The sequence below is a fragment of the Peribacillus sp. BM1 genome, from assembly GCF_056679975.1.
In genome coordinates, this window is sequence record NZ_CM155259.1 from 2,652,893 (window position 1) to 2,710,563 (window position 57,671).

At 38.0% G+C, this 57,671-nt stretch carries 52 protein-coding genes (2 of these 52 running past the window's edge); 51 read left to right on the forward strand and 1 reads right to left on the reverse strand.

All coding sequences use genetic code 11. From position 1 onward, the window contains the following. The 23 genes from infB to AC1MGI_RS12845 all read left to right on the forward strand — a co-directional run. A protein-coding gene (gene infB / locus AC1MGI_RS12735; RefSeq protein ID WP_480345573.1) for a translation initiation factor IF-2 crosses the window boundary here: on the forward strand, positions 1-251 show its final stretch. The gene continues 1,924 nt to the left of window position 1, outside the view; 251 of the gene's 2,175 nt are visible here — the last part of the coding sequence; the start codon falls outside the window, past its left edge; its stop codon occupies positions 249-251. Further along, a complete protein-coding gene (locus AC1MGI_RS12740; protein WP_062181066.1) occupies positions 248-529 on the forward strand; it encodes a DUF503 domain-containing protein in 282 nt (93 codons plus the stop codon). Before infB ends, AC1MGI_RS12740 begins: the two co-directional genes overlap by 4 nt. Positions 530-548: 19 nt before the next feature. Beyond that, positions 549-914: a 30S ribosome-binding factor RbfA gene (gene rbfA / locus AC1MGI_RS12745; RefSeq protein ID WP_480345574.1), complete on the forward strand. Its 366-nt coding sequence runs from the start codon at positions 549-551 to the stop codon at positions 912-914. Positions 915-1,336: 422 nt separating this feature from the next. After that, positions 1,337-2,260: a tRNA pseudouridine(55) synthase TruB gene (gene truB, locus AC1MGI_RS12750; RefSeq protein WP_480345575.1), complete on the forward strand. Its 924-nt coding sequence runs from the start codon at positions 1,337-1,339 to the stop codon at positions 2,258-2,260. 30 nt (positions 2,261-2,290) lie between these two features. Further along, positions 2,291-3,241 (forward strand): bifunctional riboflavin kinase/FAD synthetase, encoded by a 951-nt coding sequence (gene ribF / locus AC1MGI_RS12755; protein WP_480345576.1) that lies wholly within the window; start codon positions 2,291-2,293, stop codon positions 3,239-3,241. 127 nt (positions 3,242-3,368) lie between these two features. After that, positions 3,369-3,638 carry a 30S ribosomal protein S15 gene (gene rpsO / locus AC1MGI_RS12760; RefSeq protein ID WP_049680822.1) on the forward strand — a complete coding sequence of 90 codons (270 nt, stop codon included), beginning with the start codon at positions 3,369-3,371 and terminating at the stop codon, positions 3,636-3,638. Positions 3,639-3,919: 281 nt separating this feature from the next. Next, complete coding sequence (gene pnp / locus AC1MGI_RS12765) at positions 3,920-6,037, forward strand: polyribonucleotide nucleotidyltransferase (RefSeq protein ID WP_480345577.1); 2,118 nt, start codon at positions 3,920-3,922, stop codon at positions 6,035-6,037. A 296-nt stretch (positions 6,038-6,333) separates the two neighbouring features. Continuing rightward, on the forward strand, positions 6,334-7,290 hold the full coding sequence (locus tag AC1MGI_RS12770) for a polysaccharide deacetylase family protein (RefSeq protein ID WP_480345578.1): 957 nt from the start codon (positions 6,334-6,336) through the stop codon (positions 7,288-7,290). A gap of 60 nt (positions 7,291-7,350) precedes the next feature. Further along, the gene (locus AC1MGI_RS12775; protein ID WP_480345579.1) at positions 7,351-8,580 is read left to right on the forward strand and encodes a M16 family metallopeptidase; all 1,230 of its coding nucleotides are present in this window, start codon (positions 7,351-7,353) and stop codon (positions 8,578-8,580) included. Between the two features lie 290 nt (positions 8,581-8,870). Next, the gene (locus AC1MGI_RS12780) at positions 8,871-9,119 is read left to right on the forward strand and encodes a YlmC/YmxH family sporulation protein (RefSeq protein WP_480345580.1); all 249 of its coding nucleotides are present in this window, start codon (positions 8,871-8,873) and stop codon (positions 9,117-9,119) included. A gap of 188 nt (positions 9,120-9,307) precedes the next feature. Continuing rightward, on the forward strand, positions 9,308-10,210 hold the full coding sequence (gene dpaA / locus AC1MGI_RS12785; RefSeq protein WP_480349784.1) for a dipicolinic acid synthetase subunit A: 903 nt from the start codon (positions 9,308-9,310) through the stop codon (positions 10,208-10,210). Continuing rightward, positions 10,207-10,806 (forward strand): dipicolinate synthase subunit B, encoded by a 600-nt coding sequence (locus AC1MGI_RS12790; protein ID WP_480345581.1) that lies wholly within the window; start codon positions 10,207-10,209, stop codon positions 10,804-10,806. The genes dpaA and AC1MGI_RS12790 overlap by 4 nt, the downstream gene beginning before the upstream one ends. A 214-nt stretch (positions 10,807-11,020) precedes the next feature. Further along, a complete protein-coding gene (gene asd / locus AC1MGI_RS12795; RefSeq protein WP_480345582.1) occupies positions 11,021-12,076 on the forward strand; it encodes an aspartate-semialdehyde dehydrogenase in 1,056 nt (351 codons plus the stop codon). A gap of 199 nt (positions 12,077-12,275) precedes the next feature. Continuing rightward, entirely contained in the window at positions 12,276-13,520 is a 1,245-nt protein-coding gene (gene dapG, locus AC1MGI_RS12800) for an aspartate kinase (RefSeq protein ID WP_480345583.1), read from the forward strand. Between the two features lie 62 nt (positions 13,521-13,582). Further along, positions 13,583-14,449: a 4-hydroxy-tetrahydrodipicolinate synthase gene (dapA, locus tag AC1MGI_RS12805; RefSeq protein WP_480345584.1), complete on the forward strand. Its 867-nt coding sequence runs from the start codon at positions 13,583-13,585 to the stop codon at positions 14,447-14,449. A 499-nt stretch (positions 14,450-14,948) separates the two neighbouring features. Continuing rightward, positions 14,949-16,601 carry a ribonuclease J gene (locus AC1MGI_RS12810; RefSeq protein WP_480349785.1) on the forward strand — a complete coding sequence of 551 codons (1,653 nt, stop codon included), beginning with the start codon at positions 14,949-14,951 and terminating at the stop codon, positions 16,599-16,601. Between the two features lie 158 nt (positions 16,602-16,759). Further along, positions 16,760-17,143 carry a GntR family transcriptional regulator gene (locus AC1MGI_RS12815; protein ID WP_403073391.1) on the forward strand — a complete coding sequence of 128 codons (384 nt, stop codon included), beginning with the start codon at positions 16,760-16,762 and terminating at the stop codon, positions 17,141-17,143. Next, complete coding sequence (locus tag AC1MGI_RS12820; RefSeq protein ID WP_480345585.1) at positions 17,144-17,833, forward strand: ABC transporter ATP-binding protein; 690 nt, start codon at positions 17,144-17,146, stop codon at positions 17,831-17,833. After that, positions 17,830-18,666: a hypothetical protein gene (locus AC1MGI_RS12825; RefSeq protein WP_480345586.1), complete on the forward strand. Its 837-nt coding sequence runs from the start codon at positions 17,830-17,832 to the stop codon at positions 18,664-18,666. The genes AC1MGI_RS12820 and AC1MGI_RS12825 overlap by 4 nt, the downstream gene beginning before the upstream one ends. Before the next feature lie 14 nt (positions 18,667-18,680). Further along, positions 18,681-19,904 (forward strand): hypothetical protein, encoded by a 1,224-nt coding sequence (locus tag AC1MGI_RS12830; protein WP_480345587.1) that lies wholly within the window; start codon positions 18,681-18,683, stop codon positions 19,902-19,904. A 256-nt stretch (positions 19,905-20,160) separates the two neighbouring features. Beyond that, the gene (locus AC1MGI_RS12835; protein WP_480345588.1) at positions 20,161-20,916 is read left to right on the forward strand and encodes a ClpP family protease; all 756 of its coding nucleotides are present in this window, start codon (positions 20,161-20,163) and stop codon (positions 20,914-20,916) included. Further along, complete coding sequence (locus AC1MGI_RS12840; protein WP_480345589.1) at positions 20,913-21,140, forward strand: YlzJ-like family protein; 228 nt, start codon at positions 20,913-20,915, stop codon at positions 21,138-21,140. Before AC1MGI_RS12835 ends, AC1MGI_RS12840 begins: the two co-directional genes overlap by 4 nt. 127 nt (positions 21,141-21,267) lie before the next feature. After that, positions 21,268-23,616 carry a DNA translocase FtsK gene (locus AC1MGI_RS12845; protein ID WP_480345590.1) on the forward strand — a complete coding sequence of 783 codons (2,349 nt, stop codon included), beginning with the start codon at positions 21,268-21,270 and terminating at the stop codon, positions 23,614-23,616. Positions 23,617-24,017: 401 nt separating this feature from the next. On the opposite strand, the gene AC1MGI_RS12850 is transcribed toward AC1MGI_RS12845, so the two are convergent. Next, positions 24,018-24,311, reverse strand: coding sequence for a DUF6509 family protein (locus tag AC1MGI_RS12850; protein WP_480345591.1), 294 nt, complete (start codon positions 24,309-24,311; stop codon positions 24,018-24,020). A 401-nt stretch (positions 24,312-24,712) separates the two neighbouring features. On the opposite strand from AC1MGI_RS12850, the gene AC1MGI_RS12855 reads away from it, so the two are divergent. From AC1MGI_RS12855 to spoVK, 28 genes are all read left to right on the forward strand, one after another. Next, complete coding sequence (locus AC1MGI_RS12855; RefSeq protein WP_480345592.1) at positions 24,713-25,438, forward strand: GntR family transcriptional regulator; 726 nt, start codon at positions 24,713-24,715, stop codon at positions 25,436-25,438. An 85-nt stretch (positions 25,439-25,523) separates the two neighbouring features. Beyond that, positions 25,524-26,612 (forward strand): BMP family lipoprotein, encoded by a 1,089-nt coding sequence (locus AC1MGI_RS12860; RefSeq protein ID WP_480345593.1) that lies wholly within the window; start codon positions 25,524-25,526, stop codon positions 26,610-26,612. Positions 26,613-27,060: 448 nt separating this feature from the next. Continuing rightward, complete coding sequence (locus tag AC1MGI_RS12865) at positions 27,061-28,596, forward strand: ABC transporter ATP-binding protein (RefSeq protein WP_480345594.1); 1,536 nt, start codon at positions 27,061-27,063, stop codon at positions 28,594-28,596. Then, positions 28,589-29,635: an ABC transporter permease gene (locus tag AC1MGI_RS12870; RefSeq protein WP_480345595.1), complete on the forward strand. Its 1,047-nt coding sequence runs from the start codon at positions 28,589-28,591 to the stop codon at positions 29,633-29,635. The genes AC1MGI_RS12865 and AC1MGI_RS12870 overlap by 8 nt, the downstream gene beginning before the upstream one ends. Then, a complete protein-coding gene (locus AC1MGI_RS12875) occupies positions 29,636-30,595 on the forward strand; it encodes an ABC transporter permease (protein ID WP_480345596.1) in 960 nt (319 codons plus the stop codon). A gap of 446 nt (positions 30,596-31,041) precedes the next feature. After that, the gene (gene yfmF, locus AC1MGI_RS12880; protein ID WP_480345597.1) at positions 31,042-32,313 is read left to right on the forward strand and encodes an EF-P 5-aminopentanol modification-associated protein YfmF; all 1,272 of its coding nucleotides are present in this window, start codon (positions 31,042-31,044) and stop codon (positions 32,311-32,313) included. Positions 32,314-32,316: 3 nt separating this feature from the next. After that, entirely contained in the window at positions 32,317-33,603 is a 1,287-nt protein-coding gene (gene yfmH / locus AC1MGI_RS12885; RefSeq protein WP_480345598.1) for an EF-P 5-aminopentanol modification-associated protein YfmH, read from the forward strand. A gap of 79 nt (positions 33,604-33,682) precedes the next feature. Beyond that, a complete protein-coding gene (ymfI, locus tag AC1MGI_RS12890) occupies positions 33,683-34,405 on the forward strand; it encodes an elongation factor P 5-aminopentanone reductase (protein WP_480345599.1) in 723 nt (240 codons plus the stop codon). A 70-nt stretch (positions 34,406-34,475) separates the two neighbouring features. Continuing rightward, positions 34,476-34,733 carry a DUF3243 family protein gene (locus AC1MGI_RS12895; RefSeq protein ID WP_480345600.1) on the forward strand — a complete coding sequence of 86 codons (258 nt, stop codon included), beginning with the start codon at positions 34,476-34,478 and terminating at the stop codon, positions 34,731-34,733. A gap of 291 nt (positions 34,734-35,024) precedes the next feature. Further along, positions 35,025-35,816 carry a DUF3388 domain-containing protein gene (locus tag AC1MGI_RS12900; RefSeq protein ID WP_062180986.1) on the forward strand — a complete coding sequence of 264 codons (792 nt, stop codon included), beginning with the start codon at positions 35,025-35,027 and terminating at the stop codon, positions 35,814-35,816. A gap of 8 nt (positions 35,817-35,824) precedes the next feature. After that, complete coding sequence (locus AC1MGI_RS12905) at positions 35,825-36,727, forward strand: helix-turn-helix domain-containing protein (RefSeq protein ID WP_480345601.1); 903 nt, start codon at positions 35,825-35,827, stop codon at positions 36,725-36,727. A 78-nt stretch (positions 36,728-36,805) separates the two neighbouring features. Next, positions 36,806-37,390 (forward strand): CDP-diacylglycerol--glycerol-3-phosphate 3-phosphatidyltransferase, encoded by a 585-nt coding sequence (gene pgsA, locus AC1MGI_RS12910; RefSeq protein ID WP_480345602.1) that lies wholly within the window; start codon positions 36,806-36,808, stop codon positions 37,388-37,390. A 21-nt stretch (positions 37,391-37,411) separates the two neighbouring features. After that, the gene (locus AC1MGI_RS12915; RefSeq protein WP_480345603.1) at positions 37,412-38,650 is read left to right on the forward strand and encodes a competence/damage-inducible protein A; all 1,239 of its coding nucleotides are present in this window, start codon (positions 37,412-37,414) and stop codon (positions 38,648-38,650) included. A 543-nt stretch (positions 38,651-39,193) separates the two neighbouring features. Continuing rightward, on the forward strand, positions 39,194-40,240 hold the full coding sequence (recA, locus tag AC1MGI_RS12920; protein WP_480345604.1) for a recombinase RecA: 1,047 nt from the start codon (positions 39,194-39,196) through the stop codon (positions 40,238-40,240). A gap of 369 nt (positions 40,241-40,609) precedes the next feature. Continuing rightward, positions 40,610-42,172, forward strand: coding sequence for a ribonuclease Y (gene rny, locus AC1MGI_RS12925; protein WP_480345605.1), 1,563 nt, complete (start codon positions 40,610-40,612; stop codon positions 42,170-42,172). Positions 42,173-42,434: 262 nt separating this feature from the next. Next, positions 42,435-43,232, forward strand: coding sequence for a TIGR00282 family metallophosphoesterase (locus AC1MGI_RS12930; protein ID WP_480345606.1), 798 nt, complete (start codon positions 42,435-42,437; stop codon positions 43,230-43,232). A 336-nt stretch (positions 43,233-43,568) separates the two neighbouring features. Beyond that, positions 43,569-43,829, forward strand: a complete 261-nt coding sequence (gene spoVS, locus AC1MGI_RS12935) for a stage V sporulation protein SpoVS (RefSeq protein ID WP_480345607.1) — start codon at positions 43,569-43,571, stop codon at positions 43,827-43,829. A 130-nt stretch (positions 43,830-43,959) separates the two neighbouring features. Next, positions 43,960-44,895: a dipeptidase gene (locus AC1MGI_RS12940; protein ID WP_480345608.1), complete on the forward strand. Its 936-nt coding sequence runs from the start codon at positions 43,960-43,962 to the stop codon at positions 44,893-44,895. Positions 44,896-45,601: 706 nt separating this feature from the next. Beyond that, on the forward strand, positions 45,602-46,642 hold the full coding sequence (gene tdh, locus AC1MGI_RS12945) for an L-threonine 3-dehydrogenase (protein WP_480349786.1): 1,041 nt from the start codon (positions 45,602-45,604) through the stop codon (positions 46,640-46,642). Positions 46,643-46,685: 43 nt separating this feature from the next. Continuing rightward, complete coding sequence (locus AC1MGI_RS12950; protein ID WP_480345609.1) at positions 46,686-47,864, forward strand: glycine C-acetyltransferase; 1,179 nt, start codon at positions 46,686-46,688, stop codon at positions 47,862-47,864. Between the two features lie 241 nt (positions 47,865-48,105). Further along, the gene (gene miaB / locus AC1MGI_RS12955; RefSeq protein WP_480345610.1) at positions 48,106-49,647 is read left to right on the forward strand and encodes a tRNA (N6-isopentenyl adenosine(37)-C2)-methylthiotransferase MiaB; all 1,542 of its coding nucleotides are present in this window, start codon (positions 48,106-48,108) and stop codon (positions 49,645-49,647) included. A gap of 2 nt (positions 49,648-49,649) precedes the next feature. Then, on the forward strand, positions 49,650-50,078 hold the full coding sequence (locus AC1MGI_RS12960; protein ID WP_480345611.1) for a YlbF/YmcA family competence regulator: 429 nt from the start codon (positions 49,650-49,652) through the stop codon (positions 50,076-50,078). A 244-nt stretch (positions 50,079-50,322) separates the two neighbouring features. Then, entirely contained in the window at positions 50,323-50,859 is a 537-nt protein-coding gene (locus AC1MGI_RS12965; RefSeq protein ID WP_062180956.1) for an outer spore coat protein CotE, read from the forward strand. Between the two features lie 213 nt (positions 50,860-51,072). Beyond that, on the forward strand, positions 51,073-53,691 hold the full coding sequence (mutS, locus tag AC1MGI_RS12970; protein WP_480349787.1) for a DNA mismatch repair protein MutS: 2,619 nt from the start codon (positions 51,073-51,075) through the stop codon (positions 53,689-53,691). A 15-nt stretch (positions 53,692-53,706) separates the two neighbouring features. Then, on the forward strand, positions 53,707-55,662 hold the full coding sequence (mutL, locus tag AC1MGI_RS12975; protein WP_480345612.1) for a DNA mismatch repair endonuclease MutL: 1,956 nt from the start codon (positions 53,707-53,709) through the stop codon (positions 55,660-55,662). A 158-nt stretch (positions 55,663-55,820) separates the two neighbouring features. Beyond that, entirely contained in the window at positions 55,821-56,777 is a 957-nt protein-coding gene (gene miaA, locus AC1MGI_RS12980) for a tRNA (adenosine(37)-N6)-dimethylallyltransferase MiaA (protein ID WP_480345613.1), read from the forward strand. A 28-nt stretch (positions 56,778-56,805) separates the two neighbouring features. Beyond that, positions 56,806-57,036 (forward strand): RNA chaperone Hfq, encoded by a 231-nt coding sequence (hfq, locus tag AC1MGI_RS12985; protein ID WP_062180756.1) that lies wholly within the window; start codon positions 56,806-56,808, stop codon positions 57,034-57,036. A gap of 461 nt (positions 57,037-57,497) precedes the next feature. Then, positions 57,498-57,671, forward strand: partial view of a stage V sporulation protein K gene (gene spoVK, locus AC1MGI_RS12990; RefSeq protein WP_480345614.1) — the 5' end (the start) only. 780 nt of this gene lie beyond the right edge of the window; the window shows 174 of its 954 coding nt (coding positions 1-174); it begins with the start codon at positions 57,498-57,500; its stop codon lies off the right edge, out of view.

Genomic DNA, 57,671 nt, shown 5'->3' on the forward strand with positions numbered 1-57,671 from the left:
TTTCAAAAATTGGTACAATTGCTGGTTCCTATGTAACGGACGGAAAAATTACTCGTGACTCTAGCGTGCGTTTAATCCGCCAAGGCATTGTGATTTTTGAAGGTGAATTAGATACATTAAAACGATTTAAAGACGATGTAAAAGAAGTTGCACAAAACTATGAATGTGGAATTACGATTAAGAACTTTAATGACCTTAAAGAAGGAGATGTCATTGAAGCTTACGTTATGGAAGAAATAGAGCGTAAATGATTATCAGTTCTGTCGTTTGTGAATGCATCATTTATGACGCCCATTCTTTAAAGGATAAAAGGGCTGTCTTACAAAGAGTGCTGACAAGGCTAAAACAGAAATTCAATATTTCTGTGAGCGAAGTAGGTTTTCAAGAAACGTGGCAACGAACACAAATTGCCATCGTTGCAGTGACCTCTTCTAGAAAAGCGACTGAGAGAGAAATACAGAATGCCCTACAATTTCTAGATTCTTTTCCGGAACTAGAACGAACACTAACAGATATAGAATGGCTATAGGACGAGCGAGGTGATGTAAATGAGCCATCGTGCGAATCGTGTAGGCGAGCAGATGAAGAAAGAATTGAGTGAAATTATCGGTCGCAAAATAAAAGACCCCCGGATTGGTTTTGTTACGGTTACAGATGTTGCTGTTACGGGTGACCTTCAACAAGCAATTGTCTATATCTCTGTACTTGGAGATGAAGAGCAAAAAGAAAATACGTTAAAGGGTCTTTCAAAAGCAACAGGTTTCATCCGTTCAGAAATCGGTCAGAGAATCCGCTTAAGGAAAACGCCGGAAATTTCTTTTGAATTTGATGAATCGGTTACTTATGGAAATCGAATCGAATCACTTATTACTCAGATTCATTCAGAGCAGCCTGCTAATAAAGATGAAGAATAACAAGTGGATGAGTGCGTCCCATAACGAAAAGGTCAGATCCTGTACCTACTGTATACAGATTATATAAAGTGTTTTACTACTTTATACTGTGGTTGGGTGTAAGGTCAGACCCTTTTGGGGCACCCGCATTCAGCATTTTTTCTTTGAAAAAACAGGTAGACAATAGTCTATCTTTTTTTCTGTCAAAAATTAAGAGAATACAAAACGAATATGGCGTTAAAACGTCACTATTAACCATGAAGGATCCATCATTAAGCACGCTATATTGCCTAATCACAATGGGTGGCGGTGCGGAGCCAGAATTACAGATGCTTTTGCTTTCTCGAGCATATAAGTATACCTGCTAAGTAGTTTGGCTACATTAGTAAGCCGTGAAGCTCCGTCCCCATGTCCTTCATACAACATGAAAAGAGGTGTCAAAAATGGAAGGGATTTTGCCTTTATTAAAACCTAAAGGAATGACTTCACATGATTGTGTTTTTAAACTTCGGAAAATCTTAAAAACAAAAAAAGTGGGTCATACAGGCACTCTCGACCCAGATGTTACAGGAGTCTTGCCTATTTGTATTGGAAGGGCCACGAAAATTGCTGAGTACATTACAGACGCTGGAAAAGCATATGAAGGTGAAATCACGCTTGGCTTTTCAACAACTACTGAAGATAGCAGTGGTGAAAAACTGGAAGAAGCAATTATTCCCGATGTGATCACAAGAGAACGTATTCTAGAAGTGTTTCAATCTTTAACGGGTCTAATCACCCAAACACCACCCATGTATTCTGCAGTCAAGGTGAACGGCAAGAAATTATATGAGTATGCCCGAGCTGGTATTGAGGTTGAAAGGCCTTCAAGGGAAGTGAAAATCCATGAATTAACATTACTCGATGATCGTGAAGTATTTGCGGGGAATACCATTTCATTTAAATTCAGGGTGAAATGCAGCAAAGGGACATACATACGAACGCTTGCTGTTATGATGGGAGAACGTCTCGGCTATCCATCTCATATGTCCAGTTTAATTCGAACAGAATCAGCAGGGTTGACTTTAAACGATTGCAAAACGCTTGAAGAGGTGAAAGACCTTTTTGAGCAAGGAAAAGAAAAGGAATTTTTGCTACCGCTTGAACGTGGTCTCTATCATTTGCCGAAATATCAGATTAATGATAAAGTAGCAATGAAAATCCTAAACGGTGCGGTTCTAACGCAACCGGATGATTTAGATTATGCTAAAGGTGAACCATTTGTCATGATAAATGAAAATGGAAGAGCTCTAGCAATTTATCAAGTGCATCCCGTAAAAGAACAAGTAATCAAACCAGTTAAAGTTTTGGTAATAGATGAACTGTGAGGTTTACCGGGAGAAAGAGGAGATTTAAACGTGAAAGTAATTACAATAGAGCATCCTCAAACATTTAATCCTGAAGAATTTCCACCTTTAGTTATCGCCATAGGATTTTTTGATGGGATACATATAGGACATCAAAAAGTGATTCAGACCGCAAAAAATGCTGCTAAGAAAATGGGTGCAAAATCAGCGGTGATGACTTTTGACCCCCATCCATCTGCAGTTCTCGGGATGGAGCAGCAATCGGTTAAATATATTACGCCGTTGCAAGAAAAGGTAGCGATTATTGAAGAACTTGATGTTGATTATGTTTTCGTTATTCATTTTACAAAAGAATTCGCAACACTAACTCCTCAACAATTCGTAGATAATTATTTAATCAAGCTTCATACCATTCATGTTGCAGCAGGCTTTGATTTTTCATATGGAAGGTTCGGTGAAGGAACGATGGACACGCTTCCACTTCATTCAAAAGGTCAATTTACACAAACTGTTGTTGAAAAGCAAACAATAGAAGAAGAGAAAATTAGTTCAACTAGGATAAGAAAAACCTTGCAAGAAGGCGATTTTATTGACTTTTATAAGTTAACAGGAAGATGGTATTCTGTACGAGGAACCGTCATACATGGTGAAAAACGCGGAAGGCAGCTTGGATTCCCGACTGCAAACATTGACATCAAGGATCGATATATCTTCCCATCTACAGGTGTGTATGCTGTGAAAATTCAAATAGATCATAAATGGTTTAATGGTGTTTGTAATGTGGGGTATAAGCCAACTTTTCATGAGAAGAGACCTGAATATCCGTCCGTTGAAGTTCATGTGCTTGGTTTTGATCAAGTGATATACGGAGAAGATGTCGCTGTCGAATGGCATAAAAGGCTACGCAGTGAACAAAAATTTGCTGGCCTGGAAGAATTGGTTCAACAGATTGAAATAGATAAAAATCATGCAATTGAGTATTTTACGCAATTAGGTGGCTAGAACTTGCATTCTGTAAAAAAAGGTTGTATGATATTCAAGTATGAAAATAACCGTTGCTTGGCTAAGCGAGTCTCCGACGCTGGCTCAGTAATAGGGGATTTTACAGAAACTTTAGGAGGAATAAACAATGGCAATTACACAATTACGTAAAAACGAACTTATCACTGAGTACCGCACTCACGACACTGACACTGGATCACCAGAGGTTCAGATTGCAGTATTAACTGAAGAAATCAATAACTTGAACGGTCACTTACGCACTCATAAAAAAGACCACCATTCACGTCGCGGTCTTCTTAAAATGGTTGGTAAACGTCGTAATCTTCTTACTTACCTTCGTAATAAAGATGTTACTCGCTACCGTACATTAATTAATAAATTAGGCTTACGCCGATAATTATTCGAAAAAGCGGGAGACATTCCCGCTTTTTTGATGTTTGAAGACAAAAGTCATTTTACATAATGTGTAAAAGGGAGATTATTTGAAAAAAAAACTTGTTTTTTTCAAATATACTCCATTTTGCTGTTAATGCTTATTTATTTCGTGCATAATAGGAATAGTTTGGTTATGGAAGCTTTATTAATTTGACATATATGATAATGAAGATTTTAGATAAGGTTTAGGTGAAAACGACCAGGCCTCTAAAGTGAAGATCCAGAGAGGGGTTTAATAGAAAGATGGGACAGAACAAACATACGTATTCATACGAATGGGCCGGAAGAACATTAACTGTTGAAATTGGCCAATTGGCTAAACAAGCAAATGGAGCTGTGCTTGTTCGGTATGAAGAAACCGTTGTATTAAGTACAGCCACTGCATCAAAGGAACCAAAGAACGTTGACTTTTTCCCATTAATGGTAAGTTATGAGGAAAGATTATATGCAGTTGGGAAAATTCCGGGTGGATTTATTAAGCGTGAGGGAAGACCAAGTGAAAGAGCAATTTTAGCAAGCCGTTTGATTGACCGTCCAATTCGTCCTTTATTTGCTGATGGGTTTAGAAATGATGTACAAGTTATCAGTATGGTGATGAGTGTGGATCAAGATTGTTCTTCTGAAATGGCCGCAATGCTTGGTTCATCTCTAGCTTTATCGGTTTCAGACATTCCGTTCGAAGGGCCAATCGCAGGTGTAGTTGTTGGTAGAATTGACGGGAAATTCATTATTAATCCGAATGTTGATCAGCTTGCACAAAGCGATATTAATTTGACTGTAGCTGGAACGAAAGACGCGATTAATATGGTTGAAGCAGGGGCTAATGAAATACCTGAAGAAACGATGCTTGAAGCAATTATGTTTGGACATGATGAAATTAAGAAATTAATTGAGTTCCAAGAAAAAATCGTTGCTGAAATTGGCAAAGAAAAAATGGAAATCAATCTGTATCAAGTAGATACTGAGCTTGAAGCTGAAATTAAAAATCTTTGTGAAGCTGATTTAAACAAAGCCGTACAAGTTCAGGAGAAACATGCTCGTGAAGCGGCTATTAAAGAAGTAAAAGACCGGGTGCTGTTGCAATTAGAAGAAGAAACAGACGAAGACAAATTAAAGCAAATTAAAGAAATCTTAAATAAATTGGTGAAATCAGAAGTACGTCGTTTGATTACAGAAGAAAAAGTTCGCCCAGATGGCCGTAACCCGGATGAAATCAGACCGCTTTCTTCTGAAATCGACATCCTTCCTCGTACGCATGGCTCAGGATTATTTACGCGTGGACAAACTCAAGCTTTGTCGATCTGTACTCTTGGTGCACTAGGAGATGTTCAAATTTTAGACGGACTTGGTACTGAGGAATCCAAACGATTCATGCATCACTATAATTTCCCACATTTCAGTGTTGGCGAAACAGGACCAATCCGTGGTGCCGGACGTCGTGAAATTGGTCATGGTGCACTTGGAGAAAGAGCATTAGAGCCAGTGATACCAAATGATAAAGACTTCCCATATACCATCCGACTTGTATCAGAGGTACTTGAATCAAATGGTTCGACTTCACAAGCAAGTATCTGTGCAAGTACGCTTGCTATGATGGATGCAGGTGTTCCTTTGAAAGCACCGGTAGCAGGGATTGCGATGGGACTTGTTAAAACTGGAGAACACTATACCATTTTAACAGATATTCAAGGGATGGAAGATCACCTAGGTGATATGGACTTTAAAGTTGCAGGTACTGCAAAAGGTGTTACTGCTTTGCAAATGGATATAAAAATTGAAGGCCTATCAAGAGAAATTCTTGAAGAAGCCCTTCAACAAGCAAAACGTGGAAGAATGCATATTCTTGAGTCAATGATGTCAACTATCAATACACCACGCGAAAATCTTTCAAAATATGCACCGAAAATCTTAACGATGGCAATTAACCCAGATAAGATTCGTGATGTAATTGGACCAAGCGGAAAACATATCAATAAAATTATTGAAGAAACTGGCGTGAAGATTGATATCGAGCAAGATGGTACGGTGTTTATTGCGTCTACTAATGAAGAGATGAACCAAAAAGCGAAGAATATTATTGAAGATATTGTTCGTGAAGTAGTTGTTGGTGAAGTCTATCTTGGTAAAGTAAAACGAATTGAAAAATTCGGCGCGTTTGTTGAAATCTTTAATGGTAAAGATGGTCTTGTACACATTTCTGAGCTTGCTGAAGAACGTGTAGGCAAAGTTGAAGATGTTGTAAAAATAGGCGATGAATTATCTGTTAAAGTCGTTGAAATCGATAAACAAGGAAGAGTAAATCTTTCTCATAAAGCAATTCTAAAGGCTCAAAAAGAAAGTGAAGAAAAATCAGAGGTGTAAGAGTGTTTAGAAATATCGATAAAATGGATGCATGCGATTCTTTGTGAATTTGCATGCTTTTTTCTATTTAAACACTTAGATAAAGGCCAGAGTTGTAGATCATTCGATTGGTCTATTCGTATCGACGAAGGCTCGGGGGCATTTGCTTGTGGGGTAATTCGGCGAAACATAAGACTGTGGAGATCATAGTATTTTTCCTTTTTAAAGGAGCTTGCACTATTATTATAGCCAGTGACTACTTTCGTTCTACCTTGTCCATTCTCCTCATACCATTTATATGAGGGGAGCTGTAAAAGATGAGGAAATTAGGCCAGATAGTTGCGTTTAGTGCCATTGCAGGTATATCATGGTTATTAGTGCAAAATCCATATGTAGATTTGTATGTAAAGTCGATAGCAGGGCAGACTGTTGTTGCAGTAAAGCAGAGTGATTCTCTTATGTTAGACATTGAATCAAAGGCGAAGGAGTATGAAATAGCTCCACAGGATGCAAAAGTTGATTCAATCTGGAAAACGGTACCTGGTCTAAACGGTCTTAAAGTAGACGTTAGGGAATCTTATAAGGCAATGAAAGACAAAGGGATTTTTAATGCAAAAAAGTTGGTTTTTGAACAAGTTTCGCCTAATGTACATATAAGTGATTTAACTCCTGCGCCAATTTACCGGGCACATCCTGAAAAACCTGTCGTTTCACTTTTAATAAATGTGGCATGGGGCAATGAATATTTACAGGATATGCTTGCCATACTTAAGGAAAATGAAGTAAAGGCTACCTTCTTTTTGGAAGGAAGATGGACAAAGAATAATCCTGAACTAGCAAAAATGATTGAACAAGGCGGACATGAGATTGGCAATCATTCTTATACTCACCCTGATATGAAGTCACTATCCCAAACGGCTGCTAAGAATGAAATGCAAAAAACAAATGAAGTGATTGAGGCTGTAACAGATAAGAAAGTAAAGTGGTTTGCTCCACCGAGCGGGAGTTTCCGTGATGAAACGGTTGAAATCGCTGAAAGTCTTGGGATGGGTACAATTCTTTGGAGTGTCGATACAATTGATTGGCAAAAGCCAAGTCCAGATGTTCTGCTAAATAGGGTTCTTAGTAAAGTTCACTCAGGAGCATTTATCTTGATGCATCCAACAGACGCTTCTGCATCGTCATTAGAAGTAATCATTCAACAATTGAAAAAGAAAGGCTTGCAAATTGTAACCGTTTCAGAAGCTGTAAATGAAAGAAGACTGATTCAATAGAGATATCAGTTTACAATTTGCCTGCGCTTTAAAACCGCAAAGAACAAGGAGGAATGTTCATTGATTAAGAAATATACATGTCAAAATGGTGCAAGAATAGTACTCGAAAATATCCCAACAGTCCGTTCAGCTGCGATAGGGATCTGGATTAAAACTGGCTCCCGTAATGAAACACCAGAATTGAATGGGATTTCCCATTTTCTCGAGCATATGTTCTTTAAAGGTACGACCACTCGTAATGCGCGAGAAATTGCTGAATCTTTCGATAGCATTGGCGGACAGGTAAATGCCTTTACTTCAAAGGAATATACTTGCTATTATGCAAAAGTGCTCGACAACCATGCGAGCTTTGCACTTGAAATCCTTTCTGACATGTTCTTTAATTCTACGTTTGACGAAGAAGAATTGAAGAAAGAGAAAAATGTAGTGCTTGAGGAAATTAAAATGTACGAAGATACTCCAGATGATATTGTTCATGACCTGTTAAGTGAAGCAGTATATGAAAAGCATCCACTCGGATATCCAATCCTTGGCACAGAAGAAACGCTTGATACGTTTACAAGTGAGACGTTAAAACAATACGTTCATGATATGTATACACCGGACAAGGTCGTTATTTCCATTGCTGGGAATGTGGATGAAAGCATGATTCAAGAAGTTGAAAAATATTTTGGATCGTTTACAGGCAGTGATATTCGAACTGAACTTATTAAGCCTATTTTTCATCAAAATCAATTCACAAGGAAGAAAGAAACTGAACAGGCCCACCTATGCTTAGGTTTTGAAGGATTGAGCATCGGTCACGATGACATGTACAGTTTAATCACTCTTAACAATATTTTGGGTGGCAGTATGAGCAGCCGTCTTTTCCAGGAGGTTCGTGAACAACGCGGCCTTGCCTATTCAGTTTATTCCTATCATTCGAGTTATCAAGATAGCGGTTTAGTGACGATCTATGGTGGTACTGGAGTTAATCAGTTAGAAAGTCTATATGAGACGATACAACTGACTTTAGACACGCTAAAACGGGAAGGGATCTCTGCAAAAGAACTAAGAAACAGCAAAGAGCAACTAAAAGGAAGCTTGATGTTGAGTCTTGAAAGTACCAATAGCAGAATGAGCCGTAACGGTAAAAACGAGCTATTGCTTGAGAACCATCGTTCTCTTGATCGGATTGTAGAATTAATTGATGAAGTAACGGAAGAGCATGTAAACAAGATGGCTCAGCAAATTTTTACAGATTCTTATGCTTCTTCATTAGTTAGTCCGCTAGAGGGCTGGAATAAATAATTTCACAAAAAAAGAGGGTCTAACCTCACACTCTATACACCGTTTAATGTGTCGTGTTCACATCTTAATGGTAGATAGTAGATGTGGGGTTTGACCCTTTTGTTATGAGACAGCTTTTTTTGAGAGAAATCCCCTTTTTAAGTAAATTTCGATGTTCGATGAAAGCAGTTCGGTCACTTAAGGGCTATTGTGAAGCTTGCAACTTTCTTATCACAATAGTCATTCTAATACTTCTATTCTTGGACAAAGTAGGATATAGATGGAATATGAACATGTGAGGAGGAGATACTTTGAGGCTTAGTGAATTAAGTGGAAAAGAGATTGTTGATGTGGCCCGTGCTGAGCGATTAGGAGTATTAGGTCAAACTGATCTTGAAATTAACGAAAAGGGACAAATAACAGCTTTAATCATCCCTTCTTTAAAGTGGTTTGGATTAAAGCGGCAAGGACATGAAATAAAAGTGCCTTGGGAGCACGTAAAGAAGATTGGTTCAGATATGGTGATTATTGATATAGTGGAAACCCAATATGAAGAATAAAGTCTAATGTTTATTTTTACTGCCTTAGGGCGGTTTTTTTTTGTAAATTACTGCAGTTTTATCTCCAAAATCGAATGTAAGATACACATCATACAATCACCTATCTTGAAAGGATTACATAGGATGTAAGGGTAAAACAATGAAAAAAACGCGGAGATATTTCCATGAAAAAGAAGGTGACGGTTTTAATGCTCACAGGCTTGCAAATCGCAGTTATTGGCGGGGATGCTCGTCAGCTAGAGGTAGTTCGAAAACTGACTGAACTGGATGCGAGACTCTGGCTAGTAGGCTTTGAACAGCTTGAACATTCATTTACTGGTGCGGTAAAAGAGAAGCTTGAGGATGTAGATTTTTCTGAGATTGATACAGTTATATTACCTGTTGCAGGTACAAATCTTGAAGGTAAAGTAGATACGATTTTTTCAAATGAAGAAGTAACAATCACGGAAGAAGTTGTATCGAAAACTCCACCTCATTGTACGTTTTATTCTGGAATTAGTAATGGATATTTAACAGGAATTATGAAAAATACCAATCGGCGTCTTGTGCAGCTTTTTGAAAGGGATGATGTAGCCATTTATAACTCAATCCCGACCGTCGAAGGTACAATTATGATGGCTATACAACATACAGACTTCACGATCCATGGTTCGAATGTAGCTGTTTTAGGGTTAGGTAGAGTCGGCATGACTACAGCGAGAAGCTTTCAAGCTCTTGGTGCGAAGGTAAGAGTAGGAGTTAGAAAAACGGAAGATGTTGCAAGGGTTACAGAGATGGCTATGACGCCTTTCCATATCAATGATTTAACGAAGATGATGAGAGATGTAGATATATGCATTAATACGATTCCATATCCAATTATTACAGCAAGTGTACTGGCGAATATGCCTGTTCATACCCTAGTCATTGATCTTGCTTCAAAACCGGGAGGTACAGATTTTCGTTATGCTGAGAAAAGGGGAATCAAGGCATTGCTTGCACCAAGTTTGCCTGGTATTGTTGCACCGAAAACTGCAGGTAAAATATTGGGGAATGCATTGTCCGAATTAATCAGTGAAGATATGAAAAAGCGAAAGGGGAAAACGAAATGAGCTTAAAAGGTGTACGAATCGGTTTCGGATTAACTGGTTCGCATTGTACGTATGATGCTGTTTTTCCGGAAATTGAAAAATTGGTGAATGAAGGCGCTGAGGTCATTCCAATCGTCACATCGACTGTTCAGCATACAGAGACAAGATTTGGAAAAGGGGAAGACTGGATTGATAGGATAGAAAAGTTGACCGGACATCGTGTGGTCGATACAATAGTAAAAGCAGAGCCATTGGGTCCGAAAACTCCTCTTGCTTGTATGGTCATTGCGCCGATGACGGGAAATTCAATGAGTAAGATGGCGAATGCATTAACCGATTCACCAGTGCTTATGGCCGCAAAGGCGACGATGAGGAATCACCGTCCAGTCGTCTTAGCCGTCTCAACAAATGATGCTCTGGGACTTAATGGGATGAATTTAATGAGATTAATGGACTCAAAAGATGTTTATTTTGTACCATACGGTCAGGATGATCCGGAGAGGAAACCGACTTCGATGGTAGCAAGAATGAGTCAGATACGTGAAACCATCATCGCTGCATTAGATGGCAATCAAATTCAACCAGTAATCATCGAGAGATTTAAAGATCCCTCATAAATTTTAAACAATGAAACAGATGAAAATGCGGATAAGTAGTCAGACTTTTTTTAATTTTTTGCTTGTATTGCCCCGATTACGACATAAATTAGTAAAATCCTGTTTCTTTCGTGCATGGATATGTTAAAATAAATGATATTTCTATTAAAAATGTTACTAGCATTGATGACAAATAGATAGAAGTCATTATGTGAATGGAAAAGGGGTAAGGGAAATGGAAGAGACAAAAGGATTAAATATTGCGGTTGTTGGGGCAACGGGAGCAGTAGGACAACAAATGATAAAAACACTTGAATCAAGAGAACTGCCTATAAAAAAAATCACCTTTTTATCTTCGGCCCGTTCGGCAGGAAAGAAACTTTTATTTAAAGGCAAAGAAATTGAAGTTCAGGAAGCAAAGCCTGAAAGCTTTGAAGGTATAGATATTGCGTTATTCAGTGCGGGTGGAAGTATTTCTAAGGAATTGGCACCTGAAGCAGTGAAACGCGGGGCGATTGTGGTTGATAACACAAGTGCTTACCGCATGGATGAACAAGTTCCTTTAGTTGTTCCTGAGGTAAATGAAGAGGACTTACGCAACCATAACGGAATCATTGCAAATCCGAACTGTTCAACCATTCAAATGGTCGTAGCTCTTGAACCGATTAGAGAGGCTTATGGTTTAAATAAGATTATTGTTTCGACTTATCAAGCTGTTTCTGGTGCAGGTGCTGCAGCAATTGATGAATTAAGAGAGCAGTCTCGTGACTTACTTGATAACCAAGAAATTAAACCGGCAGTATTACCAGTGAAAGGCGATAAAAAGCATTATCAAATCGCATTTAACGTAATCCCGCAGATTGATACATTTCAGGAAAACGGTTTTACTTACGAAGAAATGAAAATGATTAATGAAACGAAAAAGATCATGCATATGCCCAAATTGCATGTAGCTGCAACCTGTGTAAGACTGCCTGTAGAGACCGGCCATTCTGAGTCAGTATATCTAGAAACAAATGCAGCGGGCATTACAGCAGCCGATATCAAAACATTATTAAGTGATGCGCCAGGAGTCGTGCTTCAAGATGACCCAGAAAATCAAATTTATCCGATGCCGTCCGATGCTGTCGGAAAAACTGGTGTCTTTGTTGGCAGAATTCGTAAAGATTTGGATAAGGATAATGGATTCCATCTGTGGGTAGTATCTGATAACCTTCTTAAAGGTGCTGCTTGGAATTCGGTTCAAATCGCGGAAAGTTTATTGAAATTAGGATTAGTTACGGTAAAATAAAGATAGCATTTATCAGTAAAGCGAGATTATTCGTTAGATTGTAATGAAAAAGAGATATGAGAAGCAATGTGGCTGGTGAAAAAAGGCAGACCCAGTAACTACTGATTACAGTATAAAAGTTTTATTTAATACCAATTACTGTAGTAGAGTACGAAATCGGACCTTTTTGAGCTAGCCCTTTACATTTGAGGTGTGAAGAATGAAATTCATCGTTCAGAAATTCGGGGGAACTTCTGTACGAGATGAGGAAAGCAGAGCACATGCTAAGCGTCATATTCAAAAAGCGCTAAATGATGGGTTCAAGGTTGTGGTCGTCGTCTCGGCAATGGGAAGAAAAGGAGATGTCTATGCAACGGACACGCTTTTATCACTCGTAAATGGTTCAGACAGCAAACTCTCAAAAAGAGAACAAGATTTACTTTTATCCGTGGGGGAAACAATCTCTTCGGTTGTTTTCACGAATACACTACTGGATAGTGGAATAAGCGCGACAACCTTTACAGGAGCCCAAGCAGGATTCCTAACAAACCAGGATCATACAAATGCCAAAATTATTGACATGAAATGTGATAGAATAAGAAGAGAGCTAGAACTTCATGATGTTGTTGTTGTTGCTGGCTTTCAAGGAGCAACTAAAAACGGGGATGTTACGACGATTGGACGAGGTGGAAGCGATACATCTGCTGCTGCTCTTGGCTCAGCACTGCAAGCTGAATATATCGATATATTCACCGATGTAGAAGGCATTATGACAGCCGATCCACGCATAGCAGACTATGCCCGCCCACTATCTGTAGTAACCTATAATGAAGTATGTAACATGGCATACCAAGGAGCGAAAGTCATTCATCCTAGAGCTGTCGAGATTGCCATGCAGGCGAAGGTACCGATTCGCATCAGATCTACTTATTCAGATGGTCTCGGAACATTGGTGACGAGTATGAATAAAGGCAGCCATGGCGCTGAGATAAAAGAAAGACTTGTGACAGGGATCGCCCATGTTTCGAAAATTACTCAAATTAAAGTGAAAGCAAAGAAAGACCAATATAATCTTCAGGCTGAAGTATTTAAAGCGATGGCAAATGCTTCAATAAGTGTCGATTTTATTAATATTTCACCAAACGCAGTCGTCTATACAGTTACAGAAGAAATGACAAGCAATGCCATTACCATTTTGAAAAATATGGGGTATGAGCCATTTATCCAAAGAAATTGTGCGAAAGTCTCGGTTGTTGGGGCTGGGATTAATGGAGTACCTGGTGTTGCTGCCAAAATCGTCACAGCATTATCAGAACGAGAAATTAGCATTTTACAATCCGCGGATAGCCACACCACGATTTGGGTGTTGGTGAAGGAACAAGATTTGTCAGTTGCTGTGAATGCACTACATGACGCATTTCAATTACATGAAGAAACCCCGGAATACCGGATAAAGGATCGATAACTTTATTCAAATTATTGTATCCATGATGAGGATCTCATCTTATAAAATCAAGAGGTGTATGTATGATTAACTTTGGTAGAGTTTCAACCGCAATGGTTACTCCTTTCGATAAAAAAGGGAATATTGACTTAGCAAAAACAACATTATTGATCAATTACTTGATTGAAAACGGCACAGATTCATTAGTAATATCAGGTACAACTGGAGAGTCACCTACCTTAACATCTGAAGAGAAAATTGCGTTACTCAAGCATGTTGTTAACATTGTAGACAAACGAATTCCTGTTGTTATGGGAACTGGTAGCTATAATACGTATTCAACAATTGAGCTTACGAAAAAAGCAGAGAAAAATGGTGCAGATGCCATCTTGCTAGTGGCTCCTTATTACAGTAAAACAAATCAGGAAGGTCTTTATCAGCATTTTAAAACGATAGCAGAGAACACATCCCTTCCGGTTATGGTGTATAATATTCCGGGAAGAGCGGCTGTAAATATTACTCCAGAAACGATTATTAGATTATCTGAAATTGATAATATTGTGGCTGTTAAAGAAGCAAGCGGTGATTTGACTGCCATGACCCAAATTATTTCAGGCACTAATGAAGATTTTCAATTGTATAGCGGAGATGATGGCATTACCCTTCCTGTTCTTGCAATTGGTGGTGCTGGGGTCGTATCAGTCGCATCACATATTATCGGGAATGAAATGCAACAAATGATCGAGTCTTTCTTTGTAGGGAACCTTAAAGAAGCAGCTAAACAACATCAGGCATTGCTTCCGGTATTCAAAGGCCTATTTGCAGCGCCGAGCCCAGTTCCAGTCAAGACGGCTTTGCAAATGAAGGGGATAGATGTCGGTTCGGTTAGACTGCCACTTGTGCCGCTTACTGAACAGGAAAGAACGGCACTTGGCACGACTATTTTATAAAGTGAAACTTCAATCGGTGGGGGTTTTCTTCATCCCCACTGATTGTTAGTCCCGTTCTACTGTCGCTATAAGATCTTCGCTTTCGCTTCGATCAATCGACAGTACGAACCCGATTGGTTCAACTAAACCGCTGAAGATCACAGCGGCAAGTTTCACTGTATCTCACCAATCGGGCATTTATGGGCAGTTATTATCCCCCACCTAGGCTTCTTCGATTCATCTAAGCCTTGAGGTTGGGGGTCCTATTGCCCATTAATGCGGGATAAATATAGAAATCGTATACAAGCCAATCGGTAACGATTGGCTTGTTGTATATAATGAATGTATGCGCTTTTAAATTTGAAGAAATTATTTGAAGTAATTTTGACTCCTATTTTTAAAATAAATCAAGTTTGAAAGTGAAAGAATGACCTGTTTTTTAAAGCATCAGTTATAATGGATACAATTGGATTTCGAACTGCATTTACTTGAGGAGGATATAAGGTTGACTAGAGATGATATGAACGGCATTAGAGTTATACCCCTGGGAGGACAGGGAGAGCTTGGGAAAAATATGTATATTGTTGAAGTAAATCAAGATATGTTTCTGCTTGATGCAGGTTTAATGTTTCCAGAAGATGAAATGTTAGGCATTGATGCGGTTATTCCAGACATTTCGTATGTGCTAGAGAACAGAGAAAGGGTAAAAGCAATATTTTTAAGTCATGGGCATGACGACCGTATAGGGTCATTGTCTTATGTTTTAAAATACATTAAGGCACCTGTGTATGGTACAAAATTAACATTGGCCCTAGCCAAAGAGAAAATGAAGGAAAATGACTTTAAAGGCAAGGCGGAATTTATTGAAATTCAGTCTGATTCAATATTGAACTTTCAAGCGAGCAGAATCAGCTTTTTCCGAACAAATCATAGTATTCCTGACTCCATTGGGATTGCAATTCATACAGAGGAAGGTACAATTGTCTATACGGGTGCTTTTAAATTTGATCAGGCGGCACCAGATATGTACAAGCCTGAAATAGGAAAAATGGCGGCTCTTGGAGAAGAGGGAGTACTCTGCCTGCTATCGGATAGTACAGGAGCAGAGTCCCCAGGCTATACCCCTTCAGAAGCAATTGTAGAACAAGATATGATACAGGCATTTCAACAAGCAAGAGGACGATTAATCGTTGCTTGCTTCGCTTCTAATATTATCCGTATTCAACATGTATTTAACGCGGCAGCAATCAGTGGCAGAAAAGTTGTGGTGGTCGGAAAAAACATACAGCGTGTATATGAAACCGCCTTGAAACTAGGCTATCTTACATTACCTGATGATTTAATTATTCCAGCGGCAGAACTTAAACAGTATCCCGATCATAAGTTAGTCATTTTATCGACCGGTCACCAAGGTGAACCAATTACAGCGTTGCAAAAGATGGCAAAAGGTACGCATAAGCAAGTTTCAATAAAACCGGAAGACACAGTGATTCTTGCAGCTTCTCCTTTAAAAGGTGGAGAGGTGAAACTATTTAAAACGATTGATATGCTATACCGGGTAGGTGCTACTGTTGTAAACAATCGTTATACAGTACATGTTACCGGTCATGGCAGTCAGGAAGAACTGAAAATGATGCTAAATCTAATGAAGCCGAAATACTTAATTCCAGTACATGGAGAATATCGTCAATTATATGCTCACCAAAAGCTGGCGATTGGGGCTGGTCTACGAAAAGATCATGTTGTTGTCGCAGATAAAGGTGATATGATTGAAATGACCAATAATCAAATTAGACTTTCAAGCAAAGTATCTTCAGGAAATGTATTAATTGATGGAAGCGGTGTTGGGGATGTAGGAAATATTGTACTCCGCGATCGTAGGCTCCTGTCTCAAGATGGAACGTTAATCGTTGTAGTAACGCTGAACAGAGGAGATAAATCGATTGTAGCTGGTCCTGAAATCATTTCGCGTGGATTTGTGTATGTCCGCGAATCAGAGAAACTGATGGATGAAGCAACAGAACTGGTTTATAACATTGTTCAAAAATCAAGGACCCGCCATCCTTTCGATTGGGCCGTATTGAAACAAGATATGCGTGATTCATTAAACCAATACCTTTTTGAGAAAACGAAGAGACGGCCGATGATCTTGCCGATTATTATGGAAATTTAATATTTTGATAAGGTCCTAGCAGTGTGAAATAGCTAGGACCTTTTTATACAAAAACGATATTGACAGTTGGAGTGTACTGCGTGTATAGTACATATAAATAGTGTATGATCTATATAATACATACACTATTAAAGTAGTTCAAATTAGGAGATGGTTTCATGAATGCTACTTTTAATAATCGTGATCCTGTTTATTTACAGGTTGTACGATATTTTAAGGAACAAATTGCAAACGGAAATCTTGTGGCAGGACAAGAAATTCCATCTAGAAGAGAGCTTGCAGCCACGATGAAAATAAATCCGAATACGGCTCAAAAGGCGTATAAAGAAATGGAGGAGCAAGATTTGATTACGACTGAACGGAATTTCCCAAGCAAAATCACAAAAAATGAGAATATCTTACAAAGTGTAAGAGAGGAATTAATTATTACGGCAGTTGAATCGTTTTTGCAGTCCATTCGCCCGATAAATGTTCCGATCGATGAGTTGCTTCGGATTGTGCAGGAAAAATATTCGCAAGAAAGTAGTAAGGAGGGACTCTAAATGATTGAAGTTAATCAGCTCACAAAAAAGTTCGGTAGAAAAAAAGTACTAGATGGTGTTTCATTCACGGCTAATAAGGGTGAGATTACATGCTTAATTGGAATTAATGGTGTCGGAAAAACGACTACATTAAAGGCAATCATGGGTCTGACGTCATTTAGTAAAGGAAGCATATTAATTGATGGACAAAAAATCAATAAGAACATGTATGAAAAAGTAGCATTTATTCCAGATGCGATTACAATGCTTCCGCAAATGACAATTAAACAAGCGATGCAATTCATGCAGGATTTCTATCAAAATTGGAATCAAGAACGAGCGACAGAGCTTCTTACTTTCTTTAAGTTAGATGAAAAATCGCGTATTTCAGAATTATCAAAAGGGAACACAGCTAAAATTAACTTGCTGATGGGATTGGCGATTGACGTAGATTATATTTTAATGGATGAACCATTCTCTGGTATCGACATCTTTAGTCGTGAACAAATTGCGTATGTGTTCGCAAGCCATTTAATAGAAGACCGGGGTGTCATCATCACTACCCATGAAATCAATGATATCGAGCATTTGATCGATAAAGTCATTTTATTGGATAATGGCATCGTTTTAAAAGAATTTAATACCGAACAAATGCGCGAGCAAGAGGGGAAATCCGTTGTTGACGTGATGAGAGAGGTGTATCAAGGATGAAAAGCTATGTAAAGCTTGTCAATTTTGAAATCAATCGTTTTATAAAAATTTATGTGTCGTTATTAATCATAACACTCCTTAGCCAATTTATTGGAGTGATTGTTACTTCAAGAGGTTTAATGAAAAGAGCACATGAAGTCATGTTTGAACAGAATTTGTCTGAGAAAGCATATTTGCATCAATTTGGTGGTTTTGATTTCACCCACATTTCATCAACCCCTTGGTTTATAGGTCCGATTGCCTTATGTATTGCCGCCCTTATCTTTTATAGTTTTTTGATCTGGTATCGTGATTGGTTTGGGAAAAATACATTCGCTTATCGATTATTAATGTTACCAACTGCAAGAATTTCATTGTATTTTTCTAAGGCTACAGCGATTCTGGTTTTGATTTTGGGTTTACTTGCTTTTCAAATGATCCTATTACCACTTGAGAATGCGTTATTTGAATCATTAATCCTAGAAAACTTTTTGGAGACTAGCATGGGTGTCTCATCTATTCTACAGACAAATAATATTATGGGAATTATCATACCGCCATATTTTAGTAATTTTCTCATCTCATATGGAATTGGCATGATGTTTGTGTTTGTTCTCTTTACCTCCATTCTGTTTGAAAGAAGCTTTCGTCTAAAAGGGATTGTACTTGGAATTCTATATTTTATTGCAGCGGTTTTGTTATTTCTATCACCACTGTTTATCCTTGCTAACGAGACGTTTTCTATTTTATATAGCGAAGAAATTTTTGCGATTTTCCTAGCACTTGGAATATTAATAACAGCTGTTTCTATCGTAATCGGAAATTGGCTAATATCAAAACGGGTATTAGTTTAAGAGGAGGAAAGGCTATGAAAAGGTATATGAGCAGTATTTTACTCGTATGTATGTCCATTATTATCATCGGAGCCTATTATGGGAAAATGACGGTCAACGCGAATAATTATCCTGAATACGTAATAAAAACATTAGAGGGTCAGGAAAGTGAAATAAAAGATGTTACTTTAAGTGGTTATGTAGAAAAGGAAGGCATAAGTAATGATGTAAAGATTACTACTAATAAAACCTTATATCTAAGTCAGCAATCGTATTGGCAACGAATGACTGGAGATAATGATCCTAAAATTGCAAAACTTAAAAAGGATCATCGCTCTTTTATGCGTGGAAAATATAGTATCGACTCTTTTTATCAAGATGCAGATTTTATCGCATATGCTGAAGCAGTTTACAAATTATCATCATTTGATCATTCATATAAATACGTGTTTAACATTGGTTTATTGGACTTGGCTTCTGATAAGGACATATCATTCGAAATGGGTGTTCCTGGTGAAATATTCAACCATATCTCAGTGTTAGATGTACAACTCATTCAATCCAAATTAAAAGTAGTTACTAAAAATTACATATATACCAATACTGATGTGGATGATGTGGAAGTACATGTATATACTTTTGATCTTGGTAATCAGAAGCTACTAAATGATGAAGTGATAATCACGCCGCAACAAATCAAAATGGGCTATGATGTCTTAGATTCAATGGGACTAGACCCTCAGCTGCCTCGAAATTCTATCGTTTTTATTAAGCGACCTGAAGTTGCAAATCAAAGTGAAGAATCAGCAAGTAATACCGATAAAGCAGCGATATTGGAATATGTTTATGAAAAAAATCATTTAGAAACGATTGAGTTGCCTGACACATTAGAAACTCGTATTGTGACAAGTCAAAATTATTTGATTGAAGATAAGTTGTATATAATCAATCAAGATGCGAAAGGTATGCATGTAACAACATTTAATATCACAAACCAATCCATAACAAATGATCAAACTTTTCCAATTAATAATAATGATTGGGGAGGAGCATTTCCGTTTGTCATTAAAAATGATAGAGTGTACGTACTTGCGACAAATGATTTTGAAAAAAATAATACGACAAATGTGCCACCGCAATTATTTATCGCTGAGCTGAAAACAGGTGAAATTTTGTATAAGGGTGAAGTGATTTCGAAAAAGGCGGATAAAAAGATTAACACAAAACCATTAGTTTTACATTCATTAGAAATTAACTGAATAATAATCCGCATTTAACAAAATGTGGCCACTATGTTCACTTTGAATTCTTAACAAGAACTATTATCAACAGACAGTTAATAAAAGAGGTTGATTATCTACATATAGTAGGTGATCAACTTTTTTTATTTGGGTAGAATTTTTTGGTTCTTCAAGTTAAATGCATGGGATTATTATTTTTCCATTGATATTTCTCTGTAAAGAATGAACCTTACCAGCTTAGTTCATACTAACTCTATTCATAATCTGAAAGGGGATGGGTAGATTGGATCGAGGAAAAATGGAAAAGCCTGATGAAGGACGACAAGAAGAGAAAGGCTCGACACTTATAGAAAAAATTCAACAGCTTGGACAAACCAATGTTCCGCAGATGTCGAAAGATTCAAAAATACATTGCTTAACGATTGTAGGTCAAATCGAAGGTCATATGCAGCTGCCACCTCAAAATAAAACAACGAAATATGAGCATGTGATTCCGCAAATCGTTGCGATTGAACAAAATCCGAATATCGAAGGGCTGCTTGTTATTTTAAACACGGTCGGTGGAGATGTAGAAGCTGGCTTGGCAATTGCGGAGATGCTTGGTTCATTATCAAAGCCATGTGTTTCTATCGTGCTTGGTGGTGGTCATTCGATTGGTGTACCAATAGCTGTTTCGTGTGATCATTCATTTATTGCTGAGACTGCTACGATGACAATCCATCCAATTCGTTTAACAGGTCTCGTCATTGGGGTCCCGCAAACATTTGAATACTTAGATAAGATGCAAGATCGTGTAATCAACTTTGTAACTAAGCACTCAAAAGTTACGGAAGAACGATTCAAGGATCTTATGTTTGCAAAAGGAAATTTAACTAGGGATATTGGAACAAATGTTGTCGGTCAAGAGGCTGTCGATTATGGAGTCATTGATGAAGTAGGGGGAGTTGGTCAAGCGATGAGGAAATTAAACGAATTAATCGATCAATCCAATCAAGAGCAAGAGGGTAATGAGGAGGGCATGCTGCAATGACGTTGTATACGATTATACCTGAGGAATACATTTTCCCAGGGCATTCTGAGGCACATGAAAATATTCATTTTCTTAACTATGGCGGGATTCCAGTAATGTGTGAACAATCTGATCATTATTCGTTTCGGGTCGAAAGGATTGTAAGCACAGACCCTGCTCATTTTTTAGTAAAAGGGATTGAGCCAGGTAGCATTCTATCTGTTAAACAAAGCTTTCTTAACTAGAAAAAACGTCCATGAAAGCTATTTTATGCTATACTAAAACTACTTACGAATAAGCAGCCTCTTGGCTGCTTTATTCATTCTAGAAAAAGTCGTGTACATAAAATGCAGGGAAAATTAAGGTGATAAAATGGCGAAGAAAAAACGCAGAAAATCAAAAGGGTCAGCGAATTTAAAAAAAACAATGAAATTTGAACTGATTGGCTTAAGTCTTCTTGGCCTATCAGCAATCGCCATTGCTGAGCTTGGTGCAGTTGGTAAGGCGATTACCTTTTTGGTTCGTTTCTTTATGGGCGAATGGTATATTCTGCTCTTACTTGGTTTAATTGCAATCGGACTATTTTTAATGGTGAAGAGATCGGTGCCATTTTTGCTAAAGCGGCAATTAGTTGGCTTCTATTTAATTGTAATGAGCATTCTTATGCTCAGTCATGTTAGATTATTTACCCTATTGGCAGATGGTGGTCCGTTTCAAAAGCCAAGCGTAATTCGAAATACTTGGGACTTATTTTGGATGGAGGTCAATGGTAAAACAAGCACCCATGATTTAGGAGGGGGAATGATTGGAGCAATCTTGTTTGCAGCATCTTATTTTTTATTTGATGCAGCAGGCTCTAAAATTGCTGCTTTTATCTTCATAATAATAGGAGTCATTTTATTAACTGGCAAAACGTTAGGGGACACGCTCGGTAAGTTTTTTATTTCTTTTTCCAATTTCGTGTCGGAACAGTGGTCTGCTTTTATTGACGATATGAAGACATGGACACAAGAAAAAAAGGAACGTAAAAAGCAAAAAATAGAGCCCAAAGTAGAAAAAGAGAAGCAAGAAGAAAGTAAAGAACCTTCATTGGAGGAAGGGGAAATCGAAATCATTGCTCCATCTAATCGCTTAATCTCCAATTTTGCTGAGACGGCATACAGTGAAAAGGATGATTCGAAACCAATTGAATCCATTGAAATGGATAAGCAGTCAGAAGATTTTGAGGGCATATTGGAAGAAGTAGGAGATATTGCCCCTCCTATGACGTTTACTGAAGTGGAGAACAAAGAATACAATCTTCCAGCACTTTCAATATTGAATCAACCTAAAAAGACAGATCAAAGCGGAGAGTATAAATTAATTCATGAAAATGCGGCAAAGCTTGAGCGGACATTTTTAAGTTTTGGAGTAAAAGCCAAAGTAACCCAAGTGCATCTGGGCCCCGCGGTGACCAAATATGAAATACATCCCGACGTTGGCGTGAAGGTAAGTAAAATCGTATCTTTGTCAGATGATCTGGCGCTTGCACTAGCTGCTAAGGATATTCGAATTGAAGCACCTATCCCGGGAAAATCAGCCATTGGAATAGAAGTTCCAAATTCTGAAATTGCTATGGTTTCTTTACGTGAAGTATTGGAAGCGAAGGAATTTGACAAGCAAGAATCTAAACTACAAGTTGCTCTAGGACGGAATATTTCAGGCGAAGCAGTGAAGGCTGAGCTGAATAAAATGCCGCATTTACTAGTTGCTGGCGCGACGGGAAGTGGTAAATCCGTTTGCATTAATGGAATCATTACGAGCATTTTGATGAGAGCAAAGCCACATGAAGTAAAAATGATGATGATTGATCCGAAAATGGTTGAATTAAACGTGTATAACGGCATTCCTCATTTGCTTGCCCCGGTAGTTACTGATCCAAAAAAAGCTTCACAAGCTTTAAAAAAGGTCGTAAGTGAAATGGAACGACGCTATGAGTTGTTCTCTCATTCAGGCACTAGAAATATCGAGGGGTATAATGAATATATCAAACACTTTAATGAGGAAGAAGAAAATAAACAACCATTATTACCGTATATTGTCGTCATTGTCGATGAGCTAGCTGACTTAATGATGGTTGCTTCTTCTGACGTGGAAGATGCCATTACAAGACTTGCACAAATGGCAAGAGCTGCAGGAATTCATTTGATTATTGCAACACAAAGGCCTTCAGTCGATGTTATTACAGGGATTATTAAAGCTAATATCCCATCTAGGATTGCCTTTAGTGTTTCCTCGATGACGGATTCAAGAACGATCCTTGATATGGGGGGCGCTGAAAAACTTCTAGGTAGAGGAGATATGCTGTTTTTACCGGTAGGTGCGTCTAAACCAATTCGTGTTCAAGGAGCTTTTTTATCTGATCACGAGGTTGAGGATGTTGTGAATTATGTGATATCACAGCAAAAAGCTCAGTATAATGAAGAAATGATCCCTGATGAGATCGTAGAAACAACTGGTGAAGTGGAAGATAGTCTATATGATGATGCCGTTTCCCTTATTGTTGAAATGCAGACAGCATCTGTTTCCATGTTGCAAAGGCGTTTCCGAATTGGTTATACTCGAGCTGCTCGATTGATCGATGAGATGGAAGCGAGAGGGATCGTTGGTCCATATGAAGGTAGTAAGCCGAGAATCGTCTTAATCGCAAAAGATCCTTCTAACGAAGCACATCTGTCATAAGGTGCGATATGGTATTAAATTGAAGGAAGTAAAGCAAAGAAACTAAGGTGGGGGTAGTTAAACTTCAATAACTAGATTTTCTCTGAAAATCTAGTGTCACTTTCAAGTTAATTAATACCCATTTAAAAAGCTGTCTCAAAAACGAAGAAACAGCCTCGAAATTAAATACAGTGAAAATGTGGGTGTAACACCTATACTGTATATAGCGTACGAGGCCGGCTTCTTTTTTGAGACAGCCCTTATAGAGGATGTTCAAAAAGTCCGATAAAATAGCTGTCGAATTTCTTTGTTGCTCTGTCTCTTCGGTCCCCACGTATTACTGCATACGTTCCGGTCCTCTCGAGATGCGCTCCTCGAACTTCTCGGCTCTTTATCCTCCTTTTTGAACACGCTCTTATAGATTATAATCCTTCGGGTAAGTGTTCCGTACAAAAGGCTCGCACAGCCTCAATCTCTTCATCTTCCAATTCGAAGTCTAGCAGTTTATCTGTTCCTCTTTCAAGTAGATCATATTTAATGATCGCTGATTGATTATCTTCTACTTTATATAATACACGAATGTAAATTCCTGCTTCCGTAAATAGTTCATCATCTTCAGGAACTGTAATATCAAGTAATACTTCATACCGTTCCCCTGTTAAAATCCCAAATGGATCTTTCAGTTTTTCAATACTATACTCCGTAATCATTACCATATAATCATCCTTCCAAAATCTTATCTATATTATTATACCTCATAATTCAAGTTTAGTATGCCGAACAAAATAATAAATAGAAATAGTGGGAGAAAATTTCTATAACAGGGTTATATACTAAAAAATTTAAGTAATAGTATGACCTACTCTCCTTTTGATATATAAGAAAATAATACGAATTCCTTAGACAAAAAATGAATAATAATACATATGGGGTAATTATCCAGCTTCGTAGTCTGCAAGGTTTCTGAAAAATTGGTAAGGCCATATTCGTTATTTTTCGACAAATTGCAAATCTCTATTTATTTATAATGGGAAAAATGGTATAGTATTTTGGATTAGTAGGAATGATTATACCTCAGAGGTCTGAAGTCTGAAGAAAATAAGTTGGAGGAACCTGCATGTCTATTAAGTCTGATCATCGACATTTATACTTACAAGTAATCGATCACCTCAAGCAGGATATTGAAGAGGGTACATATAAAGAGAAAGAGAAATTACCTTCAGAATTTGACCTTGCGAAGAAACTCGGCGTAAGTAGAGCTACTCTACGTGAAGCGTTACGAATTCTTGAAGAAGAAAACGTAATAATCAGAAGGCATGGGGTCGGGACATTTGTGCATGCCAAACCGGTGTTTAGCTCAGGAATCGAGCAGCTTAATAGTGTCACGAATATGATTAAGCAAGCAGGGATGAAACCGGGAACTATTTTCTTGAGCTCGACAACCCTGGAACCGACTGACGACGATATCCGCCGTTTTTCTTGTGCAATAGACGAGGAAATTGTAGTAATTGAAAGAGTAAGAACCGCGAATGGGAATCCAGTCGTTTATTGTATTGATAAGATCCCGGCAAGTATTCTTAAAGGGAACTTCGATTACAGTGAAGAATCGATTTTTCATATTCTTGAAAGAGAATCCAGCCGTACGATTACTCATGCGATCGCTCAAATTGAGCCGATTGGGTATCATGAGAAGGTTTCTCCGATTCTAGAATGTGAACCTGAAGCTGCGTTACTTGTTTTAAAACAAGTGCACTTCGATGATAGGGACGAACCAATCCTATATTCGGTCAATTATTTTAAAGCGGATGTGTTTAGCTTTCATGTGCTTCGTAAACGAATCTAATTTTTTTGCAAGCGATGGAAACGTAGACGATCAGTCATTGCGTGCAATTCTACTAAGCATCAATTAAACTTAGGAGGTACATACCTTGAAAAAACGTAAAATGGGGTTAGTTATGTCACTTGTCCTTGCTGCTGGAACGATCTTGGCTGCATGTGGCTCAGATGATGGTAAAAAGGATGAAGGGGCTAAAAAAGAAAGCGACAAATTTAAAGTTGCTATGGTAACGGATACTGGCGGTGTTGATGACAAATCCTTCAACCAATCTTCATGGGAAGGCATTCAAGCATTCGGTAAAGAAAATAATTTAACTGAGAAAAAAGAGTACACATACCTTCAATCTAAATCAGACGCTGATTATAATACGAACTTAACTCAATTAGCCCGTCAAAACTACAATTTGGTATTCGGAGTTGGTTACTTACTTCAAAGTTCGATTGAAGAAGTGGCTGCACAACGCAAAGATACTAATTACGCTATTATTGATGCGGTTTCCAAAGGTGATAATGTCGCAAGTATCACATTTAAAGAACAGGTTGGTTCATTCCTTGTAGGGGTAATTGCCGGAAAAACAACGAAAACAAATAAAGTTGGTTTTGTCGGTGGAATGGACAGTGAATTGATTAAGAAATTCGAATCAGGATTTATTGCTGGTGTAAAAACAGCAAATCCTAAAGCTGAAGTGATCATTCAATATGCAGGAAGCTTTGGTGCTCCTGACAAAGGTCAAGCTATTGCGAACACTTTATATTCTTCTGGAGCAGATATTATTTATCATGCAGCAGGAGCTACTGGTAATGGGGTATTTAAAGCTGCTACAGATTTAAAGAAACAAGACTCTACTAAAGAAATTTACGTAATTGGTGTTGACCGTGACCAGTATGATGAAGGGGCTGTAGAAGTTAATGGTAAGCAGGAAAACGTAACCTTAACTTCAATGGTTAAACGTGTTGACGTCGCAGTTCAAGATATAGCGAAAAAAGCAATGAATGGTGAATTCCCAGGTGGAGAAATAGTTGAATATGGTCTTGAAGAAAACGCTATTGCTATTTCTAAGCATACTGACCATGTTTCAGAAGAAGCTTTAAAAGCTGTTGATGAATATATCACGAAGATCAAAGCAGGAGAAATTGAAGTTCCTAAGACGAAAGCAGAATACGAAGCAATGGGATTCTAATATTGAACTAAAGGGAGAAGGAATAAAAGGGGCAAGAACTTTGTCTTTTATTCCTTCTTTTTATGGCGATTTAAATGGAGTATTTTGAAAAAGGTGAAGGAAAAGCTATGATCATTCATAGTTTTTCATTTGATTTTTTCTAATGTAAAGATAGTAGAAGCATGGTGTTTATCTACCACTTTAATAAAAAAATCACTTTTATTTCATAACATGGACTGCGGGGAAATTATTATGAATACCTGACTCATCCGATCAATCATTTGTGTATTTAAATAATCACGCTGGAAATAGTTCTGTCACTCACAATCCGTTAGTGAGCGAACACACGATAAGTGTAATCGCCTCGCTTTTTTGATGAAATTCTCGTTTGTTTAGAAAAATAATGTTTCCGATAACCGAGAGCCAAAGGTTCAGTTGAAAGATTCACTTAATTATAGGAGTTGATTGTGTGGAATATGTAATTGAGATGCTCAATATACGTAAAGAGTTCCCGGGCATAGTTGCAAATGATAATGTAACACTACAAGTAAAAAAGGGAGAAATACATGCTTTACTTGGAGAAAATGGAGCAGGGAAAACGACGTTAATGAACGTTCTTTTCGGTCTTTACCAGCCAGAAAAAGGAGAAATTCGTGTAAATGGCGAACCGGTCAAAATTACAAATCCTAATATTGCTAATGATTTAGGAATCGGGATGGTACACCAACATTTCATGCTTGTAGATCCTTTCACTGTCACAGAAAATATTATCCTTGGTAAAGAACCTTCAAAATCTGGGAAAATCAATTTAAAGGATGCCAGTAAAAAGGTAAGAGAGCTTTCTGAGAGATATCATCTTAGTGTCGATCCTGATGCAAAAATTAAAGATATTTCAGTTGGAATGCAGCAACGTGTCGAAATCTTAAAAACATTATATCGCGGTGCGGAAATTTTGATTTTTGATGAACCTACAGCAGTACTGACACCTCAAGAAATCAAAGAATTAATGATAATCATGAAATCTCTTGTTAATGAGGGGAAATCGATTATTTTGATCACTCATAAATTGAAAGAAATTATGGAAGTATGTGATCGTGTTACCGTCATGCGTAAAGGTGTAGGGATTGGTACAGTAAATGTAAGTGAATCAGACCCGAATTCTTTGGCAAGCCTTATGGTTGGACGTGATGTTGTATTTAAAACGGAGAAAAAAGAAGCAGCTCCAGCAGATGTTGTTTTAGATATTAATGGTATTAGCGTCAAGGACGCTCGTGGAATCCAAGCTGTTAATCAATTAAGTCTTTCAGTCAGAGCTGGTGAAATAGTCGGAATAGCGGGTATTGACGGAAATGGTCAAACAGAACTCATAGAAGCAATTACTGGGTTAAGAAAAACAATTAGTGGTTCTATTAAAATCAATGGGAAAGAAATACAAAATCTAAAACCGAGAAAAATCAGTGAATCTGGTGTAGGGCATATTCCAGAGGATCGCCATAAACATGGTTTAGTCTTGGATTATAGCATCGGTGAAAATATCGTCTTACAAACGTATTATCAAAAGCCGCTTTCTAAATCTGGCGTCTTAAATTATTCGAAGATTTATGATCAAGCCAGAAACATTATCGCGGAATACGATGTTAGAACACCAAGCGAATATACGCCTGCTCGTGCACTATCAGGAGGTAATCAGCAAAAAGCGATCATAGGACGTGAGGTAAACCGTAATCCTGATCTATTGATTGCAGCACAACCGACACGCGGCCTTGATGTTGGTGCGATTGAGTTCATTCACAAACGTTTGATCGAACAACGTGATAATGGGAAAGCAGTTTTACTTATTTCATTTGAACTTGACGAAATCTTGAATGTTAGTGATCGGGTGGCGGTTATTTATGAAGGAGAAATTGTTGCTATAGTCAATCCAAGAGAAACAACTGAACAAGAACTAGGATTGATGATGGCTGGAAGCAAGCGTATGGAAGTAGGTGGGAAATCTCGTGGCTAAAAAAATGTCCGGTTTGTTTATACCCGTTTTATCGGTTGTGCTCGGCTTATTAGCAGGGGCCATTATTATGCTTGTCAGTGGTTATAATCCAGTTGACGCATATATCGCATTATTTTTTGGGGTTTTTGGTGATTCATATTTTCTCGGAGAAGCGATCCGAACAGTTACACCGTACATTCTTGCTGGTTTAGCTGTAGCGTTTGCTTTTAGAACAGGTCTTTTCAATATTGGTGTCGAAGGTCAACTTCTTGTCGGTTGGTTGGCAGCTGTTTGGGTGGGAATAACTTTTGAACTGCCAATGTTGATTCATTTGCCACTTGCTATTCTTGTTGGTGGATTAGCAGGAGCTTTGTGGGCATTCATACCTGGGTTGTTAAAAGCTAAATTTAGAGTACATGAAGTAATTGTATCGATTATGCTTAATTACACGGCTCTTCATGTTACTAATTATATTATTTCCTATGTGCTAACTGATAAATTAGACAAGACCAATAATATCTTTGAAACTGCAACACTAAGATCACCATTTTTATCTGGATTAACGGATGGTTCACGCCTCCACTGGGGAATCATTGTTGCGATTATCTGTGCCATCATTATGTGGTTTATTCTTGAGAAAACGACAACTGGATTTGAACTGAAAGCAGTTGGTTTTAACCAGCATGCATCTGAATATGCTGGAATGAATGTAAACCGGAACATTATCATGTCAATGGTTATTTCAGGAACGTTTGCTGGATTTGCTGGTGCAATGGAAGGACTTGGTACATTTGGTTACGCTTCGATAAAAGGTGGATTTACCGGAATTGGTTTTGATGGAATTGCAGTTGCACTTCTAGGTGCTAATACAGCAATAGGAGTTGTACTAGCGGCATTCCTATTCGGTGGTTTAAAAGCTGGGGCTCTGAATATACCAGTTGAAACGCCGATTCCCAACGAGATCGTAGACATCGTCATTGCTCTGATCATCTTCTTTGTTGCATCTAGCTATTTCATTCGCTGGATCTTAAACCGAATTAATAAAAAGGGGGTGAAATAAGTGGATTTTTACCAAGTACTGCAAATTATTATTCCATCGATGATTGGACTTGCGGCCCCACTTATCTTCACTGCGCTTGGCGGTGTGTTTTCAGAACGTACAGGTGTTGTAAATATAGGTTTAGAAGGATTAATGGTAATTGGTGCCTTTACAGGTATTGTGTTTAACTTGACGTTTGCTGATGTATTTGGATCAGCTACACCTTGGCTTGCTGTGTTGGTTGCCATGGTTTCCGGAATAATTTTTTCCCTCCTACATGCCGTAGCAGCGATTACGTTTCGTGCTGATCAGACGGTCAGTGGGGTTGCGATCAACTTGTTGGCTGTTGGTCTTACTCTTTTCTTAGTTAAAAAGCTTTATGGAAAAGGGCAAACAGACATGGTTACAGAAAATTTTGATCGCGTTGATATCAAGTTCCTAAGTGATATTCCGTTTATCGGTAAAATATTTTTCACTAACGGGTATTATATCTCTTACATTGCGATTGTTTTAGCCGTTGTCGTTTGGTATATTATATTCAAAACGCCATTCGGTTTACGTATTCGAGCTGTTGGCGAACATCCAATGGCGGCCGATACAATGGGAGTAAATGTTGCAAAAATTCGTTACGCTGGTGTCCTTTTATCAGGTGCATTTGCTGGGATCGGCGGAGCTGTCCATGCAATGACAGTATCCAATGAATTCAGTCACTCCACGATTAATGGACAAGGTTTTATGGCAATTGCTGCAATGATCTTTGGTAAATGGCATCCTCTTGGCGCAATGGGTGCGGCACTATTCTTTGGTTTGGCACAAAGTTTAAGTATTGTTGGAGCTAGCTTGCCATTTTTCAAAGATATCCCTGCTGTCTATTTATTGATAGCACCATATGTGTTAACCATTATTGCTTTGACTGGCTTTATTGGACGTGCAGACGCTCCGAAAGCATCAGGTCTGCCTTATATTAAAGGAAAAAGATAAAATTAGTTGAACGAGGATGTCTCATAAGGGTCGGACCTCGCACTCTAAATCGGTATGTAGTGTTTCATACACTTATTTTATACTGATTTTAGTTGTTGCGGGGTCTGACCCTTTACTTGTTTTTTGTGCTTAGCGTATAAGATGCTATACTTTTTATGGAAATTGTTTTAGGTCTATCCGCATCATTCGCAATCGCTTTCCTTCAAAGCCTATCTAGTCAGCCGCTTGCACCTTTGTTTTTGTCCTCATAAAATAGTATGAAATTTAAAAAATTAAATAATAAAAACCATGATACTTGCATGAATTTTCTTAAACAAGGTATATTTTAGAAGAAGAGAAAAGTTCTTGAAGAAAAATTGTATGCATTCAATTTCTTCTAACAGGTTTAAAAGCACTTGAACTAACAAACAATATAAAGATAAAAAATGAATGAGGAGGTCTATTTAATGGGAATCTCTCTTGATACAATAAAGAAAAACCCTGGCTATTCAGTGCATATCGTCAAAACAGCTCAATACAAAACGAATACACTTGTACTTAAAATGAAAGCACCTCTTAAGCATGAAACAGCGACATATCGTTCATTGCTTCCGTATATATTGCAAAGTAACACAGCTACATACAAGACGACACCAGCATTACGTTCGTATTTGGATGAATTATATGGTGCGAGCTTTTATGTAGATGTTGCCAAAAAAGGTGAATATCAAATCATTAGTTTTGTCCTTGAAATAGCCAATGAAAAATTCCTTCATGATTCTGAGCCTTTACTAGAAAAAGGAATTGCCTTCTTAGCAGATGTCCTATTTAATCCGAAAAAGGATGGCGAAAGCTTTGATATAGGGACGTTTAATAATGAAAAAAGATCGCTTCAACAGAGAATTCAATCTATTTATGATGACAAAATGAGGTATGCAACGACGCGCCTTGTGGAAGTAATGTGTGAAGAAGAGCCTTATGGAATAGATGCTTTGGGGGATATCGAGTCATTAGACAGCATTACAGCAGAATCATTGTATAGTTATTACAAGCAAGTGCTCGTGGAAGATGAAATGGATGTTTATGTAATAGGTGATATTAATGAAATAGATGTTCAAAAGCTTTTCAATCAACATTTCAAGCTTCCTAACCGTGAGCCCGAAAGAATGAAAAGTGTGCAGAAAAAGGTAAACAAAGTGAAGGAAAAGATTGAGGAAATGGATGTTAAACAGGGGAAATTAAATATTGGATATCGTACGCATATTGTATATGGAGACCCTGATTATTATGCTTTACAAGTCTTTAACGGAATATTCGGCGGTTTTTCTCATTCGAAACTTTTTATAAATGTCAGGGAGAAAGCAAGTTTGGCTTATTATGCGGCGTCTCGTTTAGAGAGCCATAAAGGTTTGTTAATGGTTATGTCGGGCATTGAATCAGCCAATTATGATCAAGCTGTTACCATTATTCATGAGCAAATGAAAGAAATGAAGCAAGGTAATTTCAGTGATGAGGAATTATCTCAAACAAAAGCAGTAATCAAAAATCAACTATTAGAAACAGTTGATTCAGCTCGCGGTCTCGTAGAAATCCTTTATCATAATATTGTTTCTGGCTATGCCATTTCTTTGGAAGAATGGCTGAAAAAAACCGAATCTATTACGAAAGAGGAAATTGTAGATGTTGCCCAAAAAGTTGAGTTGGATACCATTTATTTCATGAAAGGGACGGAGGTGTAAAGAATGGAGAAAATAACATTTGAACAACTTCAAGAAGAAATATTCCATGAAAAAATGACGAACGGTTTGGAAGTATATATTTTACCAAAGAAAGGATTCAATAAATCATTCGCGACTTTCACGACGAAATATGGTTCGATTGATAATTATTTTGTTCCTCTTGGTAAAGAAGACTATACAAAGGTACCAGATGGTATCGCGCATTTTCTAGAGCATAAGCTGTTTGAAAAAGAAGATGGAGACGTGTTTCAACAGTTTAGTAAGCAAGGGGCTTCTGCTAATGCCTTTACTTCTTTTACAAGAACAGCATACCTTTTCTCTAGTACTGCAGACTTTGATCTTAACTTAAAGACACTCGTTGATTTTGTTCAAGATCCTTACTTTTCTGAGAAAACAGTGGAAAAGGAAAAAGGAATTATTGGTCAAGAAATAAAGATGTATGATGATAATCCTGACTGGCGTCTTTATTTTGGCACCATTGAAAACATGTATCATAACCATCCTGTGAAAATTGATATTGCTGGAACAGTTGAATCCATTGCTGAAATTACGAAGAATTTACTTTATGAGTGTTATGAGACCTTTTACCATCCAAGCAATATGTTGTTATTTATTGTTGGACCTGTGGAACCAGGAGAAATTATGGAGAAAATCCGCAGCAACCAAGAAGGTAAGGAGTTTCAATCGCCGCAAGAAATAAAACGGCAATTTGAAACGGAGCCTTCGGATGTAGCTGTGAAAGATCGAACATTGCACATGAGTGTTCAAACACCGAAAATCATGCTCGGAATTAAATCGGCAGATCTCAATCTAAGTGGTCAAGAGCTATTAAAAAAAGAATTAACCGTAAGCATCTTGTTGGAAATGCTTTTAGGAAAAAGCTCGCCTATCCATGAAGATCTGTATACGAGCGGTTTAATTGACCAAACATTTTCCTATGACTTTACCCAAGAGAATGGTTTTGGATTTGCGTTAATAGGAGGGGATACGGCACATCCTGAAGAATTAACAGCGAAGTTGAAACAAATTCTCTTTGAGGCGAAAACGGGGAAAGGGATTAGTGAAGAAAGCATGAAACGAGTGATTAAGAAACGAATCGGCTTATTTTTACGTTCACTAAATTCCCCAGAATATATTGCAAATCAATTTACACGCTATGCTTTTAATGATATGAATTTATTTGATGTTGTACCAGTGCTTGAACAAATTGAATTTAATGATGTCTTGGCTACTACTGAAAGATTGATTGATGAAAAATTTATAACGGTTTGTCAAGTGCTTCCTAAATAAGTTGAGGATGGCTCATACAAATGATTTTTCTTTGTATGAGCTGTTTTCTTTTTGTAGTGGTTTTAAGGAGGGAATTAAGATGGGAAAACGGTTTGCACTTATTACAGGAGCAAGCGGGGGAATCGGGAGCGCAATTGCGAGGAAGCTGGCAGCAGAAAATTATTCATTGTATCTTCATTACAACCGGAATGAAGAAGCAATTGTTGCACTTATTAAGGAATTATCATCTTATGATATTGAACTCATTCCGATACAGGCTGATTTAGGTGAGGTTGATGGATATAAACATTTATGCAAACAAATCTTTTCTTTACATACCATTGTTTTGAATAGCGGCAATAGCTTTTATGGATTAGTGACCGATATGGATGACTCTACTGTTGCACAAATGATTCAGCTTCATGTGACTAGTCCTTTTCAGCTTACAAGAAATTTGCTTCCTAAATTAATGAGTAATCGCGGTTCAATTGTCGCAGTTACATCAATATGGGGGCAAACTGGTAGTTCATGCGAAGTGCTTTACTCGATGGTCAAAGGTGGGCAAAATGCATTTATTAAAGCATTGAGCAAAGAAACAGCGCTAAATGGTATCCGAGTCAACGCTGTTGCACCTGGAGCGGTATCGACCGCCATGCTAGAATCCTTTACAGAAGAGGAACTAGAAATCTTACAGGGAGACATTCCAATGGGAAGAATCGGTGAAGCGAATGAAATTGCTGATGTTGTCGCATTTCTTCTCTCTCAGAAAGCCTCCTATATGACTGGACAAATTATAGGGGTAAATGGGGGCTGGTATATATAACGTTCATGTATAAAAAATAATCGATTTTCGCATGCTAATACGGTACCAACTAACGAAAGGATGATAACCAATGTCTGTATTAGAAAATTGGGATCAATGGAAAGATTTCTTAGGTGACAGATTGAATCAAGGAGAAAAGCAAGGACTTTCTCAAGATGCAATAACTGGCTTGGCAGTTGAGATTGGGGATTATCTGGCGAAACAAGTAGATCCAAAAAACGACCAAGAACGTGTATTGTCTGATCTGTGGTCGGTAGCAAATGAAGATGAGAAGCATGCAATTGCCTGCTTGATGGTTAAGTTAGTCGACAACAACGGCACGAGCTAAACACATTAGGATGATTCAGAAGTTTTGGACCTCAAATTAGAGGGACTGACTAATTGAATCATCCTTTTTTATTAACATGTAATCTAGGTACGTAGAAAATCATCTTAAATTAGGTTAAGTAATGTTTTCCCTTTTAACTTTTACTGAAATGCTATATTATAGAGACAAGACAATTTTATTTTCATGAAATCGGGTTTCTTTGGGAAAAATCTCTTCTTCATTGATAAATTGCGTAATCTTTAAATATGATAAAAAGTCTAGGTTCCCCTTTCTTGATAAGGAGTGTGTATAGTGGAGAATAAAGAATGGTATTTTGAATATGAAATACAAAAAAACCGACCAGGTTTATTAGGGGACATCTCTTCATTACTTGGTATGCTATCGATAAATATCGTAGCGATTAATGGTGTTGATGAAGGAAGAAGGGGCTTGCTTTTGCTGGCTAATGACAGCAGAAATATTGAGAGATTTGAGTCAATTCTATCGACAATGGATACAATAAAGGTAATTAAGCTGAGAGAACCGCATGTGCTTGATAAATTAGCTGTCAGACACGGTAGATACATACAAAGGGATGCCGATGAAAAAAATACGTTTCGTTTCGTGAGGGATGATTTAGGGATTCTTGTAGACTTTATGGCTGAACTATTTAAACAGGAAGGTCATAAATTGATTGGGATTCGTGGAATGCCAAGGGTTGGGAAAACAGAATCGATTGTCGCATCCAGTGTCTGTGCGAATAAACGCTGGTTATTTGTATCGTCTACATTGCTTAAACAAACGATCCGCAGTCAGCTTATTGAAGATGAGTACAATAATAATAATATATTTATTTTAGACGGGATTGTCTCTACACGACGCGCCAATGAAAGGCACTGGCAGCTGGTTCGGGAAATCATGAGGCTAAATGCAGTGAAAATAATTGAACATCCAGATATTTTCGTTCAAAATTCGGAGTATAAACTTGAGGATTTTGATTACATCATTGAGTTAAGAAATACTCCTGATGAAGAAATTACATATGAAGTAGTAAACCAAAACGATCAATTACAAGGGTCAGAGTTTGGTTCATTTGATTTTTAATTTGGCAGGTGTTTGATTTGACGGAATTAGGTAACAGATTGAAGGAAGCTAGAGAAGAAAAGGGTTTAAGTTTAGATGACTTGCAAGAAGTAACAAAGATTCAAAAACGTTATTTAATAGGAATCGAAGAAGGCAATTATTCGATGATGCCGGGTCAGTTCTATGTTCGGGCGTTCATTAAACAATATTGTGAAGCGGTTGAACTTGAACCAGAGGAAATTTTTGATCAATATAAAAACGAGGTTCCTGCCGTATATCATGATGAACTACCTGAGTTGTCACGCGTTCAATCAAGAAGATCGCTACCGACGAGTTCGAAAGCAATGGAGCTATTTCCGAAAATATTAGGATTATTATTTTTCATTGGAATCATAGTCCTACTTTATTTCTTGTATTTGAAATTTTCCCCAAGTGAAAAACCAAAGGTAGTTGATGATAATATAGGTGTTGTGGATCACGGACAACCTGATAATTCCCCATTAAATAAAGGTAGTAATACTGATGCTAATGAAGACAAAGACACTGATAAAACAGATAAGAGCAAAGATGAGCCAGTTAAAGAAGAGGTTATTGTGGAAACACCAACCCAGGAATTAGCTATGATCAGTACTAGCGGTTCAAACAGCGTATATGCACTGAAAAACGCCGCAACATTTAAATTGAAAGTTGCCTCTATAGGGGAAGCGTGGGTTAAAGTGAAAAACGGTAGCGGCCAGACACTTTTTAATGGACTTATAAAATCTGGAGAAGCCAAAGAAATTGATGTAACGAATGAATCCGAAGTAGTCATCCGTACGGGAAGAGCCTATGAAACGGAGATTTTTGCTAATGATCAGAAACTCGAATATGCTATTTCTCCAACAGAGAAAGACGTTCAAAATGTAACGATACAATTTACAAAAGCTGAATAGTCATCTTTATGATGGCTATTTTTCGCTTGTCGTATAAAGAAATGAATCTTATGCTATTCAACTTTGGAGGGTACTATTGTGAATTTGCCAAATAAAATAACAATATCAAGAATTATCTTAATACCTATTTTTGTAATTATTATGCTCGTACCTTTTTCTTGGGGTGAGTTAATGCTGGGGGACTACATTCTTCCAGTTAATCATTTGGTAGGGACTATACTTTTTATTCTTGCTGCTTCAACAGACTGGGTGGATGGACACTATGCCCGCAAATATAATATGGTCACAAACCTTGGGAAATTTCTCGATCCTCTTGCTGACAAATTACTCGTTTCAGCAGCTTTAATTGTATTAATTGATTTGGATTTAATGTACAACCAATCATGGATTGCTATTGTCATTATTAGTAGGGAGTTTGCCGTTACAGGCTTAAGGCTAGTGCTTGCGGGAACGGGTGAAGTAGTTGCCGCCGATATTTTAGGGAAAATAAAAATGTGGGCACAGATTGTAGCTATATCAGCGTTGTTATTACATAATATTCCTTTTGTTTTGGTTTCATTCCCATTCGCTAATATCACTTTATGGATTGCTTTGGTTTTTACTGTTTGGTCTGGATGGGATTATTTCGCAAAAAACAAAACTGTATTTATTAATTCTAAATAATTGAATTTGTGAGGGATGGAAATGAACGCAGAAATCATCGCGGTTGGATCTGAATTACTACTAGGTCAAATAGCCAATACAAATGGGAAGTTTTTATCTAAGCAACTAGCAGAAATAGGAATTAACGTTTATTTTCATACTGTTGTAGGTGATAATAGTGAACGGCTTCAATCTGTTATCGAGATTGCAGAATCTCGTGCTGACTTCATTATTTTTACAGGCGGACTTGGACCAACAAAGGACGATTTGACGAAAGAAACGATTGCCCGTCATTTAGGAAAAAATCTTGTTTTTGACAATCATGCTTTAACAGATATCCAAGCGTATTTTACAAAGACTGGACGGGAAATGACAGAAAATAATAAAAAGCAGGCACTCATTTTAGAACATGCGGATGTACTTGCAAATGATCATGGAATGGCCCCTGGCATGATTCTTACTTTAAAGGATAAGACATATATGTTACTACCCGGACCTCCAAAAGAGTTGGAGCCTATGTTTTTAACATATGGGTATAAAAGGTTAATGGAAAAGCTAGATAAACAAGAACGCATTGAATCAAAGGTACTGCGCTTTTTCGGAATTGGCGAGTCATTGCTAGAGACGAAGATAGATGACTTGCTTGAAAATCAAACCAATCCGACGATTGCTCCACTTGCAGGCGATGGTGAAGTGACGCTAAGGATTACCGCTAAACATGAGTCAAAAGAAATATGTGATCAGCTGATTAGCGAAGTTGAAACGGAAATAATGAAACGTGTGGGAGACTTTTACTATGGAAGCGACCAGACTTCTTTAATTAAGGAACTGGTAAAAGAGTTAACTGCAAGGGGTATGTCAATTGCCGCTGCAGAAAGTTTGACAGGTGGTATGTTCCAAGAGCAATTAACGACAATTCCAGGAGCTGGTAAAGTCTTTAAAGGCGGAATTGTTAGCTACACAAATGATGCTAAATCTAGTCTGCTACAAATTCAAGATGCAACTATTTCCACATTCGGTGTCGTAAGTCAGCAGTGTGCAATCGAAATGGCCGAAAATATTCGAACACAGCTTGATGCAGATATTGGGATCAGCTTTACTGGAGTAGCGGGTCCTGATGAACAGGAAGGGAAGCCTGTAGGGACCGTTTTTATTGGCATGGCTTTTCGCAATGGGATTTCGAAAGTTGAGAAACTAAATCTCGCTGGTAGCAGGGCACAGATCAGAATAAGAAGTGTAAAAAAAGGTTGTCATTATCTATTGAATCATCTTTCTACCTAATTTTACAAGAGAATGTCTCATAGGGTGAAATGAGGCATTCTCTTTTTGTTTTGGGAATATTAAACAATACCTTTGTGGGGAATTATTTAGCTTGCAGAAGCAACAAGGACTAAAGCAAGCCACAAATTGCATCATTTTATAATACTGCATTAATTTTCAAAAAGATCAAAATTGTATTATTAAAGCTTTTATTAATGGAAAATGGAATTTTTGCTAGACAGAAATGCTGTTTTTAAGTTATTATTGCTTTAGAAATAAACGAATGAATGTTCGTTTTTTGCTTGGCAAATGAAAGAAAAGAGTATATAGTAGAGATAGACATCAAAGAGGGAATTAAGCGAGTATTTTAGATGGATGAAAGATAATCACAAATAGAAATGCATGAAGTATTCTTACTTTCTTCCATTCTTTTTTAGAAGTCGAATTAGTACAGAAGTTTGGATATTACCCTAGCATACAAAGCCTGGGAAAGAGCTACTGCTTTATTTTAAAAATTTATTATCTAATCAGCTAAGCTGATTAACTTATAGAGGAGGAACTTGAGTGAGCGATCGTCAAGCGGCACTAGAAATGGCATTGAAACAAATTGAAAAACAATTTGGTAAAGGTTCCATCATGAAGTTAGGAGAACAAACAGATAGAAGAATTTCAACAATTTCAAGTGGTTCATTAGCATTGGATGTAGCTTTAGGAGTGGGTGGATATCCACGAGGCAGAGTGATTGAAATATATGGTCCAGAAAGTTCTGGTAAAACAACGGTTTCCTTACATGCGATTGCAGAGGTTCAGGCTAATGGGGGCACAGCTGCATTTATTGATGCAGAGCACGCTTTGGATCCCGATTACTCACAGAAACTCGGAGTCAACATTGATGAGCTATTGCTATCACAGCCAGACACTGGTGAGCAGGCACTTGAAATCGCAGAAGCATTGGTCAGAAGTGGTGCGGTAGATATTATCGTCATTGACTCTGTGGCGGCACTCGTTCCTAAAGCTGAAATTGAAGGCGAGATGGGAGATTCTCATATGGGTCTTCAAGCTAGGATGATGTCACAGGCACTTAGAAAACTATCTGGTGCAATTAATAAATCCAATACCATTGCTGTTTTCATTAACCAAATCCGTGAAAAGATTGGTGTAATGTTTGGAAACCCTGAGACGACTCCAGGGGGCCGTGCTTTGAAGTTTTATTCAACAGTAAGGCTAGAGGTGCGCCGTGCAGAACAATTGAAACAAGGCAGTGATATTGTCGGTAACAAAACAAAAATTAAAGTCGTTAAAAACAAGGTAGCTCCTCCATTCAAACAAGCAGAAGTAGATATTATGTATGGTGAAGGAATTTCCAGAGAAGGCGAAATCATTGATATGGGATCAGAATTAGATATCGTTGAAAAGAGCGGGTCATGGTATTCCTATAACGGTGAAAGACTAGGGCAAGGGCGAGAAAATGCCAAGCTTTTCTTAAAAGAAAATAAAACTATTAAACTTGAAATAGCTCAGAAAATTCGCAATCATTATAATCTAGATGGTGAACATGTATTGCCGGCAGATAGTGAGGAAGAAAAGGAAGAAATGAGCTCGCTCGACTAATTGTGTCAAAGAAAAGAAGCCTGATGAAAAACTAGGCTTCTTTTCTTTGTATATATGGTTTAGACTGGCAATTTTTGGTCAAAAATAATAATATAGCTTAGCAAGGCTAATTCGATGATCAGGCAAAATAATTAAGCTTGTAAGGATATTTTCTAATTTTTTTGGAACCGTTCTGAATATTCATGTATAGAGTCTTTGCAAACTCTTGACAATAAAATTTCTCAACTATACAATTAACATGTATATTTTACATTTTTTAAAATGAAGAATTTTGAAAAGCCAAGTGCTGTATATTGAAGTCATGTACAATGTACTTGCCGACAGTTCAACTTTATTAAGTAAAAGTTCATAGCAAGGGGAGGTGAAACGATGGAACCTATTCAACTCATCATCTCCAGTTTGCTTGGCCTATTCGTCGGTGCAGTTGTTAGCTATTTTGTTTTTAAGAATATTACTCAAAACAAAATAGCAGGGGCGAGAAATTCTGCTGAACAAATTCTTGAAGACGCAAAACGGGAAGCAGATGCTCTGAAAAAAGAAGCCCTATTGGAAGCAAAGGATGATATTCACAAAACTCGTTCAGATGCCGAGCGTGAAGTTCGAGAACGAAGATCTGAATTACAAAAACAAGAAAATCGATTATTACAAAAAGAAGAAAACCTTGACCGTAAAGATGAATCGTTAGATAAACGTGAAACTCTTTTGGAAAAGAAGGAAGATTCTCTTGACCAAAGACAACAGCATATTGAAGAGATGGAAAGCAAAGTGGATGAGATGGTTCGTAAGCAGCAAACAGAGCTTGAGCGTGTATCAGGCCTGACTCGTGATGAAGCAAAAGCCATTATTATTGATCGTATCGAAAATGAGCTGGCACACGATATTGCCCTTATGATTAAAGAAACAGAGAACCGTGCAAAAGAAGAAGCTGACAAAAAAGCAAAAGATATACTCTCACTTGCAATTCAGCGTTGTGCTGCTGATCATGTTGCTGAGACCACCGTTTCAGTAGTCAATCTTCCAAACGACGAGATGAAGGGTCGTATTATTGGTCGAGAAGGCCGGAATATTAGGACTCTTGAGACGCTTACGGGAATCGATCTTATTATTGATGATACGCCTGAAGCAGTAATCTTATCTGGATTTGACCCAATAAGACGTGAAACAGCTCGTCTAGCACTAGAGAAGCTTGTACAGGATGGTCGTATCCATCCAGCACGAATTGAAGAAATGGTGGACAAAGCAAGACGTGAAGTGGACGAGCACATCCGAGAGATCGGAGAGCAAACCACATTTGAAGTAGGGGTCCACGGATTGCATCCTGACCTTATTAAGATTCTGGGTCGTTTGAAATTCCGTACAAGCTATGGTCAAAACGTCTTGAAGCATTCTATAGAAGTTGCACACTTAACTGGTTTATTAGCTGCTGAGTTAGGTGAAGACGAAACGCTTGCACGTCGAGCAGGACTTCTTCACGATATCGGAAAAGCAATTGACCATGAAGTAGAAGGTAGCCATGTAGAGATTGGTGTAGAATTGGCCACGAAATATAAAGAACACCCAGTCGTTATCAATAGTATCGCTTCTCATCATGGTGATACTGAACCGACATCGATTATTTCTGTACTAGTCGCTGCTGCAGATGCTTTATCAGCAGCAAGACCAGGTGCCAGAAGTGAGACGCTTGAAAACTATATCAGAAGACTCGAAAAGCTGGAAGAGATATCTGAATCCTATGATGGAGTGGAAAAATCATTTGCCATTCAAGCTGGTCGTGAAGTACGAGTTATGGTAAAACCAGAACAAATTGATGATCTGGGGGCACATCGACTTGCAAGGGATATCCGTAAGCGGATAGAAGAAGAGTTAGATTATCCAGGACATATTAAAGTAACCGTGCTACGTGAAACAAGAGCAGTTGAATATGCAAAATAAACAAAGCGTTTGGGCCATTAAGGTCCAACGCTTTGTTTTTCTTTTAAAGTGTAAGTAAAAGTGATTTAAAATGGATTTTGGTGTCGAGATTTCGATCTGTGGTATTGGTCATTATGATTATGTTGAAATAACTAGTTTTTTGTATCGGATGGTCGGCGACGATTTTTCTAAGTGGTTATCCACGTAAAAGACCAGGAAATGAAATGTGGTACAATAGGAAAGAATAAATGATTAAAGTTTGGTTTTTGGAAAGGAATTAACTATGAAATTGCTTTTTGTTGGAGATGTAGTCGGTTCGCCAGGAAGAGATATGGTGAAAGAGTATTTACCGAAAATCAAGGAGAAATATCGACCGCAAATTACCATTATTAATGGGGAAAATGCTGCTGGGGGTCGCGGGATTACCGAGAAGATCTATCGGCAATTCCTTGAAGCTGGAGCTCAGGCTGTGACGCTTGGTAATCATGCTTGGGACAACCGTGAAATTTTTGAATTTATTGAATCTGCAAAGAATTTAGTACGTCCTGCAAATTTTCCAGAAGGAACCCCAGGTGCAGGGATAAAATATATCAAGCTAAATCAATTAGAGATTGCAGTGATTAATTTACAAGCAAGAACGTTTATGCCTGCTTTGGATTGCCCATTCGTTAAAGCAGAAGAGCTTGTAGAAGAAGCTAGAAAGCGTACACCGATAATTTTTGTTGATTTTCATGGCGAAGCTACGAGTGAGAAACAGGCGATGGGTTGGTTCCTCGATGGGAAAGTGTCTGCAGTTGTAGGTACTCACACACATGTTCAAACGGCAGACAATCGTATTCTTCCTCAGGGCACAGCTTATTTATCTGATGTTGGGATGACGGGTCCGTATGATGGTATTCTTGGAGTGGAGAGAGACGCTGTCATCCATCGTTTTTTAACAAGTCTACCTGTGCGTTTTGAAGTACCAAAAGAAGGAAGAACAATCTTAAGTGCAGTCATCATAGAGATTGATGAAAAAACTGGAAAAGCAAACAAAATAGATCGATTATTAATAAACGACGATCATCCGTTTTTTCATTAATCATTAAAACAGCCTTGCGTAAGCGGGCTGTTTTTCACGTTTTCCTGCATTAACGGATAGTAGCATCTTTATGCTAGGGTTTTATGTAGGGGAATTTGAAGAATTCGAATAGAGAAAACTGTCCGTAAATGCCCGATTGATCGAAGCGTTTGCTGCGATCTTAGCGACAGTAGAACGGGACTAACCATTAGTGAAAAGGCTGTCGCTAATGGAAGTTTCACTTTATTTTCCTATCTTGTCATACCTGTATTTATTCATGAATATAGTAGCAGTGGATAGAGTCATACCTTTTGAGCCACATTTCAAACAGGTAAGGGAAAACAAGGAGGGCTAGGAATGGAAATATTAAAGGTTTCAGCAAAATCTAATCCTAATTCTGTAGCAGGCGCCCTAGCCGGGGTTCTAAGAGAAAGAGGATTCGCGGAAATACAAGCTATTGGTGCAGGGGCGTTAAATCAAGCTGTCAAGGCAGTAGCAATCGCAAGAGGATTTGTAGCTCCTAGTGGAATGGACTTGATTTGTATTCCTGCCTTTACAGACATTAAGATTGATGGGGAAGAAAGAACAGCAATAAAACTGATCATAGAACCAAGATGAAAATAAAATTCAGAATTTCCTGTTTGGATAGCCAAGCAGGTTCTTTTTATGAAAGAAATGGCGTCAATATGCCTATTAACTATCTGATCTCCTGTATAAAAAAGAGAAAGGAAAGGAAAGGAATCACAACATGAAAATATTCGATGCTCATTGTGACGTTCTGATGAAAATGTTTAGTGACGCGACTATTTCCTTTCATGATCAAGCCAAGTTAGATATAACATATGAATCATTAAAAGAGAACGGAGGAAAAGTTCAGTGCTTTGCCATATACATACCTGAAAAAGTTCACCCTGATCTACGTTTTATGGCGGCTTTGTCTATGGTTGAGTTGTTTGTTAGTAAAATCGTTTCATTGCCACAAATAAGATGGATCCGTACGAATGAAGACATTCAAAATCTTAAAGTTGATCAAATTGGAGCCGTTTTAACACTTGAAGGATGTGACTGTATCGGTGCAGACATATTGAAACTCAAGACTTTACTAAGGCTTGGAGTTCGTTCAGTGGGACTTACTTGGAATTTCGCGAATATGGTGGCAGATGGTGCTAAGGAGTTAAGAGGAGCGGGTTTAACAAGATTTGGTGAAAATGTGATTCAAGTATTAAATGAGTATAAAATTTGGACGGATGTTTCCCATTTATCAGAGCGGGCGTTCTGGGATGTAATTGAACGGGCACATGATATTATTGCTTCTCACTCGAATGCGTATAAACTTTGTCCGCATCGAAGGAATCTTCGAGATGACCAAATTTCTGCATTGATAAACAAAGGAGCACCGATTGGGATCACATTCGTACCTGAATTTCTAAAAAAAGATAAAAAAGCAACAATTACAGATGTGTTAAAGCATATTGATTATGTCGGTAGCCTTGGGGGACAAAAAAGTCTTGGCTTTGGTTCCGATTTTGATGGAATTGATGATAAAGTTTTAGGCTTAACAAATTATCGTGGATACTATGAATTAATCAATACCCTCACAAAGAACTACTCAGCTGATTTTGTTAAAGACCTATTGTTTAATAATTTTGTCAAGAAGTTTCCTTCTGATTCGCAATTTTGTTAATTAAACATGCTAGTGGGATGCTAAAATTTGAATTTAAAAAGAAGATCACATAAAAACAGACTATAACCTCATAGTCTGTCTTAATAAACGGTTTTAAAAACCTGCATTATTAGAAATTGTTACGGCAGCCACAATGATTTTTTCTGCGATGGCAGCAGAAGTTGAATGAAAATGAACAGCAGCAATTTTCTTTATGATGATCGTGATGATGGTTGTTATTAGAAGAATCTACGATGTTTTTTGTAGAACACTGGCATTTTTCTTTCTTTTTCTTCTTATCACAAGAACATGGTTTGAAGCATTTAGAGTGATTGGATTGGTTACAAGAACATTTATGACACGGTTTAAAGCAAGTAACCGGGCCAACTTCTTCAAATGACCGGATTCCGCAATTATGCTTTTGACCCATTTGTTTCCCTCCTTTATATGAGTGCTACAGTACAAGATATTGTATGCGTGCTTTGTAGTGTGGGTTTCAGGCATCAGCCCGTTAATAAGATAAATGTGCCAGTACAAATTACTTAGTAGCGATAAAGAAGTTCAATTCAATAGTTGCTTTTAGCGCAGAAAAGCATTACATCAAGAGCGAATTAATCAGATGAATGAATTTTTATGTAAAATATATGGAATCGCATGAATAAAATATGGACGTTTTACAATCCGTATTAAGTATTATCCTTGTTTTTATGTCGGGAGAGTGTACATGATGAATGGAAAAATGAAAGCGATTGTCAAGCATAAACGGGGGTATGGTGCTGAAATACAAACGGTCGACATTCCAAAGATTCATGATGGAGAGGTACTTATAAAAGTTAAAGCTACATCCATATGTGGTACGGATGTGCATATTTATACATGGGATGAATGGTCAAGGAGAAGGGTGAATCCACCTTATGTGTTTGGCCATGAATTTTCAGGTGAGGTAGTGGAAATTGGTGCCCATGTTACGAGTGTGAAAGTGGGAGATTTTGTATCTGCAGAAACCCATATTGTCTGTGGAGCATGCCTACAATGCTTAACAAGTCAATTTCATATATGTAAAAACACAAAAATAGTAGGTGTGGATACACAAGGATGCTTTGCGGAATATGTAGCACTGCCACAAGGAAACTTGTGGAGAAATCCAATTGGTATGCACGTAGATATTGCATCCATTCAAGAGCCGTTGGGCAATGCAGTTCATACAGTATTATCTGGGGATGTAGCAGGAAAAACTGTGGCGATTATTGGTTGCGGTCCGATTGGATTGATGGCGATTGCTGTAGCCAAAGCGGTAGGTGCATCAACCGTTCTTGCTATCGATATAAATGATTATCGATTAAAGTTGGCGGAAAAAATGGGTGCGACACATGCCATTCATTCCAAACTCCATGATCCAATAGCTTACGTAGAACAGCTTACCAATGGTAGCGGTGTCGATGTTGTTTGCGAAATGAGTGGACATCCAACAGCTATCAAGCAAGGATTTAAAATGATCACAAATGGTGGCCGTTTATCGATATTAAGTTTACCTTCAGAATCTGTAGAAATTAACATAACCGAGGATATTGTATTTAAAGGCATTACCGTGCAAGGAATCACAGGTAGACTTATGTTTAAAACGTGGCATCAGGTTTCAAACTTGTTAGCATCAGGTCAAGTTAATATTGGCCCATTGATTACTCATCATTTTCCATTAATAGAATTTGCAAAAGGCTTTGATTTAATGATAAAAGGGCAATGTGGAAAAGTAGTTTTACATCCGTAACCAGATTAATAGATTGTCACCTTATATGTCAGGAGGAATAGAGATGAAGGGTTTTGAATATTTGCAAAAAGAATTAGATACTATGCAAAAGCAAGGTGTATTTCGAAGTTTAATTGAATTAGAATCCGAACAAGGATCAAAAGTTATGATTGAAGGAAGAAGTGTGATTCAGCTTTCTTCAAATAACTATCTAGGTTTATCCAATCACCCACGTTTGAAAAAAGCAGCAATGGTTGCAGTTGAGCAATTTGGAGCTGGGACAGGATCTGTCCGTACTATCGCAGGAACATTTACTATGCACAATAAACTTGAAGAAAAACTAGCAAAGTTTAAACATACTGAAACGGCTCTCGTATTTCAATCAGGATTTACAACGAATCAGGGCGTGCTTTCTGCTATTTTAACAGATGAAGATGTTGTTATTTCGGATGAATTGAATCATGCCTCTATCATTGATGGAATCCGATTAACGAAAGCGACGCGTAAAGTATATAAGCATGTTGATATGGAATCGTTAGAGCAGACACTAAAAGAAACGCAAGAGTATCGAAAAAAACTAATCGTCACAGATGGAGTATTTTCGATGGATGGAGATATCGCTCCCCTTCCTGTAATTGTCGAACTGGCGGAGAAATATGATGCGCTGGTTATGGTTGATGATGCGCATGGATCAGGTGTATTAGGGGAGAACGGCCGAGGAACTGTTAACCATTTCGGTCTGGATGGCCGAGTGCATATTCAGGTAGGTACGCTTAGTAAGGCAATTGGGGTACTTGGTGGATATGTTGCAAGCACAAGAACATTAATCGATTATTTAATTCATAAGGGCCGTCCATTTTTATTCAGTACGTCGCACCCGCCTGCTGTAACTATGGCTTGTATGGAGGCGGTGGACGTGTTGTTGGAAGAGCCCGAAAGGATTGAAAAGCTTTGGAATAATGCCGAATTTTTAAAGGAAGGCTTGAACACATTGGGGTTCAATACGGGACACAGTGAAACGCCTATAACACCTGTAATAGTTGGCGATGAAGGATTGTCTCATCAATTTTCGGATAAATTGCTTCAATATGGAGTTTTTGCACAAGACATTGCTTTCCCAACCGTAGCAAAAGGAAGGGCCCGAATTCGAACAATTGTAACGGCTCAGCATACGAAGGAAGAATTACAACTAGCGTTGAAAGCTTTTGAAAAAGCTGGAAAAGAGCTTGGGATTATTCAATAAGAGGGGTTTCCTATAAGATAGGGACAGACTACGACAATTACTACTGCCAGTTTAAAGACGTAAGTAACATGATAGGAGCGGTGAAACCTTTTGGAATATCCTTAATCCATGGCTGAAATCCGAATAAAAAGGATAAAGGATTGTTGAAATTCCTTTAATAGTTTAAAATGGTATGTTGTAAGTCAAGAATAATAGGATGTATGAATGGTACATGCAAATGGAATTGAAAGAGGGGATATTCTTGAACGAAAAACAACGCCTGGAAACGCAACAAATAACTGCTGAAAAGCCAGCGGACAAAAAATCCGAAAAGGACTACAGCAAATATTTCCAAGCTGTATACGTTCCACCTTCCTTGAAGGAAGCGAAAAAGCGCGGCAAAGAAGAAGTGAAATATGATCAATTTGCCATCCCAGAACAATTAAATGGAATGGGCGAGGGTCGTAAGTTTTTTATTCGTACATACGGCTGTCAAATGAATGAACATGATACAGAGGTTATGGCTGGTATTTTTATGGCATTAGGATATGAACCAACTGACACAGTTGATGATGCCAATGTAATCTTGCTTAATACATGTGCAATTCGAGAAAATGCAGAGAATAAAGTGTTTGGTGAACTTGGACATTTAAAATCATTGAAACTGGAAAAGCCGGATTTATTACTTGGTGTATGTGGCTGTATGTCACAAGAAGAATCAGTTGTAAATCGAATTCTATCGAAGCATGGTTTCGTTGACATGATTTTTGGTACACATAACATCCATCGATTGCCTCATATTTTACATGATGCCTATATGTCCAAGGAAATGGTCATTGAAGTATGGTCTAAAGAAGGCGACGTGATTGAAAACCTTCCTAAAATCCGTAAAGGGAAAATAAAGGCTTGGGTTAATATCATGTACGGGTGTGACAAATTCTGTACCTACTGTATTGTTCCGTATACAAGAGGGAAAGAAAGAAGTCGTAGACCTGAGGAAATTATTCAGGAAGTACGTCATCTTGCAGCACAGGGCTATAAGGAAGTCACCTTACTTGGGCAAAACGTAAATGCTTATGGAAAAGATTTAGAAGATATCGAATACGGGCTAGGAGACCTTATGGACGAAATACGCAAGATCGATATACCGCGTGTTCGATTCACAACAAGCCACCCACGAGATTTTGATGATCATTTAATTGAAGTTCTTGCAAAAGGTGGCAATCTTCTCGAGCATATCCATTTACCCGTCCAATCTGGAAGCAGTGATATTTTGAAAATCATGGCTCGTAAATATACGAGAGAACAGTATTTGGAGCTTGTAGGAAAAATTAAAGCAGCGATTCCAAATGCTACATTAACAACGGATATTATTGTCGGTTTCCCAAATGAAACAGATGAACAATTCGAAGAAACGTTATCATTGTTCCGTGAAGTCGGATTCGATGCAGCGTATACGTTCATTTATTCACCACGCGAAGGGACTCCAGCTGCAAAAATGAAGGATAATATCCCAATGGAAGTCAAAAAAGAACGTTTGCAACGATTGAATGCACTTGTAAACGAATCGTCTGCTGAAAAAATGAAGGCATATGAAGGTCAAATTGTTGAAGTGCTTGTCGAAGGTGAAAGTAAAAATAATCCAGACGTTTTAGCCGGATATACGACGAAAAATAAACTAGTCAACTTCAAAGGACCTAAATCTGCAATTGGCCAAATTGTGAAAGTGAAAGTAATCGAAGCGAAAACATGGTCGTTAAAAGGTGATATGGTTGAAGAAGTGGCAGCGGTCAAAGGGGAATAAAGATGGCAAACTTTACAAAAGATGAAATTCTAGCTAAAGCAGCAGATCTAGCGAAAATGATTGCAGAAACAGATGAAGTTGACTTTTTCAAACGCGCAGAAGCGCAAATCAATGAAAATCAGAAAGTGCGTGAAATGATTGCGAGCATGAAAAGTCTGCAAAAGCAAGTTGTTAATTTCCGAAATTATGGAAAAGAGAAGGCTTATCAACAAACACAAAGCAAACTTACCGCAATTGAAGAAGAATTGGATGATTTACCAATTGTTCAGGAATTCAAGCAGTCACAGGTGGACGTAAACGATTTATTACAAATGGTTGCTTCACAGATTTCTAATCGAGTAACAGATATTATTATTGAAACGACTGAAGGCGATCTATTAAGTGGCGAAACGGGTTCTAAAGTGCGCGCAGGTGGTAATGGTTGTTCATAAATAAGACAGAGAGGATGCCCTAATTAGGGACATCCTCTTTCTTTTACCTGAAAACAGCGTGATATCATTACTAATTCTTGCTATCTACCGACTCCAACAGCTATGACACATATCCCTATGGGGACGCATAGACTAGTGTAGGTTAAAAACTAATTACATCCAGTTTCTAAATCAAAATAACTTGCACACTAGACTTTTTACACGCATAGGATGAATGGAAACTGTATGAGGAGGGTTCGCTAGCATGTCACACTATAGAGAGATTATAACGAAAGCGGTGGTGGCAAAAGGACGAAAATTTACGAAGTCCCAACACACCATTTGCCCGGCTCATCATCCCACAAGCATTCTAGGCTGTTGGATCATCAACCATAAGTACGAAGCAGAGAAAATTGGCAAGAAGGTAGAAATTCGCGGCAGCTACGAGATTAACGTTTGGTATTCGTATAATCATAATACAAAAACCGAAGTCGTCACGGAAAAGGTTACGTATTGTGACTTTATCTCGTTGAAATATCGTGATCCTGATTGCCATGATGATCAAGATGTTATAGCAAAAGCTGTACAACAGCCAAATTGCATTGAAGCCTGCATTTCTCCATGTGGACAAAAAATCATTGTTCATGTGGAACGGGAATTCTTTGTGGAAGTCATTGGAGAGACGAAGGTTTGTGTTGCTGTTAATCCACATGGCTGTGATGATGATGACTGGTATTCAGATTTAGACGATGATTTCGAAGATCTAGATCCAGATTTTCTAGACGAATTTGAAGATGAATAAATCCAAGGATTAAACTTTAGTACCTGCAATCAGACCGGATGTGCAATCGTTCATCCGGTTTCATTATGGAAAAATGTTGCTATTTTTTATTGTAAATAAAATGATTTGAAATTTTTGCTTGACGCTTTTCCAAAAGAGTATACGTGAAACCAGCAGGGGCCGTATGTTATAATGAATCCAAACAAAGATCTTAGCAGGAAAGGTTTTGAAACAATGGCAGCGAATACGCCGATGATGCAACAATATTTAAAAATTAAGGCAGAGTACCAAGATGCCTTTTTATTTTTTCGTTTAGGCGATTTTTATGAAATGTTTTTTGAGGATGCCGTACAAGCTTCACAAGAACTCGAAATTACGTTGACAAGCCGTGGTGGTAGTGAAGACCGTATTCCGATGTGTGGAATCCCTTATCACTCTGCAGCTTCTTATATAGATGTTTTAATAGAGCAAGGATATAAAGTCGCAATTTGTGAGCAAACCGAAGACCCTAAGCAAGCAAAAGGAGTCGTTCGTCGTGAAGTAGTCCAATTAATAACCCCAGGTACGAAAATGGATGGTAAAGGGATGGATGAGAAAGAAAATAATTACATTGCCTCTATCACTGATTTTTTCGATGGGACATTTGGATTTGTCTATGCCGATTTAACAACTGGGGAAAGCAAGGTTACCATTATAAATGGTTCTTTTGATAGCGTGTTTAATGAATTAGCGATCGTTGGGGCGAAGGAGGTCGTGTTAGCGGCTAATTTCCAAGAGGCTCGGCAAAGGCAGCTGAAGGATCGAGGTGTTTCTGTACTTTCTTTCGAAGATCAAATCGATGTAAACGATCAGTTTTCAAACTTATTAACAAATCTAGAGGATCAAAAGAGTAAAAAGACGGCTTCAAGACTGATGCATTATTTATTTCGGACTCAGAAAAGAAGCCTAGATCATCTGCAAATTGTGCAGTCCTATGAAACGGATCATTATATGAAGTTGGATTATTATTCTAAAAAAAATTTAGAACTCACCGAAACGATTCGTGGTAAAGGCAAGAAGGGTTCCCTTTTATGGCTACTTGATGAAACAAAAACAGCGATGGGTGGAAGGATGCTCAAGCAATGGATTGATCGCCCTTTAATTGACAGGGCCCAAATTGGTCATAGAAGCAATCTTGTTGAAACACTTATTCGTCATTATTTTGAAAGGCAAGACCTTCGCGAGCGTTTAAAAGAAGTATATGATCTGGAAAGATTAGCTGGTCGGGTCGCGTTTGGCAATGTCAATGCAAGGGATTTAATTCAGTTAAAGCGTTCGCTGAAACAGCTCCCGAATATACGTGGCATTATTGCTAGTATTGAAAATGAAGACATGGCTTTGCTATCTGAAGAAATTGATCCTTGCGAAGAGCTGACCGATTTATTGGAAACATCACTCATTGATAATCCACCACTTTCGATAAAAGAAGGGAATTTCATTCAAGACGGGTTTCACGCCGAACTGGATACATACCGTGATGCTAGTCGGAATGGGAAGACATGGATTGCTACCCTTGAACGAGAAGAGCGAGAAAAAACCGGGATTAAATCGTTGAAAATCGGTTATAATCGAGTGTTTGGTTACTATATTGAAGTAACGCGAGCAAATCTTCAGAATCTGGATGATTCCCGTTATGAACGGAAACAAACCTTATCGAATGCAGAGCGGTTTATCACTCCTGAATTAAAAGAAAAAGAAGCATTGATTCTTCAGGCTGAAGAAAACAGCATTCGGCTTGAATATGATCTGTTTATCGGGATTCGTGAGCGTGTTAAAGAATTTATCCCACGTTTGCAAGCTCTGGCTAAACAAGTTAGTGAGCTAGATGTGCTACAATGCTTTGCGACGATAAGTGAAGAACGACATTATGTAAAACCTGCTTTTTCAGATGATAAAAAGATTGTATTGCAGAATGGTCGACATCCAGTCGTTGAGAAAGTGTTGCAATCACAGGAATATGTCCCTAACGACTGCTATATGGACACTGAAAGAGAAGTTTTGCTTATTACTGGTCCGAATATGTCGGGGAAAAGTACGTATATGCGTCAGATTGCCTTAACGTCTATTATGGCGCAAATCGGTTGTTATGTTCCGGCAGACGAAGCGATATTACCGATATTTGATAAAGTGTTTACCCGGATTGGGGCTGCGGATGATTTAATTTCTGGGCAAAGTACTTTTATGGTTGAAATGTTAGAAGCGAGGAATGCCATTACGAATGCGACTGCAGATAGTTTAATATTATTTGATGAAATAGGCCGCGGTACAAGCACATATGACGGCATGGCACTTGCTCAAGCGATCATTGAATATATTCATGGAGAAATAGGGGCGAAGACGCTCTTTTCGACTCACTATCATGAACTGACCGTTTTAGATGAAGAACTACCAAAATTGAAAAATGTTCATGTAAGTGCTGTTGAGCAAAATGGCCATGTTGTATTTCTTCATAAAATAAAAGAAGGTCCTGCAGATAAAAGTTACGGAATCCATGTAGCAAAGCTTGCTCAATTGCCAGAGGCGTTGATCAACCGCGCAAACGTCATTCTTTCACAGCTTGAACAAGGAAATACATTAGCTGTCCCACAAGCAGCCAGCTCTGAGATTGTTTACGAAGCAAATAATCAACATAAACAAGAATCAGCAAATGAAGCTCAATTATCATTTTTTGAACAGGCGTTGCCTTCAGAGGAGAAGGTCTCTTCTTCAAAAGAAATTAAAGTACTTGAGGATCTAAAAAAAGTAGAAATAATGGACATGACACCACTTGATGCACTAAATATGCTTTATAAACTGCAAAAAAAACTAAAATAAATGTGAGGTGATAACTTGGGAAACATTGTCCAACTCGATGAAGCGTTATCGAATAAAATCGCTGCTGGTGAAGTAGTTGAACGACCTGCATCAGTTGTCAAAGAACTTGCGGAAAATGCGATTGATGCGAACAGCTCAATCATTGAAATTGAAATTGAAGAAGCGGGGTTATCCTCAATTCGGATTATTGATAATGGTGATGGGATTCTTCCAGAGGATGTAAAAAAGGCATTTCATCGCCATGCAACTAGTAAAATCAAAGATGAAAATGATCTATTCAGGATTCGTACTTTGGGGTTTCGTGGTGAGGCGCTCCCAAGTATTGCATCCGTTTCTAAATTTGAAATGAAAACAAGCACAGGAGACGGACCGGGAACGAAGATTATGCTTGAGGGGGGACTTATTAAAGAGTTATCCGCCTATTCCAGTAGAAAAGGCACGGATCTGCTCGTTTCTGATTTGTTTTATAACACACCTGCACGTTTGAAATATATGAAAACCATCCATACGGAGTTAGGTAATATTACAGATGTCGTCAACCGGCTTGCTCTTTCCCATCCAGAAGTTTCTTTTCAACTTACACATAATGGAAAAAGATTACTCCATACGAACGGCAATGATGATGTTCGACAAGTTCTTGCTGCCATTTATGGGATTAATATTGCGAAGAAGATGATCCCAATTACTGGTGAGTCATTAGACTTCACCATTCAAGGCTATATTGCTTTACCGGAGATTACTCGTGCATCCAGAAATTATATCTCAACGATGATAAATGGAAGATTTATCAAAAACTATCCATTGGCAAAAGCAATCTCGGAAGGTTTTCACACGCTACTTCCAATCGGTAGATATCCTATAGTTCTTCTATCTATTCAAATGGATCCAATATTAGTCGATGTCAATGTACATCCTGCAAAAATGGAAGTGAGATTGAGTAAAGAACAAGAATTGAACCAGCTTGTCACTGAAACAATAAAATCAGCCTTTAAAGAAAGAGCATTAATTCCAAGTGGATTCGCTCCAATACAAAAAGAACAGTTGAAAAGTGAGCAAACGTCACTAGACCTAGGACATGTCGATCAAAAGGGGAATGAAATACTTGAAAGTGCAAAAAAAGACTCAACGATTATAAAAGAAACGTTGAGGAATGAAGGGGAGAATCATCAAATCAGTGGTCAGTCGTATATTCGTGATGAGTCTGCTTTGCAACTTGACAGAGCATATCCCGATAATCTTCATGAAGAAATGAGAGTCTTTCAACCATACCAAGAAGATATAGTGAGTCATGAAGCAGCAGATGAGGACTCACCGACTGAATTTCATTGTGAAACAAATATGAATGAGGTATTTTCTGATGGGACTGAAATTATTGCGAAAGATGTGCCAAGAGTGCCTGTGCTTTATCCGATCGGTCAAATGCATGGAACGTATATCTTTGCCCAAAATGAAAATGGCCTGTATATTATTGATCAACATGCTGCTCAAGAACGAATTAAGTATGAGTATTTTTCAGAAAAAGTGGGTCGTGTTGAAAATGAACTTCAGGAAATGCTCGTCCCTATTACATTGGAATTTTCTAATGACGAGTGCATTCGCATCAATGAGAATACGGAAGAGTTGGAAAGGGTCGGAATTTTCCTAGAAGAATTTGGTTACAATTCCTTCATTGTACGAGCTCATCCGCAATGGTTTCCTAAAGGAATTGAACAGGAAATAATCGAAGAAATGATTGAACAACTCTTATCTATGAAAAAAGTGGATATAAGGAAACTTCGTGAGGAAGCAGCCATCCTCATGAGTTGTAAGGCTTCCATTAAAGCTAATCGCCATCTTCGCAATGATGAAATTCAAGCACTTTTGGATGAACTGCGACAATCATCTGATCCTTTTACATGCCCTCACGGTAGGCCGATTATTATTCATTACTCTGGTTATGACATGGAGAAGATGTTTAAACGCGTGATGTAGTTTATAAAGGTAAGACTAATTTAGTGTATGCAGAGTCTGGAGAAAATAACTTTACGTGCGTTTAATAGGTATAAACGATTTATCATTTGTCTATGATGAATGATGTTTGACTGCTTTAAACGTACGAAAAGTAAAAATTAAATAAGGCAGTGAATGTTTTGGAACAAGAAAAAAATAAGTTACTTGTCATTATTGGCCCAACAGCAGTCGGGAAAACAAAACTGAGTATAGAAATGGCGAAGCGTTTTAATGGTGAAATTATAAGCGGAGATTCTATGCAAGTTTATAAAGGGATGGATATCGGAACAGCAAAAATAACACCTGACGAAATGGAGGGCATCCCTCACTTTCTGCTAGATATTAAAGAACCAAATGAGTCATTTAGTGCGGCAGATTTTCAAGAGCAAGCGAATCAGGCAATTGCAGATATTCAGAAGCGTGGTAAACTGCCGATTATTGTTGGAGGTACAGGATTGTACATTCAATCTGTAATTTATGACTATCAATTCTCAGAGGCCCCTTCTAATTTAGAATATAGAAAAAGGCTGGAATCTATTGTGGAAACAGATGGAATTGAACCTCTTATTGAGAAGCTTCGGTCAATTGACCCTGGAAGTGCTGAGAGAATTCATCCTAACAATATTAGGCGCATTATTCGAGCGTTGGAAATTTATTATTGCACAGGAATCACGATGTCTAATCAACTCGAAAAGCAAACATCCGAATTAAAGTATGATACAGCTCTTATCGGCTTGACGATGAACCGTGAAGCACTTTATCGGCGGATTAACCAACGCGTTGATGTTATGATGGAACAGGGATTAATGGAAGAAGTAAAGAGCTTTCATGAACAAGGTTTGAGAGATTGTCAGTCGATACAGGCAATTGGATATAAGGAATTATACGATTACTTCGATGATAGGCTAACGATCGATGAATCAGTTGAAGCATTAAAACAAAATTCACGACGCTACGCTAAGCGTCAACTTACTTGGTTTCGTAATAAAATGGATGTAAAATGGTATGAGGTGCAAGAACAGGGAAATAATTCATTTGTTTCTGAAGAAATATCCACATATATAGCAGGAAAGCTATCACTTAACGCGAATATGTAATACATAGAGAGAATGAGGAGGAATAATGATGAAACAAGTAAATATTCAAGATCAATTTTTAAATCAGTTAAGAAAAGATAGTACATATGTGACTGTTTTTTTATTAAATGGTTTTCAAATTAGAGGACTTGTTAAAGGATTCGATAACTTTACCGTTTTATTTGAATCTGAAGGAAAGCAGCAGTTGGTCTTTAAACATGCAATTTCCACTTTTGCTCCACAAAAAAATGTGCAAATTGATTTTGAAGCAAAAGAATAAATGGAATTATACGTACAGCGATCCCCACTTAAAAACAGAACCATTCATCTGTTTTTAAGTGGGGATTTTTATTTGGTCTAGAAAATATAGTTGTGGTGAAGTTGTAGTTCATTAAAATGGGGTGTTTGATCCAAGTCGCGTGCTTCATTTTTGTATTGAAGCCCCACGAAGGTCTAGTCTTTCTAGTTCCAGTACCCGATAAAGCTGTAGAAAAGATAATAAGCTTCAAGAAGGGAAAACACACCTTCTTGGCTTTTCTTATGTTTGCTCTTTTGTTGTGCTGTACTATTTTTAACAAATACTACTGATGTAACTCGTTCATGAATATAAATAAATGAGGGATTATTTCTTGGGAAAGCGCAGGAAATGACATGATTCTCATTTAATTATGGAAAAACAAAATAATTGGCGAACATTATGAGAGTTTGTCATTTCTAATCGTTCTATGAGAGGTGAATACATTGGAACAACCGATCCGTAAAAAAAATAACGGACAGATTAATATTGTCTTAAATGGACAAAAGCGGAAGCCTATACCGAAAGATCCGCCGATACGTGAAAGGCACGATCAAGATATTCCTCCTCAACATATAGCGCTGAAAGAAATAGAAGAGGAACTGGGAGAATTGGTTGGG

Coding starts and splice junctions, on each gene's coding strand:
- AC1MGI_RS12740 (WP_062181066.1), top strand. CDS start 248: ATGATTATCAGTTCTGTCGTTTGTGAATGCATCATTTATGACGCCCAT.
- rbfA (WP_480345574.1), top strand. CDS start 549: ATGAGCCATCGTGCGAATCGTGTAGGCGAGCAGATGAAGAAAGAATTG.
- truB (WP_480345575.1), top strand. CDS start 1,337: ATGGAAGGGATTTTGCCTTTATTAAAACCTAAAGGAATGACTTCACAT.
- rpsO (WP_049680822.1), top strand. CDS start 3,369: ATGGCAATTACACAATTACGTAAAAACGAACTTATCACTGAGTACCGC.
- pnp (WP_480345577.1), top strand. CDS start 3,920: ATGGGACAGAACAAACATACGTATTCATACGAATGGGCCGGAAGAACA.
- AC1MGI_RS12770 (WP_480345578.1), top strand. CDS start 6,334: ATGAGGAAATTAGGCCAGATAGTTGCGTTTAGTGCCATTGCAGGTATA.
- dpaA (WP_480349784.1), top strand. CDS start 9,308: ATGCTCACAGGCTTGCAAATCGCAGTTATTGGCGGGGATGCTCGTCAG.
- AC1MGI_RS12790 (WP_480345581.1), top strand. CDS start 10,207: ATGAGCTTAAAAGGTGTACGAATCGGTTTCGGATTAACTGGTTCGCAT.
- asd (WP_480345582.1), top strand. CDS start 11,021: ATGGAAGAGACAAAAGGATTAAATATTGCGGTTGTTGGGGCAACGGGA.
- dapG (WP_480345583.1), top strand. CDS start 12,276: ATGAAATTCATCGTTCAGAAATTCGGGGGAACTTCTGTACGAGATGAG.
- dapA (WP_480345584.1), top strand. CDS start 13,583: ATGATTAACTTTGGTAGAGTTTCAACCGCAATGGTTACTCCTTTCGAT.
- AC1MGI_RS12810 (WP_480349785.1), top strand. CDS start 14,949: ATGAACGGCATTAGAGTTATACCCCTGGGAGGACAGGGAGAGCTTGGG.
- AC1MGI_RS12815 (WP_403073391.1), top strand. CDS start 16,760: ATGAATGCTACTTTTAATAATCGTGATCCTGTTTATTTACAGGTTGTA.
- AC1MGI_RS12820 (WP_480345585.1), top strand. CDS start 17,144: ATGATTGAAGTTAATCAGCTCACAAAAAAGTTCGGTAGAAAAAAAGTA.
- AC1MGI_RS12825 (WP_480345586.1), top strand. CDS start 17,830: ATGAAAAGCTATGTAAAGCTTGTCAATTTTGAAATCAATCGTTTTATA.
- AC1MGI_RS12830 (WP_480345587.1), top strand. CDS start 18,681: ATGAAAAGGTATATGAGCAGTATTTTACTCGTATGTATGTCCATTATT.
- AC1MGI_RS12835 (WP_480345588.1), top strand. CDS start 20,161: ATGGGTAGATTGGATCGAGGAAAAATGGAAAAGCCTGATGAAGGACGA.
- AC1MGI_RS12840 (WP_480345589.1), top strand. CDS start 20,913: ATGACGTTGTATACGATTATACCTGAGGAATACATTTTCCCAGGGCAT.
- AC1MGI_RS12845 (WP_480345590.1), top strand. CDS start 21,268: ATGGCGAAGAAAAAACGCAGAAAATCAAAAGGGTCAGCGAATTTAAAA.
- AC1MGI_RS12850 (WP_480345591.1), bottom strand. CDS start 24,311: ATGGTAATGATTACGGAGTATAGTATTGAAAAACTGAAAGATCCATTT.
- AC1MGI_RS12855 (WP_480345592.1), top strand. CDS start 24,713: ATGTCTATTAAGTCTGATCATCGACATTTATACTTACAAGTAATCGAT.
- yfmF (WP_480345597.1), top strand. CDS start 31,042: ATGGGAATCTCTCTTGATACAATAAAGAAAAACCCTGGCTATTCAGTG.
- yfmH (WP_480345598.1), top strand. CDS start 32,317: ATGGAGAAAATAACATTTGAACAACTTCAAGAAGAAATATTCCATGAA.
- ymfI (WP_480345599.1), top strand. CDS start 33,683: ATGGGAAAACGGTTTGCACTTATTACAGGAGCAAGCGGGGGAATCGGG.
- AC1MGI_RS12895 (WP_480345600.1), top strand. CDS start 34,476: ATGTCTGTATTAGAAAATTGGGATCAATGGAAAGATTTCTTAGGTGAC.
- AC1MGI_RS12915 (WP_480345603.1), top strand. CDS start 37,412: ATGAACGCAGAAATCATCGCGGTTGGATCTGAATTACTACTAGGTCAA.
- rny (WP_480345605.1), top strand. CDS start 40,610: ATGGAACCTATTCAACTCATCATCTCCAGTTTGCTTGGCCTATTCGTC.
- AC1MGI_RS12930 (WP_480345606.1), top strand. CDS start 42,435: ATGAAATTGCTTTTTGTTGGAGATGTAGTCGGTTCGCCAGGAAGAGAT.
- spoVS (WP_480345607.1), top strand. CDS start 43,569: ATGGAAATATTAAAGGTTTCAGCAAAATCTAATCCTAATTCTGTAGCA.
- AC1MGI_RS12940 (WP_480345608.1), top strand. CDS start 43,960: ATGAAAATATTCGATGCTCATTGTGACGTTCTGATGAAAATGTTTAGT.
- tdh (WP_480349786.1), top strand. CDS start 45,602: ATGAATGGAAAAATGAAAGCGATTGTCAAGCATAAACGGGGGTATGGT.
- AC1MGI_RS12950 (WP_480345609.1), top strand. CDS start 46,686: ATGAAGGGTTTTGAATATTTGCAAAAAGAATTAGATACTATGCAAAAG.
- AC1MGI_RS12960 (WP_480345611.1), top strand. CDS start 49,650: ATGGCAAACTTTACAAAAGATGAAATTCTAGCTAAAGCAGCAGATCTA.
- AC1MGI_RS12965 (WP_062180956.1), top strand. CDS start 50,323: ATGTCACACTATAGAGAGATTATAACGAAAGCGGTGGTGGCAAAAGGA.
- mutS (WP_480349787.1), top strand. CDS start 51,073: ATGGCAGCGAATACGCCGATGATGCAACAATATTTAAAAATTAAGGCA.
- hfq (WP_062180756.1), top strand. CDS start 56,806: ATGAAACAAGTAAATATTCAAGATCAATTTTTAAATCAGTTAAGAAAA.